This window comes from Streptomyces sp. NPDC000348, assembly GCF_042898795.1.
Classification (GTDB): Bacteria; Actinomycetota; Actinomycetes; order Streptomycetales; family Streptomycetaceae; genus Streptomyces.
In genome coordinates this window covers 54,567-110,260 of sequence record NZ_JBIAZD010000014.1, presented here as the reverse complement: position 1 = coordinate 110,260, position 55,694 = coordinate 54,567, and the positions used below count along the sequence as shown (strand labels likewise).

General features: G+C 74.0%; 54 protein-coding genes and 3 pseudogenes (2 of these 57 cut by a window edge). 27 read left to right on the top strand and 30 right to left on the bottom strand.

Annotation, left to right across the window (positions count from 1 at the left end; genetic code table 11):
- The 4 genes in view from ACFY3N_RS25710 to ACFY3N_RS25695 are tightly spaced (at most 24 nt apart) and all read right to left on the bottom strand, a layout consistent with a single transcriptional unit that may run on beyond the window.
- Positions 1-513: the 5' portion of an amidohydrolase family protein gene (locus ACFY3N_RS25710; RefSeq protein WP_390819078.1), read on the bottom strand. It extends 492 nt beyond the left edge of the window; only the first 513 of its 1,005 coding nucleotides appear in the window; its start codon is at positions 511-513; its stop codon lies beyond the left edge, outside the window.
- Positions 510-1,640, bottom strand: a complete 1,131-nt coding sequence (locus ACFY3N_RS25705; RefSeq protein ID WP_390819077.1) for an FAD-dependent oxidoreductase — start codon at positions 1,638-1,640, stop codon at positions 510-512. Before ACFY3N_RS25705 ends, ACFY3N_RS25710 begins: the two co-directional genes overlap by 4 nt.
- Positions 1,641-1,664: 24 nt before the next feature.
- On the bottom strand, positions 1,665-2,627 hold the full coding sequence (locus tag ACFY3N_RS25700) for a cyclase family protein (RefSeq protein WP_390819076.1): 963 nt from the start codon (positions 2,625-2,627) through the stop codon (positions 1,665-1,667).
- The gene (locus ACFY3N_RS25695) at positions 2,624-3,625 is read right to left on the bottom strand and encodes a fumarylacetoacetate hydrolase family protein (protein ID WP_390819075.1); all 1,002 of its coding nucleotides are present in this window, start codon (positions 3,623-3,625) and stop codon (positions 2,624-2,626) included. The genes ACFY3N_RS25700 and ACFY3N_RS25695 overlap by 4 nt, the downstream gene beginning before the upstream one ends.
- 127 nt (positions 3,626-3,752) lie before the next feature.
- Between ACFY3N_RS25695 and ACFY3N_RS25690 the strand changes: the two genes are divergently transcribed.
- The 4 genes from ACFY3N_RS25690 (at position 3,753) to ACFY3N_RS25675 (ending at position 7,465) form a co-directional block, all read left to right on the top strand.
- Positions 3,753-4,682: a LysR family transcriptional regulator gene (locus ACFY3N_RS25690; RefSeq protein ID WP_390819074.1), complete on the top strand. Its 930-nt coding sequence runs from the start codon at positions 3,753-3,755 to the stop codon at positions 4,680-4,682.
- Positions 4,683-5,054: 372 nt separating this feature from the next.
- The gene (locus tag ACFY3N_RS25685) at positions 5,055-5,945 is read left to right on the top strand and encodes an SGNH/GDSL hydrolase family protein (protein WP_390819073.1); all 891 of its coding nucleotides are present in this window, start codon (positions 5,055-5,057) and stop codon (positions 5,943-5,945) included.
- 219 nt (positions 5,946-6,164) lie between these two features.
- Positions 6,165-6,614 carry a pyridoxamine 5'-phosphate oxidase family protein gene (locus ACFY3N_RS25680; RefSeq protein ID WP_390819072.1) on the top strand — a complete coding sequence of 150 codons (450 nt, stop codon included), beginning with the start codon at positions 6,165-6,167 and terminating at the stop codon, positions 6,612-6,614.
- A 155-nt stretch (positions 6,615-6,769) separates the two neighbouring features.
- Complete coding sequence (locus ACFY3N_RS25675) at positions 6,770-7,465, top strand: response regulator (RefSeq protein WP_390819071.1); 696 nt, start codon at positions 6,770-6,772, stop codon at positions 7,463-7,465.
- 37 nt (positions 7,466-7,502) lie between these two features.
- Here the strand turns inward: ACFY3N_RS25675 and ACFY3N_RS25670 are convergent, their stop codons facing one another.
- Entirely contained in the window at positions 7,503-7,925 is a 423-nt protein-coding gene (locus tag ACFY3N_RS25670) for a pyridoxamine 5'-phosphate oxidase family protein (protein ID WP_390819070.1), read from the bottom strand.
- 222 nt (positions 7,926-8,147) lie between these two features.
- Between ACFY3N_RS25670 and ACFY3N_RS25665 the strand changes: the two genes are divergently transcribed.
- From ACFY3N_RS25665 to narI, 4 genes are read left to right on the top strand one after another with little or no spacing between them, the layout of a single operon-like run.
- A complete protein-coding gene (locus ACFY3N_RS25665; protein WP_390819168.1) occupies positions 8,148-11,840 on the top strand; it encodes a nitrate reductase subunit alpha in 3,693 nt (1,230 codons plus the stop codon).
- Positions 11,840-13,540 carry a nitrate reductase subunit beta gene (narH, locus tag ACFY3N_RS25660; protein ID WP_390819069.1) on the top strand — a complete coding sequence of 567 codons (1,701 nt, stop codon included), beginning with the start codon at positions 11,840-11,842 and terminating at the stop codon, positions 13,538-13,540. The genes ACFY3N_RS25665 and narH overlap by 1 nt, the downstream gene beginning before the upstream one ends.
- On the top strand, positions 13,537-14,205 hold the full coding sequence (narJ, locus tag ACFY3N_RS25655) for a nitrate reductase molybdenum cofactor assembly chaperone (RefSeq protein WP_390819068.1): 669 nt from the start codon (positions 13,537-13,539) through the stop codon (positions 14,203-14,205). Before narH ends, narJ begins: the two co-directional genes overlap by 4 nt.
- The gene (narI, locus tag ACFY3N_RS25650; RefSeq protein ID WP_390819067.1) at positions 14,202-14,969 is read left to right on the top strand and encodes a respiratory nitrate reductase subunit gamma; all 768 of its coding nucleotides are present in this window, start codon (positions 14,202-14,204) and stop codon (positions 14,967-14,969) included. Before narJ ends, narI begins: the two co-directional genes overlap by 4 nt.
- Positions 14,970-14,999: 30 nt before the next feature.
- Here the strand turns inward: narI and ACFY3N_RS25645 are convergent, their stop codons facing one another.
- From ACFY3N_RS25645 to ACFY3N_RS25635, 3 genes are all read right to left on the bottom strand, one after another.
- On the bottom strand, positions 15,000-15,677 hold the full coding sequence (locus ACFY3N_RS25645; RefSeq protein ID WP_390819066.1) for a CBS domain-containing protein: 678 nt from the start codon (positions 15,675-15,677) through the stop codon (positions 15,000-15,002).
- A 5-nt stretch (positions 15,678-15,682) separates the two neighbouring features.
- Complete coding sequence (locus tag ACFY3N_RS25640) at positions 15,683-16,138, bottom strand: Crp/Fnr family transcriptional regulator (protein WP_390819065.1); 456 nt, start codon at positions 16,136-16,138, stop codon at positions 15,683-15,685.
- A gap of 167 nt (positions 16,139-16,305) precedes the next feature.
- Entirely contained in the window at positions 16,306-16,566 is a 261-nt protein-coding gene (locus tag ACFY3N_RS25635) for a twin-arginine translocase TatA/TatE family subunit (RefSeq protein WP_390819064.1), read from the bottom strand.
- Positions 16,567-16,739: 173 nt separating this feature from the next.
- Between ACFY3N_RS25635 and ACFY3N_RS25630 the strand changes: the two genes are divergently transcribed.
- The 3 genes and pseudogenes from ACFY3N_RS25630 to ACFY3N_RS25620 form a co-directional block, all read left to right on the top strand.
- Entirely contained in the window at positions 16,740-17,129 is a 390-nt protein-coding gene (locus ACFY3N_RS25630; RefSeq protein ID WP_390819063.1) for a BlaI/MecI/CopY family transcriptional regulator, read from the top strand.
- Positions 17,130-17,136: 7 nt separating this feature from the next.
- A complete protein-coding gene (locus tag ACFY3N_RS25625; protein ID WP_390819062.1) occupies positions 17,137-18,069 on the top strand; it encodes a M56 family metallopeptidase in 933 nt (310 codons plus the stop codon).
- 76 nt (positions 18,070-18,145) lie between these two features.
- Positions 18,146-18,340, top strand: a pseudogene (locus ACFY3N_RS25620) (CBS domain-containing protein); the annotation flags it as partial.
- A gap of 29 nt (positions 18,341-18,369) precedes the next feature.
- Here ACFY3N_RS25620 and ACFY3N_RS25615 read toward each other — a convergent pair.
- From ACFY3N_RS25615 to ACFY3N_RS25585, 7 genes are all read right to left on the bottom strand, one after another.
- Complete coding sequence (locus ACFY3N_RS25615; protein WP_390819061.1) at positions 18,370-19,476, bottom strand: CapA family protein; 1,107 nt, start codon at positions 19,474-19,476, stop codon at positions 18,370-18,372.
- A gap of 15 nt (positions 19,477-19,491) precedes the next feature.
- Positions 19,492-20,757 (bottom strand): hypothetical protein, encoded by a 1,266-nt coding sequence (locus ACFY3N_RS25610; protein ID WP_390819060.1) that lies wholly within the window; start codon positions 20,755-20,757, stop codon positions 19,492-19,494.
- On the bottom strand, positions 20,754-22,052 hold the full coding sequence (locus ACFY3N_RS25605; RefSeq protein WP_390819059.1) for a glycosyltransferase: 1,299 nt from the start codon (positions 22,050-22,052) through the stop codon (positions 20,754-20,756). The genes ACFY3N_RS25610 and ACFY3N_RS25605 overlap by 4 nt, the downstream gene beginning before the upstream one ends.
- A 130-nt stretch (positions 22,053-22,182) precedes the next feature.
- A complete protein-coding gene (locus tag ACFY3N_RS25600) occupies positions 22,183-22,716 on the bottom strand; it encodes a cellulase (protein ID WP_390819058.1) in 534 nt (177 codons plus the stop codon).
- 11 nt (positions 22,717-22,727) lie between these two features.
- Positions 22,728-23,234, bottom strand: coding sequence for a SigE family RNA polymerase sigma factor (locus ACFY3N_RS25595; RefSeq protein ID WP_390819057.1), 507 nt, complete (start codon positions 23,232-23,234; stop codon positions 22,728-22,730).
- 204 nt (positions 23,235-23,438) lie between these two features.
- On the bottom strand, positions 23,439-23,789 hold the full coding sequence (locus ACFY3N_RS25590; RefSeq protein WP_390819056.1) for a hypothetical protein: 351 nt from the start codon (positions 23,787-23,789) through the stop codon (positions 23,439-23,441).
- Positions 23,790-23,856: 67 nt separating this feature from the next.
- A complete protein-coding gene (locus tag ACFY3N_RS25585; protein ID WP_390819167.1) occupies positions 23,857-24,234 on the bottom strand; it encodes a DUF6479 family protein in 378 nt (125 codons plus the stop codon).
- 145 nt (positions 24,235-24,379) lie between these two features.
- Between ACFY3N_RS25585 and ACFY3N_RS25580 the strand changes: the two genes are divergently transcribed.
- From ACFY3N_RS25580 to ACFY3N_RS25570, 3 genes are all read left to right on the top strand, one after another.
- On the top strand, positions 24,380-24,751 hold the full coding sequence (locus ACFY3N_RS25580) for a ferredoxin (protein ID WP_390819055.1): 372 nt from the start codon (positions 24,380-24,382) through the stop codon (positions 24,749-24,751).
- Between the two features lie 214 nt (positions 24,752-24,965).
- Positions 24,966-26,534, top strand: coding sequence for a phytoene desaturase family protein (locus tag ACFY3N_RS25575; RefSeq protein ID WP_390819054.1), 1,569 nt, complete (start codon positions 24,966-24,968; stop codon positions 26,532-26,534).
- 78 nt (positions 26,535-26,612) lie between these two features.
- Positions 26,613-27,191, top strand: a complete 579-nt coding sequence (locus ACFY3N_RS25570) for a TetR/AcrR family transcriptional regulator (RefSeq protein WP_390819052.1) — start codon at positions 26,613-26,615, stop codon at positions 27,189-27,191.
- Between the two features lie 13 nt (positions 27,192-27,204).
- On the opposite strand, the gene paaK is transcribed toward ACFY3N_RS25570, so the two are convergent.
- A complete protein-coding gene (gene paaK / locus ACFY3N_RS25565; RefSeq protein WP_390819050.1) occupies positions 27,205-28,506 on the bottom strand; it encodes a phenylacetate--CoA ligase PaaK in 1,302 nt (433 codons plus the stop codon).
- A gap of 139 nt (positions 28,507-28,645) precedes the next feature.
- Positions 28,646-30,439: a sulfatase gene (locus tag ACFY3N_RS25560; protein WP_390819049.1), complete on the bottom strand. Its 1,794-nt coding sequence runs from the start codon at positions 30,437-30,439 to the stop codon at positions 28,646-28,648.
- Positions 30,440-30,668: 229 nt separating this feature from the next.
- Here ACFY3N_RS25560 and ACFY3N_RS25555 point away from each other — a divergent pair, with 229 nt between their 5' ends.
- The 4 genes and pseudogenes from ACFY3N_RS25555 (at position 30,669) to ACFY3N_RS25540 (ending at position 33,216) form a co-directional block, all read left to right on the top strand.
- Positions 30,669-30,911, top strand: a complete 243-nt coding sequence (locus ACFY3N_RS25555; protein ID WP_390819048.1) for a DUF397 domain-containing protein — start codon at positions 30,669-30,671, stop codon at positions 30,909-30,911.
- A gap of 136 nt (positions 30,912-31,047) precedes the next feature.
- The gene (locus tag ACFY3N_RS25550; RefSeq protein ID WP_390819047.1) at positions 31,048-31,950 is read left to right on the top strand and encodes a universal stress protein; all 903 of its coding nucleotides are present in this window, start codon (positions 31,048-31,050) and stop codon (positions 31,948-31,950) included.
- A gap of 96 nt (positions 31,951-32,046) precedes the next feature.
- Positions 32,047-32,658 (top strand): annotated as a pseudogene (locus ACFY3N_RS25545) (CGNR zinc finger domain-containing protein); the annotation flags it as partial.
- Between the two features lie 60 nt (positions 32,659-32,718).
- Complete coding sequence (locus ACFY3N_RS25540; RefSeq protein ID WP_390819166.1) at positions 32,719-33,216, top strand: hypothetical protein; 498 nt, start codon at positions 32,719-32,721, stop codon at positions 33,214-33,216.
- Between the two features lie 76 nt (positions 33,217-33,292).
- Here ACFY3N_RS25540 and ACFY3N_RS25535 read toward each other — a convergent pair whose 3' ends face one another.
- A complete protein-coding gene (locus tag ACFY3N_RS25535) occupies positions 33,293-35,257 on the bottom strand; it encodes an N-acetylmuramoyl-L-alanine amidase (RefSeq protein WP_390819046.1) in 1,965 nt (654 codons plus the stop codon).
- Between the two features lie 378 nt (positions 35,258-35,635).
- Positions 35,636-36,748 carry an aminoglycoside phosphotransferase family protein gene (locus ACFY3N_RS25530; protein ID WP_390819045.1) on the bottom strand — a complete coding sequence of 371 codons (1,113 nt, stop codon included), beginning with the start codon at positions 36,746-36,748 and terminating at the stop codon, positions 35,636-35,638.
- A 234-nt stretch (positions 36,749-36,982) separates the two neighbouring features.
- Here ACFY3N_RS25530 and ACFY3N_RS25525 point away from each other — a divergent pair, with 234 nt between their 5' ends.
- Positions 36,983-38,473 (top strand): hypothetical protein, encoded by a 1,491-nt coding sequence (locus tag ACFY3N_RS25525; RefSeq protein WP_390819044.1) that lies wholly within the window; start codon positions 36,983-36,985, stop codon positions 38,471-38,473.
- Between the two features lie 27 nt (positions 38,474-38,500).
- Here ACFY3N_RS25525 and ACFY3N_RS25520 read toward each other — a convergent pair whose 3' ends face one another.
- The 3 genes from ACFY3N_RS25520 to ACFY3N_RS25510 form a co-directional block, all read right to left on the bottom strand.
- Complete coding sequence (locus ACFY3N_RS25520; RefSeq protein WP_390819043.1) at positions 38,501-39,904, bottom strand: PP2C family protein-serine/threonine phosphatase; 1,404 nt, start codon at positions 39,902-39,904, stop codon at positions 38,501-38,503.
- A 291-nt stretch (positions 39,905-40,195) separates the two neighbouring features.
- Positions 40,196-41,290, bottom strand: a complete 1,095-nt coding sequence (locus tag ACFY3N_RS25515) for a chemotaxis protein (protein ID WP_390819042.1) — start codon at positions 41,288-41,290, stop codon at positions 40,196-40,198.
- A gap of 78 nt (positions 41,291-41,368) precedes the next feature.
- Positions 41,369-42,970 carry an alpha/beta hydrolase gene (locus ACFY3N_RS25510; protein ID WP_390819041.1) on the bottom strand — a complete coding sequence of 534 codons (1,602 nt, stop codon included), beginning with the start codon at positions 42,968-42,970 and terminating at the stop codon, positions 41,369-41,371.
- 297 nt (positions 42,971-43,267) lie between these two features.
- On the opposite strand from ACFY3N_RS25510, the gene ACFY3N_RS25505 reads away from it, so the two are divergent.
- Complete coding sequence (locus ACFY3N_RS25505) at positions 43,268-43,900, top strand: chaplin (protein ID WP_390819040.1); 633 nt, start codon at positions 43,268-43,270, stop codon at positions 43,898-43,900.
- 30 nt (positions 43,901-43,930) lie between these two features.
- Here ACFY3N_RS25505 and ACFY3N_RS25500 read toward each other — a convergent pair whose 3' ends face one another.
- Positions 43,931-44,413 carry a nucleoside deaminase gene (locus tag ACFY3N_RS25500; protein ID WP_390819039.1) on the bottom strand — a complete coding sequence of 161 codons (483 nt, stop codon included), beginning with the start codon at positions 44,411-44,413 and terminating at the stop codon, positions 43,931-43,933.
- A gap of 82 nt (positions 44,414-44,495) precedes the next feature.
- On the opposite strand from ACFY3N_RS25500, the gene ACFY3N_RS25495 reads away from it, so the two are divergent.
- Entirely contained in the window at positions 44,496-45,317 is an 822-nt protein-coding gene (locus ACFY3N_RS25495) for a GNAT family N-acetyltransferase (protein ID WP_390819038.1), read from the top strand.
- Positions 45,318-45,331: 14 nt separating this feature from the next.
- On the opposite strand, the pseudogene ACFY3N_RS25490 reads toward ACFY3N_RS25495, so the two are convergent.
- Positions 45,332-45,445: pseudogene (locus ACFY3N_RS25490) on the bottom strand (GlsB/YeaQ/YmgE family stress response membrane protein); the annotation flags it as partial.
- A gap of 134 nt (positions 45,446-45,579) precedes the next feature.
- The gene (locus tag ACFY3N_RS25485) at positions 45,580-46,020 is read right to left on the bottom strand and encodes an SPW repeat protein (protein ID WP_390819037.1); all 441 of its coding nucleotides are present in this window, start codon (positions 46,018-46,020) and stop codon (positions 45,580-45,582) included.
- 307 nt (positions 46,021-46,327) lie between these two features.
- Here ACFY3N_RS25485 and ACFY3N_RS25480 point away from each other — a divergent pair, with 307 nt between their 5' ends.
- From ACFY3N_RS25480 to ACFY3N_RS25465, 4 genes are all read left to right on the top strand, one after another.
- Positions 46,328-47,218, top strand: coding sequence for a glycoside hydrolase family 19 protein (locus ACFY3N_RS25480; protein WP_390819036.1), 891 nt, complete (start codon positions 46,328-46,330; stop codon positions 47,216-47,218).
- 103 nt (positions 47,219-47,321) lie between these two features.
- Positions 47,322-48,683, top strand: coding sequence for a phospholipase (locus ACFY3N_RS25475; protein WP_390819035.1), 1,362 nt, complete (start codon positions 47,322-47,324; stop codon positions 48,681-48,683).
- A 103-nt stretch (positions 48,684-48,786) separates the two neighbouring features.
- Entirely contained in the window at positions 48,787-49,182 is a 396-nt protein-coding gene (locus ACFY3N_RS25470) for a VOC family protein (RefSeq protein ID WP_390819034.1), read from the top strand.
- A 46-nt stretch (positions 49,183-49,228) separates the two neighbouring features.
- Positions 49,229-50,299 (top strand): adenosine deaminase, encoded by a 1,071-nt coding sequence (locus ACFY3N_RS25465; protein ID WP_390819033.1) that lies wholly within the window; start codon positions 49,229-49,231, stop codon positions 50,297-50,299.
- Here the strand turns inward: ACFY3N_RS25465 and ACFY3N_RS25460 are convergent.
- Together ACFY3N_RS25460 and ACFY3N_RS25455 are read right to left on the bottom strand one after the other, a co-directional pair.
- Entirely contained in the window at positions 50,281-50,796 is a 516-nt protein-coding gene (locus ACFY3N_RS25460; RefSeq protein ID WP_390819032.1) for a DinB family protein, read from the bottom strand. The genes ACFY3N_RS25465 and ACFY3N_RS25460 overlap by 19 nt on opposite strands.
- Before the next feature lie 27 nt (positions 50,797-50,823).
- Positions 50,824-51,708 (bottom strand): LysR family transcriptional regulator, encoded by an 885-nt coding sequence (locus tag ACFY3N_RS25455; protein ID WP_390819031.1) that lies wholly within the window; start codon positions 51,706-51,708, stop codon positions 50,824-50,826.
- 127 nt (positions 51,709-51,835) lie between these two features.
- Between ACFY3N_RS25455 and mgrA the strand changes: the two genes are divergently transcribed.
- On the top strand, positions 51,836-52,828 hold the full coding sequence (mgrA, locus tag ACFY3N_RS25450) for an L-glyceraldehyde 3-phosphate reductase (protein ID WP_390819165.1): 993 nt from the start codon (positions 51,836-51,838) through the stop codon (positions 52,826-52,828).
- A gap of 41 nt (positions 52,829-52,869) precedes the next feature.
- On the opposite strand, the gene ACFY3N_RS25445 is transcribed toward mgrA, so the two are convergent.
- Positions 52,870-53,241 (bottom strand): nuclear transport factor 2 family protein, encoded by a 372-nt coding sequence (locus ACFY3N_RS25445; protein WP_390819030.1) that lies wholly within the window; start codon positions 53,239-53,241, stop codon positions 52,870-52,872.
- Between the two features lie 339 nt (positions 53,242-53,580).
- Here ACFY3N_RS25445 and ACFY3N_RS25440 point away from each other — a divergent pair, with 339 nt between their 5' ends.
- Positions 53,581-53,991: a hypothetical protein gene (locus ACFY3N_RS25440; protein WP_390819029.1), complete on the top strand. Its 411-nt coding sequence runs from the start codon at positions 53,581-53,583 to the stop codon at positions 53,989-53,991.
- A 92-nt stretch (positions 53,992-54,083) separates the two neighbouring features.
- Here the strand turns inward: ACFY3N_RS25440 and ACFY3N_RS25435 are convergent, their stop codons facing one another.
- Together ACFY3N_RS25435 and ACFY3N_RS25430 are read right to left on the bottom strand one after the other, a co-directional pair.
- The gene (locus tag ACFY3N_RS25435) at positions 54,084-55,358 is read right to left on the bottom strand and encodes a streptophobe family protein (RefSeq protein ID WP_390819028.1); all 1,275 of its coding nucleotides are present in this window, start codon (positions 55,356-55,358) and stop codon (positions 54,084-54,086) included.
- Between the two features lie 63 nt (positions 55,359-55,421).
- A protein-coding gene (locus ACFY3N_RS25430) for a PRC-barrel domain containing protein (protein ID WP_390819027.1) crosses the window boundary here: on the bottom strand, positions 55,422-55,694 show its 3' portion. It continues 159 nt past the right edge of the window; the window shows 273 of its 432 coding nt (coding positions 160-432); its start codon lies off the right edge, out of view; it ends in the stop codon at positions 55,422-55,424.

Genomic DNA, 55,694 nt, shown 5'->3' with positions numbered 1-55,694 from the left:
GCCGGTCTCCCCGGCCCGCGCCCAGAAGGGCTCGTACGCCGGGTCGGACAGCTCTCGCCCCGGGGCGTGGCTGGAGATCTCGACGCCCAGCAGCCCCTGGTCCAGCGCGTGGTCGAGGGCGCGCACCAGGTGCTCCGGGTGCTGGAGCGGGACGAGGCCGAGCCCGCGCAGCCGGTCGGGTGCGGCCGAACAGTGCGCCGCGGTCGCCTCGTTGGCGAGCCGGTACACCTGCTCCGCCGTCTCCGCACCGGCCCAGTAGTGGTAGTGCGACGGGGAGGGGCTGACCAATTGCACGTCCACGCCCTGGGCGTCCATCGCCGCGAGCCGCACGGTGGGGTCGGTCAGTTCCGGGATGCGTTCGCGCACCATGGGCCCGTTGACGGCCAGGGCCGCCGGCCCGTTGCGCCGGGCGTCCAGGGCCTTCGCCTCCGCGTGTCCCGGGAGGCCGGCCACCAGCGCCTCGACCTCGGGCAGCAGGACGTGCGCGTGGACGTCGACGGTGGGCGCGCTCACGGCAGCTCCCGCAGCATCGTCATCGTGCGGCCCATCAGGCCCGGCACGTCCGCGTCCCGCACTCCGTCGAGCTGCCACCGCCCGATCTGCACGGACGCCTCCACCACCGGGCGGACGCGGGCGATGCGCCGCTCGTAGTACGCCTGGAACAGCGCGTCGTCCCAGGTCCCGGTCCCGGTCAGCAGTTCGGCGAGCACGAGCGCGTCCTCCAGGGAGAGGGCGGCGCCCTGGGCGAGGGTGGGTGGGCAGCAGTGGGCGGCGTCACCGACGAGGACGACGCGGCCGCGGTGCCAGGAGCCCTCGACCAGCAGGCGGTCGAACCAGGTGTAGTTGACCTCCGCCGGGTCGGTGATGTGTTCGGTGATCTCCGGCCAGTGGCCGCCGTAAGCGGAGGCGAGGCGGCGCATCTCGTCGGCGTACGACTCCGGCGGGATCGACGCGCGGTCGCGGTTGGCCTCGACGACGTACGCGTACAGCGTCGTGTCGCTGGTGGGGCAGTAGCCGGCGATGTAGGCCGGGCCGCCGTAGGCGAGGTCGGTGCGGGTCACGCCCTCCGGCCGGGGGGCGGCGACGCGCCAGATGGCCATGCCGGTCGGCTCGGGCTTGTCACCGATGCCGATCGCGGCACGGGTGGCGGAGCCCAGGCCGTCGGCGGCGACCACCAGGTCGTAGCGGCCCTCGGTTCCGTCGGAGAAGCGCACGGTGACGCCGCCGCCGTCCTGGTCCAGGGCGGTTGCCCTGACGCCCAGGCGGACCTCGGCTCCGCTCGCACGGACGGCGTCGATCAGGATCCGCTGGAGCCGGGGGCGCTGCATGCCGACGGTGGCGGGCAGGTCGTCACCGCCGGTGCGGATGTCGCGGGCGACGTGCAGGACGGTGCCGTCGGGGGCGGTGATGCCGACCGAGCCGAAGCCGAATCCGGACGCCTCCACCTGCTCCCACACGCCGAGCTCGCGCAGCACCCGCAGGGCGTTGCCCTGGAGGGTGATGCCGGAGCCGGCGGTGGCGTTCCAGTCGTCCTTGGCCTCGATCAGGTCCACGTCGACGCCGGCCCGGCGCAGCAGGACGGTCATGGCGTTGCCGGCCGCGCCGCCGCCGATCACCAGGACTCTACGGGCTGTGCTCATTGAGGAACTCCCTTGTTCCACTGGTTACTTGACGGCGATCGGGTTGACGGGGGAGCCGACCGCGCCGGTGATGGGGAGGGGGGCGGCGGTGAGCCAGAAGTCGTACTTGCCGTCCTCCGCGCAGTCCTCGGCGAGCGCCTCCGGGTCCCACATCTCGCCGATCAGCAGGCCGATGTGCGGGATGGCCACCTGGTGCAGCGGCTGGAAGGCGTGCTCGAACTCGTTGGGCCGGACCTCGAAACCCCAGGTGTCGGTGGCGACCGCGGCGATCTCGGTGCCGTGCAGCCAGCCCGCCGTGGTGAACGACAGACCGGGCGCCGGACCGCCGGCGTAGTCGCCCCACCCGTCGCGGCGTACGCGGGCGAGCTGCCCGGTGCGCACCAGCACGATGTCGCCCCGTCCGACCTCCACGCCGTGGGCGGCGGCGGTCGCGGCGAGGTGCTCCTCGGTGATCGCGAAGCCGTCGGGCAGTTCCCCGTCGGTGCCGATCACCCGGCCGACGTCCAGCAGCACACCCCGGCCCGCGACGTGCGGAGCCATGTGCTCGATGCCGGTGACCAGGTCGCCGTCGGAGGTGACGACCTTCTCGGCCGGGCGGCCGTTCCACGCCCTGCCGTGGTCGAAGATGTGCCCGAGCCCGTCCCACTGGGTGGAGCACTGCAGCGGCATGGCGATGACGTCGTCGGCGCCGCCGATGCCGTGCGGGAAGCCCTGCGTGCCGAGGGCGGCGTCGGTGCCGGTGTCCAGCATGGTGTGCACCGGGTTGGTGCGCCGCCGCCAGCCCTTCTGCGGGCCGTTCATGTCGAACCGCTGGGACAGCGAGAAGCTGACACCGCGCCGGACCAGCGCGGCGCCCTCGCGGCGCTTGCCCTCGTCCAGGAAGTTCAGCGTGCCGAGAACGTCGTCCTCGCCCCAGCGCCCCCAGTTGGAGAACGCCTCGGCGGCCGCGGCGATCGCGCCCTCGGGATCGTGGCGGTCCGGCGTCACGACGCGGCCTCCGCCACACAGCGGGTGCGCTGGACGCCGAGGCCGGTGACCGAGCCCTCCATCACGTCGCCGTCGCGCAGCAGCCGGCCCCAGTGCATGCCGTTGCCCGCCGGTGAACCGGTCAGCACCAGGTCGCCGGGGAGCAGCCGCGCCGTCTGCGAGGCGTACGCCACCATGCGGGCCACGCCGAAGATCATGTCCTTGGTGGACTCGTCCTGCATGGTCTCGCCGTTGAGCTTCAGCGTCACCCGCAGGTCGCCGGGGTGCGCGATCGACCCGGCGGGGACGATCCACGGGCCGAGCGGCGTGAAACCGGGCGCGTTCTTGCTGCGCAGCCAGTCCGTGCCGATCTGCGGCATGTCCCGCCGGAAGACGGTGGCGCGGTCGGTCAGGTCGTTGGCGATGGTGTAGCCGGCGACGTGGTCCAGGGCCTCCTCGACGGACACCCGATGGGCCGGCCGGCCGATCACCGCCGCCAGTTCGAGTTCCCAGTCGGGCTTCTCCGCCCACGCGGGGAGGACGACGTCGTCGTACGGGCCGGTGATCGCGCTCGGCAGGCCGATGAACACGTACGGCAGGTCCTCCGCCGCCCGCCGGTCCATGATCTCCGCCGCCTCCGCGCGCCGCTCGCTCTCCGGCCGGTCGTCACCGGGGGCGCGGTGGGCGACGTGCAGGTCGATCACGTGCTGCCGGTAGTTCGCGCCCGACTGGAAGACCTGGCGCGGCTCGACGGGGGCGTGCACCCGGAAGTCCGCCAGCGGCTTCCGCTCCGGCCCGCCGCCCCCGGCCAGCGTCCGCAGCCGGGGGAGGACCGACTCCCAGCCCTCCAGGAGGCTGCGGACGGACAGCCGGCCGTCGCCGAGAGCGGCTCGCAGGTCGAGTACCCGGGCGTCGGGGGTGACCAGGGCGGGGAACGCGGGCCCGTCCGGGGCCGAGAGCGTGGCGAGGGCGAACGGTCCTGCGAAGAGCGCGGACGACGGTTCAGGTTTCACGGACATGTCCTCCTGATTGCGGTGGGACTAATCTGGACCCGCCACCCGCGATCAGGGAAATTGCTTCTGTGGATGACCGGCATCCACCGTGTCAATGAGTCCTGGTCAGCGCCGTACCGCAAAGGGAAGCCCCGTGAATCTGGCTCGCCTCGACCTCAACCTCGTCGTCGCCCTGCGCGCGCTGCTGGAGGAGCGCAACGTCACCCGCGCCGGGCAGCGCGTCGGTCTCAGCCAGCCCGCCATGAGCGCCGCGCTGGCCAGGCTGCGCCGCCACTTCGACGACGAGCTGCTCGCCCGCGTCGGCGGCCACTACGAGCTCACCGCCCTCGGCCAGGTCCTCCTCGACCGCACCTCCACCGCCTACGACCTGCTGGAACGCCTCTTCGCCAGCCAGGCCACCTTCGACCCGGCCAAGGAGAGCCGTGAGTTCAAGCTCGTGGCCTCGGACTACGCCGTCTCCGTCTTCGGCACCGAACTCGCCCGCGTCGTGCACGAGGAGGCGCCCGGGATCCGGCTGCGCTTCGCCCAGACCCCGACCACCGTGGCCGACGACACCGCCACCCTGCTCAGCGCCACCGACGGACTGCTCATGCCGCACGGCGTCATCAGCGACTTCCCCGCCACCGACCTCTACGACGACCGCTGGGTCTTCCTCGTGTCGCGGGACCACCCGAGCGTCGACGACCGGCTCACCCGGCGTGACCTGGCCCTGCTGCCGTGGGTCACCTACCAGCGCACCTACGACGCCCCGGCGGTGCGCCAGCTCGGCATGCTCGGCGTCGAACCGCGCGTCGAGGTCTCCGTCGACAGCTTCCAGCTCCTGCCGCTGCTGGTGGCCGGCACCCGCCGCATCGCCCTGATCCAGGCCCGCCTCGCCCACCTCCTGCGGCCCCTCGCCGCCGTGCGCGTGCTGGAGCCGCCGTACGAGGCGGTCCCGCTGCGCGAGGCGCTGTGGTGGCATCCCGTGCACACCCATGACGCGGCCCACATCTGGCTGCGCGAGACGGCTGCCCGGGTCGGCAGGCGCATGACGGGTGCGGACGAGGCCCGAGACCCGTCCTGACGGGCCTCTCCGGCCGCCGGCGCGCACCGTCGTCCGCCCCCGGAGCCCCGCGGGAGTATCCATGCGCCGGATCGGCGGTATCCGGAACCCGGATCGTGCCGGGGCGGACGGGCCGGGGCCAGGGGGGTGTCCGGGAGCGGGGCGGGGACCGGCCGGGGCCCGCGGCGGCGCGGCCGGCCGGCGACCGGCCCGCGGGTGGCGCCGTTCGGAGCCGGCGGCCGTACCGGCTGCGGCGGGCACCGGGGAGCCGTGCCGTGCGCCGTCATCCGGCGGGAGTACCGGGCCGTGGTCCGCCGTGCGGCGGCATGTCCGTTCGGGCATGCTCGTCGCGAGGCAGACCCGCGCCTCCCGACCCGCCGGACGGAGGCGTCCTTGAAGACGACCCTGCGCACAGCCCTGGCCACCGTGCTGTCCGCCGGTGTCCTGTCGGCCGCGGCACCGGTCACGGCCGCACCGGTCACGGCCGCGCCGGCCGCGGCCGAACCACCGCGGTACGTCGCGCTCGGCGATTCCTACGCGGCCGCACCGCTGGTGCCGCCGCTCGATCCGGCCGACCCGATGTGCCTGCGCTCCCTGTCCGGCTATCCGCGCGTCGCGGCCGAGCGCCTCGGCGCGCACCTCACCGACGTCACCTGCTCCGCCGCCACCACCGACCACCTGAGCACGTCCCAGTACCCGGGCACCGCCCCCCAGTACGACGCGCTCACGCCCGCCGCGGACCTCGTCAGCCTCACCATCGGCGGCAACGACGCCGACGTCTTCGGTGAAGCGCTGGGCTGCGTCAACATCCTGCCCCCGCCCTACGGCACCAGCTGCGCGGAGGAGAACACCGCGGGCGGTACCGACAGGATCAGGGCCCGCATCGACGCCTGGGCACCGGTCCTCGGCACGGTCCTGGACGAGATCGCCCGGCGCGCGCCGAACGCCGAGGTCTTCGTCGTCGGTTACGGCAACTACCTCCGCACCGACGGCTGCCACCCCGTCCAGCCCTTCTGGAAGCAGGACGCCAACTACCTCCAGGGCGTGGTCGACCACCTCGGCGCCGTACTGAGGCGGACGGCGCAGGAGCACGGCGCGACCTTCGTCGACACCTACACCCCGGGGATCGGACACGACATCTGTGCCGCCCCCGCCGACCGCTACATCGAGGGCCTGGTCCCCGCCCGTCCGGCCGCCCCCCTGCACCCCAACGCCGCGGGGGCCCGGGCCGCGGCGGACGCCCTCGCCGCGGCCGTCCGCGCGACGGGCGCCGTACTCCCGTGAGCCCCGTGACCCCGGTGACGTGAGCGGCGAAGACGTCCGGAGAACGCGGACGGGAGACGCCGGACGCGCCGGACGGCGGACGCGGCGCCAGGCGGACCCGGTGGCGGCCGGGCCGTTCGCCGGGGGGGAACGGGACCGTCGGCCCTCACCTTCCCGGCCGCGCCCGGCTCAAGGTGGAAGGACGCAGGACCGCTGCACCAGGCGAAGGACGGGCTGGCGATGTACCCCAATGACGGTTTCCGTGAACTCGGGCGGCAGGAGTGCCTGCAGCTGATGGCCGGGGTGCCGGTCGGCCGCATCGTCTTCACGCGCCGGGCCCTGCCCGCCGTGCTGCCCGTCAACTTCCGCCTGGACGCCGACGGCGCGGTCCTGCTGCGTACCGCCGCCGGTTCGGAACTGGTCCGCGCGGTCGACGGCGCGGTGGTCGCCTTCGAGGCCGACGACGTCGACGCCGTCCGGCAGTCCGGCTGGAGCGTCGTCGTCACGGGCCCGGCCACGGTGGTGACCGACCCCGCCGAACACCGGCGCCTGGCCCGGACCGGACCGGTCTCCTGGGTGCCCTCCGCGCGGGAGGTCTTCGTCCGCGTCGAGGCCGAGCTGGTCACCGGGCGCGAACTCGTCGGCGGACGCTCCCTGTACGGGGTGGGCCCGGCGGCCGCGGACGGATGACGCCCGCCGGCGGGACCCGCGGGCGGGAACGGCCCGGGCCGGGGGCAGTGGGGCCGATCGGCCCTGGCTTCCCGGCCCCGGATTGCGCAGGATGTGGGGGACGGGGAATTCCGGCCGGCGTGGACGGTCACACAGCGCGCGACGAGGAGCGATCGATGGCGGACGGCGAGCAGCCCGGACCCGAGGGCCCGATCCGGGTCTTCCTGCTGGACGACCACGAGGTGGTCCGGCGAGGGGTGCACGACCTGCTGAACGACGAACCGGACATCACCGTGGTCGGCGAGGCCGCCACCGCGGAGCAGGCCCTGGTCCGCGTCCCCGCCCTGCGCCCCCGGGTCGCGGTCCTGGACGTACGGCTGCCGGACGGGGACGGCGTGAGCGTCTGCCGCGAGCTGCGCTCGGCCATGCCCGACCTGGTCTGCCTGATGCTGACCTCCTTCGACGACGAGGAGGCCCTGCTCGACTCGATCATGGCCGGCGCCTCCGGATACGTGCTGAAGCAGATCCGCGGCTCCGACCTGGTGAGCGCCGTCCGCACGGTGGCCCGCGGCCAGTCGCTCCTCGACCCGAGCGCCACCACCCGGCTGATGGCCCGGCTGCGCGGCGGGCAGCCGAAGGAGGAGGAGCAGCCGGACGCGCTGCCCGGGCTGACCGACCGGGAGCGAGAGATCCTGGCCCTGATCGGAGAGGGACTGACCAACCGCCAGATCGGTCAGCGGCTGTACCTGGCCGAGAAGACGGTCAAGAACCACATCTCCCGGCTGCTGGCCAAGCTCGGCGTGGAGCGCCGCGTCCAGGCCGCCGTCATCGCCACCCAGGTGCAGGACCGGCTGAGGCAGGAGGGCCGCTGACGGCACGCGGTGAGCCGGGCCGGCCCGCGCCGGCGGTTCACCGCACGGCGGGCACCCCCCTGAGCTCCCGCCCGGTGACGATCTCGGCCCCGATGCGCACGAACACCGTCTCCCGCAGCGGCATCCACGAGGCCGGACCGGTCCGTGCCAGCCGTTCGTGCTCGGCCGGATCGGTCACCACGGTGGCCCGTCCGGTGACGATCACGCTCCAGCCGGAGCGGGTCTCCCCGTGGAACTCGTCCGCCTCGAAGGCCACCACGGTGCCGTCGACGGCGCGTACGAGGTCCGAGCCCGGGGAGGTGGCCAGGAGCACGGAGGCGTCCGTGTCCAGGGAGAAGTTGACGGGCAGCACCGCGGGCAGGGCCTGCCGGGTGTAGATCACCCGGCCGACCGGCACTCCGGCCAGCAGGCGGAGGCATTCCTGCCGGCCGAGCGCGCGAAAGGCGTCGTTCTGGAACATCCCCCCATCGTCACCGCGGGCCCGGCCGGGCGGTAGGGCCGACCGGCCCTACCGCCCGGCCGGGCCCCTCCGCGTGTTCCTGGTGTGGCTGTCGACCTCCCGGGGGACGCAGGTCGTACAGTCGGATGCGGCGTGACCGATCGCGATTCGAACGGGCAGTGCTGCCCGGAGCGGAGTGGCACGGTGAGCACGGAGACCGGCGCGGGGCGGACGCAGGCGGGCATGGACGGCGGGCTGGCGGAGGCGCTGGTGCGCAGCCGCCGCTTCTTCACCAGGGCGGAGGTCTCCGCGGACCTGCGCTCGCTGCACCGCAAGGGCGGCCGCCGGGCGGACGAGTTCTACCGGGACCGCTGGTCGCACGACAAGGTGGTGCGCTCCACCCACGGCGTGAACTGCACGGGCTCCTGCTCGTGGAAGGTGTACGTCAAGGACGGCATCATCACCTGGGAGGCCCAGCAGACGGACTACCCGTCCGTCGGCCCGGACCGCCCCGAGTACGAGCCGCGCGGCTGCCCCCGGGGAGCGGCCTTCTCCTGGTACACGTACTCGCCGACCCGCGTGCGCTACCCCTACGTGCGCGGTGTGCTGCTGGGGATGTACCGCGAGGCCAGGGCCCGCCTCGGCGATCCGGTCGCGGCCTGGGCGGACGTCGTCGACGACCCCGAGCGCTCCCGCCGCTACAAACGGGCCCGCGGCAAGGGCGGTCTGGTGCGGGCGACCTGGGCCGAGGCGACGGAGATGGCCGCCGCCGCGCACGTCCACACCATCAAGCGGTACGGCCCCGACCGGCTGGCCGGGTTCTCCCCGATCCCCGCCATGTCGATGGTCTCCCACGCCGCGGGGGCCCGCTTCTACTCCCTGCTCGGCGGGGTGATGCTCTCCTTCTACGACTGGTACGCCGACCTGCCCGTCGCCTCGCCGCAGGTGTTCGGCGACCAGACCGACGTACCGGAGTCCGGGGACTGGTGGGACGCCGGGTACCTGATCATGTGGGGCTCCAACCTGCCGGTGACCCGCACCCCGGACGCCCACTGGATGGCCGAGGCCCGCTACCGGGGCCAGAAGGTCGTCGCCGTGTCGCCGGACTACGCGGACAACGTGAAGTTCGCCGACGAATGGCTGCCCGCGCAGCCCGGCACGGACGGCGCGCTGGCGATGGCCATGGGGCACGTCGTCCTCAAGGAGTTCTTCGTCGACCGGGAGACCCCGTACTTCACCGACTACGTCAAGCGGTACACGGACCTGCCGTTCCTGGTGACCCTGGACGAGGTGACCCGGGACGGGGCGGAGCCGGGCACGTACGCGCCGGGCAAGTTCCTGACCGCCGCGGACCTCGGCGGCGAGCGGGCCCGGACCGAGCACGCGGAGTTCCGGACCGTCCTGCTGGACGCGGACACGGGTGCGCCGGTGGTGCCGAACGGCACCCTCGGCGACCGCTTCGGCGAGTCCGGCGCCGGGAAGTGGAACCTCGACCTCGGTGACACCCGGCCCCTGCTGTCCGCCGCGGGGGACGGCGAGGCGCCGGTGGCCGTCGAACTGCCCCGCTTCGACGCCCCGGACGGCGGCGCCGCACGGATCCGGCGCGGGGTCCCCGTGCGCCGGGTCGCCGGGCGGCTGGTCACCACGGTGTACGACCTGCTGCTGGCCCAGTACGGCGTGGCCCGCGAAGGACTCCCGGGGAGCTGGCCCACCGGATACGACGACGCGAGCGAGCCGTACACACCGGCCTGGCAGGCGGCGATCACCGGCGTGGACGCCGGCCGGGCGGCGCGGATCGCCCGCGAGTTCGCCGCCAACGCGGAGGAGTCCCGGGGCCGGTCGATGATCGTCATGGGGGCGGGGACCAACCACTGGTTCCACTCCGACACCATCTACCGGGCGTTCCTCACCCTGACCACCCTCACCGGCTGCCAGGGCGTCAACGGCGGCGGCTGGGCGCACTACGTCGGCCAGGAGAAGGTCCGCCCGATCACCGGCTACTCGGCCATCGCGACCGCCTCCGACTGGAACCGGCCCGCCCGCCAGATGATCCAGACCGCCTACTGGTACCTGCACGGCGACCAGTTCCGCTACGACCCGTTCTCCGCCGGCACCCTCGCCGCGGCGGACGGCGGCGGGCCGTTCGCCGGGAAGTCCACGGCGGACGTGATCGCCCAGTCGGCGCGGCTCGGCTGGATGCCGTCGTACCCCACCTTCGACCGCAACCCGCTGGACCTGGCCGACGAGGCCGACGCCGCCGGGCGCACGGCCGGCGACCACGTGGTGGAGGAACTCAGGGCCGGGCGGCTGAGGTTCGCCGGGGAGGACCCGGACGCGCCCGAGAACTTCCCCCGGGTGCTCACCGTGTGGCGGGCCAACCTGCTGGGCTCGTCGGCCAAGGGCAACGAGTACTTCCTCAAACACCTGCTGGGCACCGACTCCTCGGTGCGCGCCGCCGAGGCGCCGCCCGGCGCCCGCCCCCGCGACGTGGTGTGGCGGGAGGAGGCGCCCGAGGGCAAGCTCGACCTGCTGCTCACCCTCGACTTCCGCATGACCAGCACCACCGTCTACTCCGACATCGTGCTGCCCGCCGCGACCTGGTACGAGAAGCACGACCTGTCCAGCACGGACATGCACCCCTTCGTGCACGCCTTCAACCCGGCGATCGCCCCGCCCTGGCAGACCCGTACCGACTTCGACATCTTCCACACCCTCGCCGGGGAGTTCAGCCGTCAGGCCGCCGGCCACCTCGGCGTGCGCAAGGACCTGGTCGCCGCGCCGCTGCTGCACGACACCCCGGACGCGCTGGCCACCCCGCACGGCAGGGTGCGGGACTGGAAGGCGGGGGAGTGCGAGCCGGTCCCGGGCCGTACGATGCCGAAACTGATCACCGTCGAACGCGACTACGGCGCCGTCGCCGACAAGATGGGCGCCCTCGGCCCCCTGCTGGACTCCCTGGGCGCCACCACCAAGGGCGTCACCTTCGAGGTGGACCGCGAACTCGACTACCTGAGGCACAAGAACGGCACCGTGCGCGGGGGAGCGGCCGACGGCCGTCCCTCGATCGCCCGCGACGCCCACGCCTGCGAGGCGATCCTCGCCCTGTCCGGTACCACCAACGGCCATCTCGCCACCCAGGGCTTCCACACCCTGGAGGCCCGCACGGGCACACGACTCGCGGATCTGGCGGCCGAGCACGAGGGCAGACGGATCACCTTCGCCGACACCCGGGCCGCCCCCGTCCCCGTCATCACCTCGCCCGAGTGGTCCGGCTCGGAGACCGGCGGGCGGCGCTACTCCCCGTTCACCGTCAACGTCGAGCGGCTCAAGCCCTGGCACACCCTCACCGGCCGTCAGCACTTCTACCTCGACCACGACTGGATGACCGCCCTGGGAGAACAACTTCCGGTGTACCGGCCGCCGTTGAACATGCACGCGCTCTTCGGCGAGCCCCGCCTCGGCGAGACCGGCGAACTCGGCGTGACGGTGCGCTACCTGACCCCGCACAACAAGTGGTCCATCCACTCCGAGTACCAGGACAACCTCTTCATGCTGTCCCTGTCCCGGGGCGGCCCGTCCCTCTGGATGAGCACGCGGGACGCGGCGAGGATCGGCGTGCGGGACAACGACTGGATCGAGGCCGTCAACCGCAACGGCGTCGTCGCCGCCCGCGCGATCGTCTCGCACCGCATGCCCGAGGGCACCGTGTACATGTACCACGCCCAGGACCGGCTCATCGACGTCCCCCGCACCGAGACCACGGGCCGACGCGGCGGCATCCACAACTCCCTGACCCGGCTGCTCATCAAACCCAGCCATCTCATCGGCGGTTACGCGCAGTTGAGCTACGCCTTCAACTACCTCGGCCCGACCGGCAACCAGCGCGACGAGGTCACCGTCATCCGCCGCCGCGCCGACCAGGAGGTGACGTACTGATGCGCGTGATGGCCCAGATGGCGATGGTGATGAACCTCGACAAGTGCATCGGGTGCCACACCTGCTCGGTCACCTGCAAGCAGGCGTGGACCAACCGCACCGGCGTCGAGTACGTGTGGTTCAACAACGTGGAGACCCGCCCCGGCCAGGGTTACCCCCGCCGCTACGAGGACCAGGAGCGGTGGCGCGGCGGCTGGGAGCTGAACAGGCGCGGCCGGCTCGCGCTCAAGGCGGGCGGCCGTTTCAAGAAGCTGGTCACGATCTTCGCCAACCCCGTCCTGCCGTCCCTGGACGACTACTACGAGCCCTGGACGTACGACTACGAGACCCTGACCAACGCCCCGCTGCAGGAGCACACCCCGGTCGCCCGCCCCAAGTCCCTGATCACCGGCAAGGACATGAAGATCTCCTGGTCGGCCAACTGGGACGACGACCTCGGCGGATCGGCCGAGCACGGTGGGAAGGACGTGCTGCTGAACGAGGTCTCGGAGAGGATCAGGCTCGAGTTCGAGCAGACCTTCATGTTCTACCTGCCGCGCATCTGCGAACACTGTCTCAACCCGTCCTGCGCGGCCTCCTGTCCCTCCGGCGCGATCTACAAGCGCGAGGAGGACGGCATCGTGCTGGTCGACCAGGACAGGTGCCGCGGCTGGCGGATGTGCGTGACCGGATGCCCGTACAAGAAGGTGTACTTCAACCACCGCACCGGCAAGGCCGAGAAGTGCACCTTCTGCTTCCCGCGCGTCGAGGTCGGCCTGCCCACCGTCTGCTCCGAGACCTGCGTCGGCCGGCTGCGCTACATCGGGCTCGTCCTCTACGACGCCGACAAGGTGCTGGAAGCCGCCTCCACCCCCGACGACACCGGTCTGTACGAGGCCCAGCGGCAGGTCTTCCTCGACCCCGACGACCCCGGGGTGATCGCCGCGGCGGAGCGGGCGGACATCCCCCGCGACTGGATCGAGGCCGCCCGCCGCTCGCCGGTCCACGCCCTGATCAACACGTACAAGGTGGCGCTGCCGCTGCACCCGGAGTACCGCACCATGCCCATGGTCTGGTACATCCCGCCGCTCTCGCCGGTCGTCGACGCCGTACGGGACACCGGCCATGACGCCGAGGACCACCGCAACCTCTTCGCCGCCGTCGACGCCCTGCGCATCCCCGTCGACTACCTCGCCCAGCTGTTCACGGCCGGCGACCCGGCACCCGTGGACGCGGTGCTGCGCCGGCTGGCCGCCATGCGCGCCTACATGCGCGACATCAACCTCGGCCGCGAGCCGGACGCCTCCGTCCCCGAGGCCGTCGGCATGGGCGAGGAGCAGATGTACGACATGTACCGGCTGCTCGCCCTCGCCAAGTACGACGAGCGGTACGTCATCCCGCCCGCGCACGCCGAACAGGCCCACAGCCTCGAGGAACTGGCCACCGAGTGCAGCCTCGACTACGAGGGCGGCCCCGGCATGGGAGGCTCCGGCCCCTTCGGTGAGGCGTCCGGCGGCGCGGCACCCGTCGCGGTCGAGAACTACCGGGCCCTGCGCGACCGGCAGCTCTCCGACACCCACGCCGCCCCCACCGGCAAGGACACCCGCGTCAACCTCCTCAACTGGGACGGCAAGAGCAGCCCGCCCGGGCTCTTCCCGCCGAAACCGGCCGAGCGGGGCGACAGCCCGGACAGCGGCGGGGAGGTCGAACCCAGGCCATGAGGAACCGGCTCAGGCTCAGGCCCGCCTCGCGCGTCCAGCCCTGGCACCCGTACGCCTGGCAGCTCCAGTCCCTGCTCCTGGGCTACCCCGACGAGCACCAGGCCGGCCACCTGGCCCTGGCCCGGCGGGCCGCCCCCGAGCTGCCCGCCCCGGTGCGCGACCCCCTGCTCCGCTTCACCGGGCACGCCGAGGGCGTCGGCACCGAGGCGCTGGCCACCGCCTACGTCGCCACCTTCGACCACCGCAGACGCTGCTGCCCGTACCTCACCTACTACGCCCACGGCGACACCCGCAAACGGGGCCTCGCCCTGCTCCGGCTCAAGCGGACCTACGCCAAGGGCGGGCTGCGGCTGACCGACGACGAGCTGCCCGACCACCTCGCCGTCGTCCTGGAGTTCGCCGCCGCCGACCCGGCGACCGGGCTGGGACTGCTCACCGAACACCGGGCGGGCCTGGAACTGCTGCGCCTCGCCCTGCACGAGGACCACTCCCCGTGGGCCGGCCTGCTGGACTCCGTCTCCGCGACCCTGCCCGCGCTCGCCGGAGACGAACGCGAGGCGGTCGCCCGGCTCGCCGCGGAGGGCCCGCCCGGGGAAGAGGTCGGCCTCGACCCCTACGCGCCGCCCCCGTACACGCCCGCCCCACCGGCAGGAGGCCCCCGATGACCGCACCCGAGCGAGCCGTCACCCTGGCGGTGGAGTCCGGCACCGGCGGCATCCTGCTGTGGATCGTCCTGCCGTACCTCAGCCTCGCGGTCTTCGTCCTCGGCCACATCTGGCGCTACCGCTACGACAAGTTCGGCTGGACCACCCGCTCCTCCCAGCTCTACGAACGGCGCCTGCTGCGCATCGGCAGCCCGTTGTTCCACTTCGGCGTCCTCGTCGTGGCCCTGGGTCACGTCGGCGGTCTGCTCGTCCCGGAGAGCTGGACCCACGCGGCCGGCGTCGGCGAGCACACCTACCACGTCGTCGCCGTGGTCCTCGGCACCATCGCCGGCGTCTGCACGCTGGGCGGGCTGGCCGTCCTGATCTACCGGCGGCGCACCGTCGGCCCGGTCTTCTCGGCCACCACGCGCAACGACAAGGCGATGTACCTCTCCCTGACCGTGACCATCGGTCTCGGCCTGGCCGCGACCGTGGCGGCGAACATCGTCGGCGGCGGCTACGACTACCGCGAGACCATCTCCCCCTGGTTCCGTTCGATCTTCTACTTCCAGCCCGACCCGGACCTGATGACCGGCACCCCGGTCCTCTTCCAACTGCACGCCGTCAGCGCCCTGCTGCTCTTCGCCGCCTGGCCCTTCACCCGGCTCGTCCACATGCTCACGGCCCCGCTGGGCTACCTCACCCGCCCCTACATCGTCTACCGCAGCCGCGACGTCCGGCTGGGCGCCCGCGCACCCCACCGGGGCTGGGAACGCACGGGCTGACCGCAACGGCACCCGGACGGGCCCCGCCGTTCAGCCGGCGGCCCCGGGGCGCCGCGGCCCGGGGCCGCCGCCCGTGAGACGGAAGGCGACGTCGACCACTCCCTCGACGGCGCGCACCGCGCGGGCGGCGACGGGCACCAGCGAGGCGTCCCGGACACGGCCGGTGAGGGTGACGACCCCGTCGGCCACCTCCACCCCCACCGGTCCTGCCGGGCCGGGGAAGAGGCGGTCGACGACCTCCCGGCGGACCTCCCCGGCGAGCTCCTCGTCCGTCCGCAGGAAGACCTTCAGCAGGTCGACCCGGCTGACGACGCCCTCGAGCAGGCCCTCGTCGTCGACGACGGGCAGCCGCTTCAGCCGGAGCTGCGCCATCACCCGGGCCGCCTGCGCGACGGTGGCGTCGGCGTGGACGGTGACGGCGGGGGCGCTCATCAGTTCTCCCGCGGTCAGCGCCCCCGCCCGGGCCAGGTCGGTGAGCCGGCGCAGCTGGGTGAACCGGTCGGGGTCGCTGTCGCGGAACTCCTCCTTGGGCAGCAGATCGGCCTCGGAGACGACGCCGACGACCCGGCCCCCGCCCTCCAGCACGGGCAGCGCGCTGACCTTCCGCTCCTCGATGAGCCGGACGACGTCCTTGAACGGGGTGTCGCGGCCGACGGTGACGACGGCGCGCGTCATGACGTCGCCCACGGTGTGCGGGCTGCCGTTCACGGCCGTCACCTGCTTCCGCTGCCGTACGGGGCGTACAGGTCGAGCAGCCGGACCCGGGTGGCGTGCAGTCGCTGGGCCACCACCTGGCCGACCCACACGGCGATCACGCGGCCGAACTCGGGATCCTCGGCGCACAGCGTCCGTACGGCCTCCGCGTCGAACTCCCAGGCCCGCACCGGGCTCGTGGTCTCGGCGCCCAGGTGCCACATGCGCGGCGGGTAGTGCCAGGACCAGCCGATCAGCTCGCCGTGGCCCAGCGACTCGATCACGGCCGCGCGGTGACCGGGGACCTGGAGGTCGAGGGCGACGGTTCCGGTCCGGACGATCCAGAACCGGTCGGCGCGCTGTCCTTCCTCGAACAGGCGCACCCCGGCCGCGAAGGAGACCTCGCGGGCGTGCCGCATCAGCTCTTCGCGGTACGGGGCCGGGAGACCCGCGGTCAGAGTGGTGGTGGACGTCATCGCTCCGTCTCCTTCCGGGCCCGCCGCCCCAGCCGAACGGCGACTTCTGTGCCCCCGATGTCAGCGTGGACCCGTCCGGCGGCGGACACCACGGGCCGTCCGGCCCTGTCCGGGGGCCCTTCGGCCCCGCCGGGACGGCCCCGCGGCGAGGAGCCGGCGGCCGCCGCTCACCGGGCGGGCCCGTCCGAGGGCGGTGTGCCGCCGGTGCGCCCGGACGCGGGGGCGGACGGCCGCTGCACCTCCCCCTGGATGATCCGCGGGGCCGCGCCCGCATCCCCGGCGTCGTCCTGCTCCTTCACGGCACGGGCCTCGGCCTTGAGGATGCGGGCCGACTTGCCCGCCGAGCGGGCGAGGTCCGGGAGCTTCTTGGCGGCGAGGACGGCTGTGACGACGATGAGGACGACGGCCAGTTCGCTCAGTCCGAACATGGATGCGGTGCTCCTTCTCGCGAGCCCGGGCGGGGCGCGGGTCCGGGGTCCGCGGCACGGACCCGGGGCAGAATCTACATCACTGTAGAGATGAATCGGGTGGCGTGCGGGGACCGGGGGCGTCTGTACGATGTCTGCCCGGCGAACGGGCGGCGGCGGAAGGGAGGCGGGGCGTGGCGGAGCAGCGGGAGGGTTCCCGGCGCCGGGGGCAGGGCGAGCTGGAGGCACTGGTCCTGGCGGCGCTGCGGGAGGCGGACGGCCCGGCGACGGCCGGCTGGGTGCAGGAGCGCCTGGGCGGCGGCCTCGCCTATACGACCGTCATCACCATCCTGACCAGGCTGCTGGCCAAGGGCGTGGTCACCCGGGAGCGTACGGGCCGGTCCTTCGCCTGGACGCCCGCGTCCGACCAGGCGGGCCTGGCCGCCCACCGGATGCGCCGGGTGCTGGACGCCGAGAGCGACCGGGAGGCGGTGCTCGCCAGCTTCGTCACCGGCCTCGGACCGGACGACGAACGCCTCCTGCGGGAGCTGCTGGGCGAGCCGGGGGACGAAGGGGAGGGCTGAAGCAGCCATGGGGGTGTTCGTCCTGCTGCCGCTGGTGCTGCCCCTGACGGCGTGGCCCATCGCGCGCCTGGCCGAGCAGCATCTGCACCCGCGCACGGCGACCCGGCTGCTGACCGCGGTGGCCGCGGTGATGGCGGTGTGCAGCACGGTGTGCCTGGGACTGCTGATGGTGGTCGGCACCGCCCAGCTTCCCGGGAACCCGCTCCCCGACGGCTGGTCGGACCCCGAGGTGCGCGCGGCGGTGCCGTACGACGAGGTGGCCGGAAAGGCGGCGATCCCCGCCCTGTGCGCGGTGCTGGCGGCCTGCGGGCGGACGCTGTGGCGGCACGGCCGGGTGCGCCGCCGTGCCCACCGGGCGCTGGCCGGGCTGCGGGAGACGGAGGCGGTGGTGCTGCCGGACGACGCGCCCTACGCCTACGCGCTGCCGGGCGGCCGGCGGGACCGCGTCGTGGTGACCACGGCGTTGCTGGAGCGCCTGGAACCGGCCGAGCGCCGGGCGCTCTTCGCCCACGAACGGGCCCACCTCGCCGCCCGCCACCACCGCTTCCTGCTCACCGTCCGGCTGGCCGCGCGGGCCAACCCCTTCCTGCGGCCGCTGCGCACGGCGGTGGCGTACACGGCGGAGCGGTGGGCGGACGAGGACGCGGCGCGGACGGTCGGCAGCCGCCGGACCGTGGCGCGGGCGATCGGCAAGGCGGCCCTGGCGTCGCGCGGCACCCCGGTGGCCACGCTGGCGGGCTTCGCCGCGGCGGGCCCGGTGCCGCGCCGGGTGGCGGCCCTGCTCGGGCCCGCTCCGGCGGTACGCCGCCTGCCGTCGCTGTTCACCCTGGTCGGCCTGGCGGTGTGGGGCGCCGCGGCGGGGACCGCCGTCTCCGCGATGTCGTCCGCGAACTCCGCCGTGACGATGGTCCTCATCCTGTACGCGGCCACCCCCCTCTGACCCCGCGGCGGGCCGAGGGCGCGGCACGCCCGGCGGACCACGGCCCGCTCGTCGACGTCGCCGTCGCGGACGGCGACGGCCGGCCGGCGCCCGCGCCCTGGCCCGCCCGGTGCCCGAGCTGACGGACGACGCCACGGTCGCCGACGCGATCGACCTGCTGCGCCGCCGCCGGGCCTCGCTGGCCGTGGTCCGCGACGGCTCCGGGCGGCTCACCGGCATGGTGAGCCTGGACGACCTGCCGGCCCGCTTCCTGCAGCCGCAGACGGCGTAACGGCGCCCCGGCCGGGCCGGCCGAAACGGTCACCGGGAGACGGGAGCGAGGGTGAGCGCGCCGTCGGCGCCGAGGGCGATGCCCACGCCGCTGATCCGGTCGAGCGTCTCCCGCAGCCAGGCCCGCTCCTCGTCCGCGGCGGGCTCCAGCCGCATCCGCCGCGCCCGCAGCGGCACCATGCGCAGCCCGGACGGCCGCCCGCCGTCCGGGGGCACCGACACCAGACAGGCGAGCCGCAGGTCGTCACGGTACTCCTCGTGGCCGGCGATCCCCTCGTAGTCGTCGACGAAGTCGCCGCAGCCGTACAGGATCAGCCGGCCCCGGTACACCTCGACCGGGCGGGGGTGGTGCGAGGAGTGGCCGTGGACGACGTCGACACCCCCGTCGATCAGTGTGTGGGCGAAGTCCACATGGCTCCGCGGAACATGGTGGCCCCAGTTCGAACCCCAGTGCACGGACACCACCGTGATGTCACCGGGGCGCCTCACCTGCCGCACCCGCCGGACGACCGCCTCCGCCGCGGAGGCCGAGGGCTCCGCGAGGTACGCCACCCCGGACCGCTCCGCCGTCGCCGTCCAGCTCGGCGGGACACCGCTCGACATCGCCCCCAGGGCGAACACCAGCACCCGGCCGCCGTCGACGGGGACCACCGCCGGCGCGTACGCCTCGTCGGCGTCCCGCCCCGCGCCCGCCGTCCTCAGACCCGCGCCGTGGAGCACGTCCAGCGTCTCCCGGAGCCCCGGGCGGCCGAAGTCGAGCACGTGGTTGTTGGCCAGGACGCACACGTCGGGCCGGGCCACCGCCACGGCGGGCACATTGGCCGGGCTCATCCGGTAGTGGACGGCCTTCCCGGGCGCGAACGCGTCGCTCCGCGTGACGGAGGTCTCCAGATTGACGATCCGCACGTCCGGGGCGGCCTCCTCCAGCACCCCCAGCGCCCGGCCCCACGGCCACGAGAACGGGACCGGCCGGGGAACCGGGCCGCTCACGGCCTCCGCCAGCTCCACGTAGCCGCGGGCGTCCCGGACGTAGTCCTCCCGCAGCGCGGGATCGCCCGGGTGCGGGAGGATCTGGTCGACCCCGCGCCCGAGCATCACGTCCCCGCACAGGAACAGCGTCACCGTCCCGGCGCCCATGCCTCCACCGTAGGCCTACGGCACGCCCAGTTCGAACAGGACGTACCCCGCGTACGAGCCGGAGGCCAGGGCCGCCGTGCCCAGCACCGTGGCCAGCGAGGGCCACCTCAGCCGGCGCATGGCCAGGGCGAGCGGGACGAACAGCGGGAACAGGGGGAGCAGGTAGCGGGAGACGTTGCCGAAGTACTGCTGGGTGGCCATCACCATCAGGTACGACAGCACCGTGTACACGACGAGGACGGCGGGCGGGCGCAGCCGCAGCAGCAGCACCGTCAGCACCGGCACCAGCAGCACCACCCCGACCCCGATCAGGTCCTCCACGGGCATCGCGAACCGGTAGTCGAAGTGCCCGACGGGTACCGAGGTCAGCACGTCGAGACTGTGCCGGCCCCAGTCGAACTTGTGGGCCCAGGCGCCGTCCTGGAGCTTGTTGTAGCCGCCCCAGTCGCCCATCCGGTAGCCGACCCAGCCCAGATAGCCGGCCACGCCCAGCGGGGCGATCGCCACCGCGATCAGCGGGCGGGCCACGCCCTGCCCGCCGCGCCGCACCGCGAGCAGCCCGGCGACGGCGAGAGCGGCGACCAGGGTGACGGCGGTGGGCCGGGCGAGGCCGGCGGTGAAGGTGAGCACCCCGGCGGTGAGCCAGTGCCGGGTCATCACGGCGTAGCAGGCCCACGCGGCCAGCGCCGTGTACAGGGACTCGGAGTACACCGCCCACTCCGCGCCGGAACCGGGCCACACGGCCCACAGCCCCACGGCGATCAGACCGGCCCTGCGCCCGCCGAGCCGGGCCGTGACGGCGTGGATGCCGAGTGCCGCGACGAAGGAGAACACGACCGACACGGTCATGCCGGCGCCGTACGGGCCGAGCCCGGTGACCTCCGAGACCATCCGCATCAGCGCCGGGTACAGCGGGAAGAACGCCGCCGAGTTGCCCTCGAGGGTGATCAGCCCGGTGGCGCCGGGTATCGGCTTCAGCGCCGGGTCGTAGCCGTGCAGGGCGATCTGCTGGTACCACCAGCCGTCCCAGCTGCCCAGCACGTCCCAGGTGTGGGCGCCGCCGCCGAAGCGCGGATGCTTCTCGCGGAAGTCGCCGGCCGAGTCCAGCAGGAACATGAAGACGGCGAAGCCCACCAGCTTCAGCACGCCGTACACCGCGAGGACGGGGCCGTGGCGCGCGGCGGCGCGGCGCAGCCGCTCGCGCGGGTCCGGGGCGGCCGGCGGGGCGGCCTCGGACCGGGACACGGGGGACGGGGCCGGGCCGGCCGGGGCGGTGGTCATGAGGTCGGGGATCCTGTCGTACGGCGGGAGCGTCGGCCGGGGAACACCCAGGCCCGCAGGAGGAGGAAGCGCAGCAGGGTCGCGGCGAGGTTGGCGGCGACCAGCGCCGGCAGCTCCACCCGGGGCCCGGCCCCGGGCGCCGTGCGGTGCAGTACGGCCAGCGAACCGCTGGTGAGGGCGAGGCCGACCAGGAACGCCGCCAGCCCCTTGAGCTGGTGGCGCAGCACCCCGGCCCGGCCCCGCACCCCGAAGGTGAGCCGCCGGTTCGCGGCGGTGTTGGCGACGGCGCTGGCCAGCAGGGCCAGCGCGTTGGCCGCCTGGGCGCCCGCGGCGGGCCGGAGCAGGCTGTACAGCAGCAGGTAGAACAGGGTGCTGGCCACCCCGACCGCGGCGAAGCGGATCAGCTGCGGGACCAGCGCGGGCGGCAGCCCGGCGGCCCCGTCGAGTTCCCCGGGGCGGCGCAGCGCGGCCAGCGGCAGCCGGCCGCCGGCCAGCGCACGCCCCAGCCGGGCCATGCCGCGCAGGTCCGCCAGCGCCGTGGACAGGATGTCGACCCGGCTGTCGGGGTCGTCCACCCAGTCCACCGGCACCTCGTGGATGCGCAGCCCGGCGCGTTCGGCTATCACCAGCAGCTCGGTGTCGAAGAACCACTCCCGGTCCTCGACCAGCGGCAGCAGCCGCTCGGCGACGTCCCGCCGCACCGCCTTGAAACCGCACTGGGCGTCGGAGAACCGCACGGCCAGGGCGCCGCGCAGCAGCCCGTTGTAGCAGCGGGAGATGATCTCCCGCTTCGGTCCGCGCACCACCCGGGAGCCGCGGGCCAGGCGGGTGCCGATCGCGATGTCGGAGTGCCCGGAGATCAGCGGGGCCACCAGCGGCAGCAGGGCCGCGAGATCGGTGGACAGGTCCACGTCCAGATAGGCGAGCACCGGCGCGGACGACCGGGACCAGGCGGTGTGCAGGGCGCGGCCGCGGCCCTTCTCGGCCAGCCGTATCCACTCCGTCCCCGGCAGCTCCCCGGCCAGCCGCGCGGCGATCGCCGGGGTGCGGTCCGTGCTGGCGTTGTCGGCGACGGTGATCCGGAAGGCGTAGGGGAAGGTCTCCGAGAGGTGCGCGTGGAGCCGCCGGACACAGGGCTCCAGGTCGTTCTCCTCGTTGTGCACGGGCACGACCACGTCCAGGACGGGTTCCGGATGGTGCGCCGGCAGCGGCGCCCGGCGCGGCAGCGCCCTCTGCGCCGCGTCCGCGGCGGATGAGCGGCGGTCGGTCGGTGCCGACCGCCTCGCGGTTCTCATGACGGGTTCACGGTCTCTTTCCGGCGTACGGCATGACGGGGCCCGGTGGGGCATGCCGGATGCGCCCGAGTCGGTGGTCGGGGACACGGCCCGGGACGGCTCTCGCCCACGGGCGGTACGGCGCTGCGGTCTAACCGCTGCCGGGCGGCTCCTCGTCGGCGGTGGCGGAGGGCGACCGTGCCGGTGGCGTGGACGGCGGGGCGGTCGGCGGGGCGGTCGAGGACGGCGCGGAGGAGGACGGCGGTGGTGCCGTCGTGGTCCGCCCGGCCGTGCCCGGCCCGGTGGGCGGCGGGAGGGAGGCCGGCGTGCCGCCGTACCCGGGTGACGTGGTCCCGGGCGTGCTCGTCGGCGGCCGCGACACGCTCGGACCCGTGCTCGGGGCGGACGACGTCGGCGCCGGGGACACCGGGGGCGGCGTCGGACCGGTCGCCGGCAGCGGCCCGCGGTCGGCGGGCAGGGACCGGGAGTCGGCACCGGGCAGCAGGGCCAGCCCGATGCTCAGCCCGGCCACCGCGAGGGCCGACCCGCCGGCCCGCCACAGCATCCGGGACCGGCGGCGGACCCGGATGCCCTCGTACAGCCGCTGCTGGTGCTCGGACCGGAAGGGAGCCGGCTGCCGGGTGTCGCGCATCATGCGCGTCAGCTCACGCTCGAAGTCGTCCATCGCTTCTCCCCTCATCCCACGGGCCTGACGGAGTCGGACAGGATCTGCCGCAGCCGCGCCACCCCGCGCGAGGCGTGGGAGCGCGCGGTGCCCACCGGGCAGTCGAGGGCCTGCGCCACCTGGCCCTCGGGCAGGTCCTCGCAGTAACGCAGCACCACCGCGGCCCGCTGCCGGGGCGGCAGCAGCGCCAGCGCGGCCTCCAGCCGGGAGCGCTCCGCGACGGCCGACGACACGTCGCCCGGCCCCGCCCGGTCGGGCAGTTCGCCCACCGGGCGCTCCCCCCACCAGCGCCGGCGGGCCGAACGGGCCGCCATCCGCACCAGCACCTGGCGCACATACGCCTCCGGGGCCTGCTCGGCGACCCTCGGCCAGACGAACCACAGCTTCACCAGGGCCTCCTGGACGAGGTCCTCGGCCCGCTGCCGGTCGCCGCCGGTGAGCAGCCGCGCGACATGGAGCAGCGCCGACCAGCGGGCGGCCACGAACTCGTCGAAGCCGTCCACCCGAAACCGCTCCATCCCCACCGCCCCCGTGTCCGGACAACCCCTTGCACCTGAGACAAAGACTCATGGCCCGGCGAAACGATGCACCTGAAGGGTGTGATCCACCTCACCTCGCACTCGCCCGGCCTCGCGCACGCGAAAGGGCGGGCCGTACGCCCGCGACCGCGTCACAGCGATCGACGGACGTACGACCCGCCCCGGGGCGGTGGCCGGTCCCGCCTACGTACGGTCACCCTTCGGCTTGCCCCGCTGGTCCGGGGTGCCGTGCGGCGGCGGGCTGGACGGCTCCGGCGAGGTGGCGGGCGAGACGGGGGACCCGGCCCGGCCGGCGCCCTGCTCGGGCCGCAGCGCGCCGGGGTCGCCGGTCGTCGGCTCGGCACCCGCCTTCAGCTGCTCCAGCCGGGCCGTCAGCAGCCGGGTCGCCGGGATCCGGTCGGCGTGCGACCGCTCGTAGGCCAGCAGCTCCTCGACCTCGCCCGCGGACAGCGAGCGGATCCGGCTCTCCAGCCCGCCGATGGGCAGATGGTCGTAATCGGGCAGCGGCAGGGTGTTGCGGGCGGGATCTGCCATGGTTCTCACTTCCCTGTGTACGACGTTGCCGGCCCGCCGTCGGCGGGCCGCCGGGGGAGCGGGACGGTCAGTGGCCGCCCGGTCCGCCGCTGCCGAACGCGCCGCTGCTGTCCTCGTTCCAGCGGGGCCGCTCCTGCGACGCGTCCGTGCGGCTGCCGGCGTTGCCGTGGCCCTTCAGCTCGTGCGGCAGCAGCCGCTCGTCACTCCTGGGCACCTCGTCCGGCTCCCGTCGCTCCGACACCTTCCGGACCGGGCCGCCCTCGGGCATCCGGGGCTGCTCCTCCGGGCGGGGCCGGCGCACCTGGCTGTTCCTGACCCGGCGGCTGCCGAAGAGGAACATGCCGATCAGCAGCGCCACGACCACCACACCCGCCACCACGAGCCCCGCACCGAGGGCGCCGCGACCCGCGGCGAGGTCGGCCGTTTCCATCCACGCGGTGTTCATCATGGCTCGCGGGTACCCCCCGGTCCCCTCCGCCAACCCGCTCACCTCACCGCGCCGCACGGACGCCCGCGCGGGACCCCGGGAACCGCGCGGAACCCTTGCGGCAACCGGGTTTGACCGCCGGAGCGGCGGCTACCCGCGCGGTGTGACGACGACATCCCAGGAAGAGCTGTTCCGGTTCCTGGAGGACCGTTTCGCGTGCGCCCAGGCGTGCACCGAGTGTGCGCGGGCCTGCGCGACGCGGGCGAGCCTCGTGGACCCGGACGGCACCGAGAACCAGGAACTCGTACGACGCAAGGGCATCATGTGCGCGGAGGTCTGCGACGCGACCTGCCGGGTGCTGTCCGAGCAGAACCAGGTGGACGAGGCGACCATCCGCGTCCAGGTGGAGTGGTGCCGCCGGATGTGCCTGGAGAGCGCGCAGGTGTTCGACGGTTGCTCCGGGGCGGAACGGACGGCCGAGGCGTGCCGTGCCTGCGCACGGGCCTGCACGGAGTTCCTCGCCACCCTGAACTGACCCGTCGGCGGGCGGTGCGGCCGGGCGTCGCGGCACCGTACGGACCCGGGCGAGCCGCCGCCGCACCGGACGAGCCGCGGAAGGGCGGGGCGGACTGCGACGGGGGCGGTCGAGCAGCACCGCCGGGTGGCGGTGCTGCGGCAGCGGTGGGCGGCGGGGCGTGGGGGCGGGTCCGTCTCTGGCCGGTGCGGACCGGCGCGTGTTACGAAGAACCATGACCGCACCCGAGGGAACCCGGACCTACGACGCCGTCGTCGTCGGCGGGGGCCACAACGGCCTCGTCGCCGCCGCCTACCTCGCCCGGGCCGGGCGCTCCGTACTGGTGCTGGAGCGGCTGGACCACACCGGCGGGGCGGCGGTGTCCACCCGCCCGTTCGCCGGCGTCGACGCGCGGCTGTCCCGGTACTCGTACCTGGTCAGCCTGCTGCCCCGGAAGATCGTGCGGGAGCTGGGGCTCGACTTCCGGCTGAGCACCCGCACCGTCTCCTCGTACACCCCGGTCGAACGCGGCGGACGGCACACCGGGCTGCTCGTCGGCGGCGGCGAGCGGCGCACCCGCGAGTCCTTCGCCCGGCTCACCGGCTCCGACCGCGAGTACCGGGCCTGGCGGCGCTTCCACGACCTGACCGGCCGCGTCGCCCGTGGCGTCTTCCCGACCCTCACCGAACCGCTGCCCACCCGCGAGGGACTGCGCCGCAGGGTCGGCGACGAGGAGGCCTGGCGGACCCTGTTCGAGGAACCCATCGGTGTCGCCGTCGAGGAGTACTTCGCCGACGACCTGGTGCGCGGCGTCGTCCTCACCGACGCCCTCATCGGCACCTTCGCCGACGCCCACGACCCCTCGCTGAAGCAGAACCGCTGCTTCCTCTACCACGTCGTCGGCGGCGGCACCGGCGCCTGGGACGTCCCGGTCGGCGGCATGGGCGCCCTCACCGACGCGCTGGCCGACGCCGCCCGCGCCGCGGGCGCGGTCATCGCCACCGGTCACGAGGCGGTGCGCGTCGACACCGACGGCCGCACGGCCGAGGTCACCCACCGCACGGCCGACGGGGAGGGCGTCGCCGCCGCGCGGCACGTCCTGGTGAACGCCTCCCCGCGGGAACTGGCGGCCCTCACCGGCGACACGCCCCCGCCTCCCGCCGAGGGCGCCCAGCTCAAGGTGAACATGCTGCTCGAGCGGCTGCCCAGGCTGCGCGACACCTCCGTCGACCCGCGTGAGGCGTTCGCCGGCACCTTCCACATCGCCGAGGGGTACGGGCAACTGGCCGCCGCGCACGCCCGGGCCGCCGCCGGCGAGCCGCCCGCCGTCCCGCCCTCCGAGATCTACTGCCACTCGCTCACCGACCCCACGGTCCTCGGCCCGGACCTGGCCGCCCGGGGCCACCAGACCCTCACCCTGTTCGGACTGCACACCCCGGCGCGGCTGTTCGAGCGGGACAACGACGCCGTGCGCGGGGAACTCCTGGAGTCGACGCTCGCCCAGCTCGACGCCCACCTGGCCGAACCCCTCGCGGACTGCCTGGCCACCGACGCCGACGGCCGCCCGTGCCTGGAGGCCCGGTCCCCGCTGGACCTGGAGCGCGACCTCAAACTGCCCGGCGGCAACATCTTCCACCGCGAACTCTCCTGGCCCCACGCCCAGGACGGCACCGGCCGCTGGGGCGTGGAGACCCGGTACGCCAATGTCCTGCTCTGCGGCGCGGGCGCCGTGCGCGGCGGCGGGGTGAGCGGAGTGCCGGGGCACAACGCGGCGATGGCGGTGCTGGAGTCCGGGGAGGCGTGACGCGCCGGCGGACGACTCCGGACGTAGTACTCTGACTGAAGTGGTATGGCGGGGTGTGCTGCGGGCGGAGTGGTGACAGTGGTCAGACGGAACGAGCAGCGGCGGGCCGCCCTGGTGGACGCCGCGATCGAGGTGCTCGCCCGCGAGGGCGCCCGGGGGCTGACGTTCCGGGCGGTGGACACCGAGGCCGCCGTACCCGTCGGCACCGCGTCGAACTACTTCGCCTCGCGCGACGACCTGCTCACCCAGGCCGGCGCCCGGGTCTACGAGCGGCTCCAGCCCGACGAGGAACTCGTCGCCCGGCAGCGGGCCGCCGGCCGTGACCGGGAGGCCTACGCGGGGCTGATGCGGGAACTGGTCGGCCGCATCGCCGCCTTCCGCACCGGGTATCTCGCCCTGCTCGAACTCCGGCTGGAGGCCACCCGCCGCCCCGGACTCCGCGAGGTGCTCACCGAGCGGGTCCGCGCCGACGTCGAGGCCAATGTCCGCTACCACGAGGGATCGGGGCTCCCCGGCGACGCCATGGCCGTCAGACTGCTGTACCTGGCGCTGAACTGGCTGATCGTCGAACAGCTCACCCTGCCGGACGTCTTCGCCCCGGAGGAGCGCGAGCGGCTGGTGACGGCCGCGGTCGAGCGGATCGTGGCCGCCGGGTAGCCGGAACGGCCCGTCAGTCCCGCTTCCCGCGCAGGTCCACGATCCGCCGGATCTTGCCCACCGAACGCTCCAGCGTCTCCGGGTCGACGATCTCCACGTCCACCGAGACGCCGATGCCGTCCTTCACGGCCGCCGCGATCGACCGGGCGGCCGCGTCCCGCGCCGCGGCGTCCGCGCCGGGACGGGCCTCCGCGCGGACGGTGAGGGAGTCCCTGCGGCCCTCGGTGGTGAGGCGGAGCTGGAAGTGCGGTGCCACGCCCGGTGTGCGCAGCACGATCTCCTCGATCTGCGTGGGGAACAGGTTCACCCCGCGCAGGATCACCATGTCGTCGCTGCGGCCCGTGACCTTCTCCATCCGCCGGAACACCCGTGCGGTGCCCGGCAGCAGACGGGTCAGGTCCCGCGTCCGGTACCGGACGACCGGCATCGCCTCCTTGGTGAGCGAGGTGAAGACCAGTTCACCCCGCTCGCCCTCCGGGAGGACCTCGCCGGTGAAGGGGTCGACGACCTCCGGGTAGAAGTGGTCCTCCCAAATGTGGAGGCCGTCCTTGGTCTCCACGCACTCCTGCGCGACGCCCGGTCCGATCACCTCCGACAGCCCGTATATGTCGACCGCGTCGATCGCGCACCGCTCCTCGATCTCCTGCCGCATCCGCTCCGTCCACGGCTCCGCGCCGAAGATCCCCACCCGCAGCGAGGTGGAGCGCGGGTCGACACCCTGCCGTTCGAACTCGTCGAGCAGGGTGAGCATGTAGGACGGGGTCACCATGATGATCCCGGGCTTCAGATCCTGGATCAGCGTCACCTGACGGGACGTCATCCCGCCGGACGCGGGGATCACCGTGCAGCCGAGCCGTTCGGCGCCGTAGTGGGCACCCAGACCACCGGTGAACAGACCGTAGCCGTAGGCCACATGTGCCGTGTCCCCGGGGCGGCCGCCCGCCGCGCGGATGGAACGGGCCACCATGTCGGCCCACAGGGAGAGGTCGCCCTCCGTGTAGCCGACGACCGTGGGGCGTCCGGTGGTGCCGCTGGAGGCGTGGATGCGGCGGATGCGGCCGCGGTCCACCGCGAACATGCCGTACGGGTAGTTCTCCCGCAGGTCCGCCTTGGTGGTGAACGGGAAACGGGCCAGATCGGAGAGCGAGCGGCAGTCGTCCGGGTGGACGCCCGCCCGGTCGAAGGACTCCCGGTGGAACGGCACATGGTCGTACGCGTGCCGCAACGAGTTCCGCAGCCGCTCCAGCTGGAGCGCCCGCAGGCCCTCGAGATCGAGCCGCTCCGCCGGGTCCAGCAGGTCCGCCGCCTCCGTCATCAGGACGTTCTCCTCACCAGTCGGGCAATCGTACCGATCCGGGCGACCGATCATTCGGTCGCTCCACCGGAATCAGTAAGTCAGGCCGCGCCTCCCGGGGCAAGAGCCCGGCCTGCGCCTTCCCGCGCGCCGGCGCCCCTCACGGGGCCGGGACGGCAAAGCCCCCGCCCCGCGGCCCGTACGCCGTCATGAAGCGGTCGCGGAACTCGTCCATGCCCCAGCGCGGGGCGTCCGGCGCGGGCTTCAGCCCGTCGGACCAGCCCCAGTCGGCCACCCGGTCCAGCACCTTCGGATCCTTGGCGACGATCGTGACGGGCACGTCCCTGCTGGTGCTCCCGGCGGTGACGGTGGGCACCGGCTGGTGGTCGCCGAGGAAGACCAGGACCGTGTTCTCGTCGCCGTACCGCTCGACCCACTCGGTGAGGCTGCTCAGCGAGTACTCGATGGCCCGCCGGTACTCGGTGCGCACCTTCTCCGGGTCCTTCCAGACCTCCTTCGGGTCCGTGCCCTCCTTCTTGATCCCGTGGAACACCGAGCCGTCGCCGAGGTCGTCCCAGTCGATCATGCGCGCGACGGGGGACCAGGGGTTGTGGCTGGAGGCGAGGATGATCTCCGCCATGATCGGCTCGCGCCCCTCCCTGCCGTGCTCCAGGCGCTCGAAGGCCTCAAGGCTGAACTGGTCGGGCACGGGAGTCCAGCTGAAGTACGGGCCGTGGTAGCCGAGGTGCTCGGAGTCGTAGATGTGGTCCAGGCCGAAGAACTCGCCCTCCGGCCAGGCCCGCCGCACCCCGGGCACGATGCCGACGGTCCGCCAGTCGCCGGTCTTGCGGAAGTACCGGGTGAGGGTCATGCGGTCACTGGTGGTCAGACTGCGGTAGCGCTGCTGGTTCTTGATCCACAGGCCGGACAGGAAGGTGGAGTGCGCGAGCCAGCTGCCGGCGCCGGTCACCGGGGACCTCAGCCAGCCGCTGCGGGAGGCGAAACCGGCGTCCGCCAGCCTCCGGGTGCCCTCCTGCAGCGCCGCGTCGACCGGTCCCGCCATCGCCGGGTCGTCGATCGCGACCCGGCCGTAGCTCTCGATGAAGGTGAACAGGACGTCCTTGCCGCGCAACCCGGTGAGCAGCCGGTCGGGGGGCGTCCTCGCGAAGGCGTCGTCGGCGGCCTCCTCCTCGAAGACCCGCGCGTCGCGCAGTCCCGCCCGCACCTGCTCCACCCGGTTGCCCAGCATCTCCGCGGTGCCCTTGGTGGCGATCTGCACGCCGTCGACCCGCACGCCCAGGGTGACACAGGTGATCCACGCGACGCCCAGGACCAGCGTCGTACGGACGGCGGCGGGACGGTGGCGGGACATCAGACCGGTCAGCCGCACCGTCGCCAGCGTCATCAGCGTCGGCAGGGCCACGAACAGCGCGATCACCCCGGCGACGGCCAGCACCTGCCCGCCCCGGCCGAACGACTCCCGGACGAAGTCCGCCGCGTCGTCCAGCAGGATCCAGTCGAGCACCAGGTCGAAGGGCCGGGCCAGCACCTGGTGGAAACCCATGTCCACGAACTTCAGGACGGTGAGCAGACCGAGCAGAACGCCCGAGACCACCGCCGCGGTCCGCCGCCACCTCGACGGCAGCGCGAGCAGCAGCGCGGCGAGCAGGATGCCCTCGGCGGGCAGCCGGACGAACGCGCCGGCGCCGAGCCGTTCCACCCGGTTCGGCACCAGAAGCGCGAAGAGCACCAGCGCCCCGGCGAGCACGGTCGTCCCGACGGTGACACCGCGCGCCGTACGCGGCCACCGGTGCCGCCGGCCGAACCGGCCCGGTGGCGTGACCACCGGCGGCGTGCCCCCGGCGGCCTCCCCGGGTGCGGCCGGGGCACCGCCCCGGTCCGCTCCGCCCTCGGTGGTGTCCGGCAGCCGGCGGGGGCGAATGAAGAGCGGCACCCGGAGGGTCCTTCCGTGCGGTCCTGCGCCGGCATGGGGAACAGGGCCCGGTGAACGGGCCCGCGCCCACCAGTACGTCGGCACGTCGCCGTGGGTTCAAAGCGGGGCGGCCCGGTTCGGTCCCGCCCGTCCGGCGTCCTCGCGGAAAGGTGCTCCGCGCGGCCTGTCGGCGGCGGGAACCGATCGCTAGGCTGGCCCGCGGACGACGGTAATCGGGAGGAGCACGGACGTGGCCGAGAGCACCACCCAGCAGCGCCCCCTCACGGGCTGGGACAAGCCGGACCTGGACCTCAGCAACGCGCAGTGGCGGTCCAGCAGCGGTGGCCTGGGCGATGTCCAGATCGCCTTCGTGGAGGGCTTCATCGCCATGCGCAACAGCGGCAGCCCGGAGAGCCCCTCCCTGATCTTCACCCCCGCCGAGTGGGGCGCCTTCGTGTCCGGAGCGCGGGAGGGGGAGTTCGACCTGACGTGAGCGGCGCCGCCGCCGCGGTGGGTGTTCCGCGCGTTTTTCCGGACACGCGATCAAAAGCGCCGCCCCCGGCCCGCGCCCGAGCCGGGCCGGCCGGGGAAGGCCGAGGCCACAGGTCGTATCCCGGAGGCGAGGAACCATGGACACCCAGCCGGTCGTCGCGGCGGTCGACGGTTCGGACGACAGTCTGCGCGCCCTGGAGTGGGCCCTCGACGCCGCACGCCGGCGCGGGGCCCCGCTGCGGATCGTGCACGTACGCCAGTACGCCCCCTGGACGCAGCCCGAGGTGCTGGCGGCCGGGCCGCCCGGCCCCGACGAGGACCCGGTCCTCGACCGGGTCCGCGGTCACCTGGCGCAGCGGAGCGGCCCGCCCGCCGTCGAGTACGTCGCGCCGGAGGGGGCGCCGGGGGCGCTGCTGCCGGAGGCGGGTGCCACGGCCCGGCTGCTGGTGCTCGGTTCCCGGGGCCGCGGGGGCTTCGCCAGTCTGCTGCTCGGCTCCAACTCCCTGGCCGCGGCCCGCGACGCCGAGTGCCCGGTCGTCGTCGTGCCCCGGCCCGGGCGCGGGGGCGGCGACGAGGCGCCGGCCGGGCCCGGCCGGTCCGTGGTGGTCGGCCTGAACGCCGACAGCCCCGACGAGGCCACGCTCGCCTTCGCCTTCGCGGAGGCGGCGCTGCGCGGTGTCCGGCTGCGGGTCATCGCCGCTTATCCGTGGCCCCTGCAGACCTGGATGCTGCCCGGGGAGATGCCCCCGCCGCGGATCGACCGGGACGCCGTCGAGCACGAGATCCGCGTCCTCGCCGACGGCTTCCTCGCCCCGCACCGCGAACGGCACGCCGGGGTCACCGCCGAGACCGACGTGCTGCCCGGAGACGCGGCCGGCCATCTGGTCGAGGCGTCGCGGGACGCCGGGCTGGTCGTCGTGGGCCGGCACCGCCGCCGCCTGCTGGCGCCCGCCCGGATGATGGGCTCGGTGACCCAGGCGGTGCTGCTGCACGCGGTGAGCCCGGTCGCGGTGATTCCTCCGGCGGCGCCGGAAGAGTGATCCGGAGGGGCCTGCCGAGCCGGAGCGGGGCAGGGGCTGCGCAACTCGGCGCGGCCAAGGCGGCTCATGGGTGCAGGCGAATCCATCGTTGACGGCATGCGGGACTCGATCACCACGGACACCCACCTCGTCCTGGACCTCGCCCTCACCGTCCGTCACGACGGCGACGGCGGGGTCACCGACGACCTGTCCGATCCCACCGCCCTCACCGCCCGGGTGCGCGCGCACCCGGGCATCCTCCTCGGCACGGAGCGCTTCGTCGCCGACGCGGACCACCTCACCGCCGTCCGCGACCTGCGCACCGCCGTGCGCACCGCCGTGCGCACCCTGTTCGCGCACGCCGTCCGCCCGGACGAACCGGGTCCCGCGGACGCGGCCCGCCTGCTGCCCGTCCCCGAGGCGCTGCGCCGGCTGAACGGGGCGGCTGCCCGCACTCCCACCGTCCCCGTCCTGCGGTGGGCCGACGGGGCCGGGCCCGTCGTCCGCCGGCATCCCGTCCCGGACGGCGGGCACGACCTGGCGGCCGTACTCGCCCAGGCCGCGATCGCGTTCCTCACCGGCCCCGACCGCGAGCGCCTCCGCGCCTGTCACGCCCCCCGCTGCGTGCGCTACTTCCTGAAGGGACACCCGCGTCAGGAGTGGTGCGAGCCCTCCCGCGGCAACCGTGCCCGGGTGGCCCGCCACCACGAGCGGCACCGGCGGTCCGGGGAGCAGGGGCGGGTGTCGCCCGACCGTCCGCATCCGGGGCCGGGCACGTACCATGGCGGCATGTCGTTCCTCCGCCGCCGCAGCGCCACGCCCGCCGGGCCCGACTTCGACGTACTGGCCATGGACCCGGGCGACTGGCCCGGCAATCTGGGTGCCGGGCTGCTGCCCGCCCCCGACGGAAGCTGCCAGGGCGTCTTCCTGCGCTACGACCTGTTCGGCGGCCGCGGTCCCGCGATGATCATCGGTAATCTGCCCGAGGGCTCCCCGGCCCGGGACGTCCCGGAGGGCGAGGTCCCCTTCGAGGTCGGGCAGCTGCTGCTGGCGCTGGAGAACGACGAGGAGATCACCGTCGTCGGCACCGAGGACGTGCCGGTGATGCAGGGCGACAACCTGCTGATCGTGCGCCGCGTCAAACTCTCCGAGGGCCGGATCTCCTGCGTGCAGTTCGACCGCAGCGACAACGTCCTGGTGACCATCGCCGCCTGGGACCGCCCCATCACCGACGACCTGTACGCCCTCCTCAAGCCGCTCCCCGCGGAGCTGTTCCAGCAGGGCTGACACCGCCCCCACGGCGCGGGCGCCCCCGGACGTCGACGTCCGGGGGCGCCCTTCGTCGATGTGCCGCCGGCCGCGGCTAGGACGACCGCACCGTCACGTCCGCCGCCCGGACGAAGCCGATCCGGTGGCCGAACTGGATCTCGTAGTACAGGTCCTCGCCCCGCACCACCCGGTGGGACGACTCGTCGAAGGTCACCGCGTAGTAGTACTCGCCGGGCACCTTGCCCCCGGTCACGTACTCCTGGCCCTCGAGCACCGTGTACGGCAGCGGCGACACCGCCTGGACCGGCACGCCCTGAGGGTAGGCGTCCTTCTCCGGGTACGCCCTTCCGTACACCGGCACCGAGGCGAGGCCCTTCCTCGGGGTGACGACCCTGCCCTTCGCGGGCACCGCGGTGGGGTGCTTCCGCGGGTTCTCGAACCAGGCCTTCCGGCCGAGGTACCAGATGGCGGTCCAGTCGCCCCAGCGGTCGGCGACCGCGTACCGCTGGCCCGTGGAGACCCGGGAGGAGAGGTCGTTCACCCCGGTGGTCGGGGCGGAGCCGAGGCCGATGTCCCTGATCAGCGGGGAGTCCACGTCGTGGTCGGAGTAGAGGCGCACCGCGCTCGACCCGTGCGTGGCGCACGGCTCGCCCGCCCGCTCGCAGCCCGTGAAGACCGGGCGGTTGGCCGCGTAGTCGGGCCGGATCGTGACCATGCCGGAGTGCTCGCCGGCGGTGGCCTTCAAGGGCTTGCCCAGCAGTTCGAAGTAGTGCCGCCAGTCCCAGTACGGTCCGGGGTCGGTGTGCATGCCGGGGACGGTGGCGGTGGTCGGCGCCGGCACCGTGTCGTGGCCGAGGACGTGCTGCCGGTCCAGCGGGATGTCGTACTTCCCGGCGAGGTACTTCACCAGCCGGGCCGAGGACCGGTACATCGCCTCGGTGTACCAGGCGTCGGGGTCCGCCAGGAAACCCTCGTGCTCCAGACCGATCGACCCCGCGTTGACGTACCAGTTGCCCGCGTGCCAGGCCACGTCCTTCGCCTTCACGTGCTGGGCGATGTGACCGTCCGTGGAGCGCAGACTGTATTGCCAGGACACATAGGTGGGGTCCTGCACCATGTCGAGGACGCCCTCCCAGGCGCCCTCCGTGTCATGGACGACGATGTACCGGATGCGCTGCGAGGCGGGCCGGTTCCCCAGGTCGTGGTTGCCGTAGTCACCGTCGCCGAACTCCTCGTACGGCGCCGGGATCCACTCGCAGGACACCGTCTTCGGGCACTCCGTCCCGGCGGCGGAGGCGCTGCGCAGTCCGGCGCGCTCCAGCGCCGCGGTGTCGGGTGCCAGGCCCGGGCGGGCGTCCAGGACCACCCGCTGCCCGGCGTCCGTGACCCGTGCCCCGCCGGTGCGGATCACCTGGTACACGTCGTGGGCGTACGCCGCCGCCGACGCGGTGTCGTCCGCACCGGAGAAGAGGGCGACCGCCGCGTACCAGTCCGCGGGGTCGTCGCTCCTCGGCCCGCCCAGCCGGCGCTGGGCCTCGGCCAGCAGGGCGGCGCCGCCCGCCACGTTCGCGGCCGGGTCCTCGCGCAGGCGTTCGGGGCTGAGGCCGGACAGGCGGGCGGCTTCCGGCAGCGTGGTGAGCCGGGCCGGCAGTTCTTCGGTCCGTGCCGCTCGCGCCTCGGGACGTTTCGGCGGGCGGGCCTCGTCGCCGCGCGGGTCCTCCGTGCCGGAGGAGTGGTGGTCGGAGGCGGCGAGCGCGGTGCGGGCGTCCGTGAGGTGCATCGGTCCGTAGCCTCCGGTCACGCTCGGGGCGCCGCCGTGGGCGTCCCAGCGGGACTGGAGGTAGGAGACGCCGAGCAGCACGCTCTGCGGTACGCCGTACTCGGCGGCGGCGGTGGCGAACGCGTGTTGCAGCCGGGTGCTGCTCGAAGGGGCCGGGGCGGGCGCCGCGCCCAGCAGCGGCAGCGTCAGCGCGACCGCGGCGAGGGCGCAGAGGACACCGCGGGCGGCGCGTCTCGGCGGCCCGGCCGTGCGGCGGGGCTCGATGGCGGGTTCTCGCAATGCAGCCTCCTGGGACGATCGGGCACGGTGCGCCGGATGGGGCCGAGCGGTGCGTCAGTCGTACCGGTCAGCCGATAATCCGTCAATCATGCCCAGGAAGGCGTGAATTGCCTTGTCAATCGGGGTGCGCGGGAATTTCGTGGCGGTGGGGCCGGGGCCTGCGGTGCGTCAGTGGTGTACGCCAATGGTGCTGGTCGGGGGGTGTGTGGCACAGCCCGGCGATCGCGGAGTACCCCTGCGCCCACCCTCCCCGCTCTCGACTTCGCTCGAGCGGAGGGACCCCTATGAGCGGGGGACCCCCGTCACCCCTGGGGCGCCCCCAGGCCCTTGAGGCACTGGGGGAGGCGCGACCTTGCCCGCAGCGGCGGTGACGGGGCGTCAGCGGGTGCCCACTGCCGCGCGTACGGCCCGGCGGGCCAGTTGGCAGTCGTCGTGGAGGCGGCGGAGGAGGAGGCGGTGCTCCTCGCCGGACGGGGCCGTGGGAGAGGTGTCCTGCATCGACCGCTGCACGGCCGTCTCGTAGGTACGGATCTCCCGGGTCAGCACCAGCATCAGGTTCACCAGGAAGGCGTCCCGCGAGGCGGGCCCCGCCGACTGGGCGAGCTGGCTGATCTGACGCCGTGCCACCGGCGCGTCCCCCAGCACCGACCACAGCGTCGCCAGGTCGTAGCCCGGCAGGTACCAGCCCGCGTGCTCCCAGTCCACCAGCACCGGACCGGCCGGTGAGATCAGGATGTTCGACAGCAGGGCGTCGCCGTGGCAGAACTGGCCCATGCCCTGCCGCCCGGTCGCCAGCGCGATGCCGTGCAGCAGCTTCTGCAGGTCGCCCAGGTCCCGGTCGGTGAGCAGGCCCAGCTCGTGGTACCGGGAGATACGGGCCGCGTAGTCCAGCGGCGCGTCGAACGTCCCGGCCGGCGGCCGCCAGGAGTTCAGCCGGCAGATCGCGCCGAGTGCCGCTCTGATGTCCGCCCGCGGCGGTGCCTCCACCGGGTGCCGCTGGAGCGCCGCCACCCGGCCGGGCAGCCGCTCGATCACCAGCGTGCCGTTGTCCGGATCCGCCGCGATCAGCCGGGGCGCCCGCACGGGCGGGCGGTGCCGGACGAACGAGCGGTATGCCGCTATTTCGTGACGGATCCGTTCGCTCCACGCGGGGGAGTGGTCCAGTAAGCACTTGGCGACCGCGGTGCTCCGGCCGGTGGTGCCGACCAGCAGGACGGACCGGCCGGAGCGGCGCAGCACCTGGACCGGCGCGAACTCCGGGCAGATCCGGTGCACCGACGCGATCGCCGCGCGCAACTGGGCGCCCTGCGGCCCGGACAGGTCGAGCCTCCCGCTGAGCGGCTGGGTGCCCGGTCCCGCGGTGCGCCGTGTGTTGCCCGCGCCGAGCACGGGGTTCGCCGGGCGCGCGGGGGCGAGGTAGGGGCCGCTGTCCGACGGACGGGGGCGCAGCGGCCGGGGCGGAGCGGACACGGAGGACGATGCTGCGTACATGGGTGATACAGATCCCTTCGTGTGCCTGCGACGTCAGCGCACCACCCGGCCCGGCCGCCCGGGCGCACCCTGGGGAATGTCCCTGTGGCGACGGGGTCGTGGTGGCGCGTTCCTACTCGACACCCGATGGCCCCTGGCACACCATCTGGCGCACCCTGGCGAACCCTGGCGAATAGTCGCCCGGCAACCCGCACCGGGCTACTGTCAACTCAGCCGAGAACCTGGGGGCTTGACGTGAGCGGACAACCCAACACCCGGCTCTCGGACCTGTTCGGCCTGGCCGGCTGGTCCAAGGGCGAACTCGCGAGGCTGGTCAACCGGCAGGCGGCGGCCATGGGCCATCCCCAGCTGGCGACCGACACCTCCCGGGTGCGGCGCTGGATCGACATGGGAGAGATCCCGCGCGATCCCGTACCGCGGGTGCTGGCGGCCCTGTTCACCGAGCGTCTCGGCCGTGTCGTGACCATCGAGGACCTCGGTCTGGTCCGGCACGGGCGTACGGGGAAACGGCCACGCCCCGGGAGTGCGGAACATCCCGACGGAGTGCCGTGGGCGCCCGAGCGGACAGCCGAGGTCCTCACCGAATTCACGGGAATGGACCTCATGCTCAACCGACGCGGCCTGGTGGGCGCGGGCGCCGCGCTCACCGCGGGCTCCGCACTCAGCAGCGCCATGCACGACTGGCTGCACACCGATCCGGCCCTGACCGCCGACGCTCCCCGACTCGACGACCCCCTGCGCGCCGACCCCGCCGGGTTCGACCGTTACGAGGCCGCACCGATCGGCTCGCAGGAGATCGAGGAACTGGAGCGCTCCGTGGAGGTGTTCCGCGCCTGGGACGCCGCCCGGGGCGGCGGTCTCCAGCGCAAGGCGGTGGTCGGCCAGCTCAACGAGGTGGGCGGCATCCTCGCCTACCACCACCCACCCCATCTCCAGCGGCGCCTGTGGGGCGTCGCCGCCAACCTCGCCGTCCTCGCGGGCTGGATGTCGCACGACGTCGGCATGGAACCCACGGCCCAGAAGTACTTCGTGATCGCCGCCCACGCGGCCCGGGAGGGCGGCGACCGGCCGCGCGCCGGCGAGGCACTCTCCCGGGCGGCCCGCCAGATGGTGCACCTGGGCCGTCCCGACGAGGCGATGGACCTGATGAAACTCGCCCAGTCCGGCTCGGGCGAGGAGGTCCTGCCGCGCACCCGCGCCATGTTCCACACCATCGAGGCCTGGGCGCAGGCGTCCATGGGCAAGGGCCAGGCGATGCGCCGCACCCTGGGCCGGGCGGAGGACCTGTTCGTCTCCGACAAGGGGGACGTGCCGCCGCCGAACTGGATGCAGCTGTTCAACGAGGCGGACCTGTACGGCATGCAGGCCCTGGCCTACCGGACGCTCGCGGAGTTCGAGCCGGACGCGGCCGCGCACGCCCAGCACTACGCGGACAAGGCGCTGGCGCTGCGGGTCGAGGCGCAGCAGCGGTCGAAGATCTTCGACTTCCTGTCCATGGCCTCCGCGTGCTTCATCGCCGACGACCCCGAACAGGCGGACCGGTTCGCGCGTCTCGCCCTGGTGTCGATGGGCCAGAACTCCTCGCGCCGCACCTGGGACCGGCTGCGCCAGATGTACCGGCTCACCGCCGAGTACGCCTCGTACCCGAGGATCCAGGAACTCAGGGAGGAGATCGAACTGGTGCTGCCCAGGCCCAGGGGCAAGGGCGGCAGCGCCCAGGCGTGAGGGCGGCCCGGCCCGTGGGCCCGCTCGCTACGGGGCGACCCGGGCGACGAGCACACAGGCGGTGTCGTCGCGCTCCCGCCCGCCGAACTCCTCCGCGACCGCCCGGACGCACTCCTGCGCGGTGCGGGCGGCGGCGAAGTGCGGGGCCAGTTCCAGCAGACGGTGCGCGGCCGTGGTTCCGGCCTGCCCGGGCACCAGCCCGTCGGTGTGCAGCAGCAGCACGTCGCCGGCCTCGAGGGTCTCCTCGGACTGTCCGTAGGAGGCGCCCAGGACGGCGCCGAGCAGTACGCCGTCCGGCGCGTCCAGCGCCCGCCCCGTCCCGCCGCGGAACAGCAGCGGGGCGGGGTGTCCGGCCCGCGCCCACAGCAGTGAGCGGGTCACGGGCCGGTAGCGCAGACAGACGGCGCTGCCCAGGGCGGGCTGCGCGGTGGTGTCCAGCAACCGGTTGAGGCAGGCCAGCAGCGGCCCCGGCGCGGTCCCGGTCATCGCCATGCCGCGCACGGCGCCGAGCAGCATCGCCCTGCCCGAGGCCGTGCCGACGCCGTGACCGGTCAGGTCGCCGACGCTGAGGAACGTCGTACCGTCGGGCAGTTCCAGGGCGTCGTACCAGTCGCCGCCGATGTGTGCGTGCGTCGACGGCGGCAGGTGGGCCGCGGCGAGGTCGAGGGCCCCCGGGCCGGTCCGCGGGAGCCGCAGGGGGCCGTGCCACGTCGGCAGCACGGCCTCCCGCAGCTCGACCGCGAGCCGGTGCTCGGCCCGCGCGGCGGCGTGCCGCCGGCGGTGCAGCGAGTCACGGGTCTCGCTCACCGCCCGTCGGCAGCGGCGCAGTTCGCTGACGTCGCGCAGCACCGCCCACATCGAGGCGGTGCTGCCGTCGGCACCGAGCACCGGTTCGCCCATCATGTGCACGGTCCGTACGCCGTCGTCCGGGCGCACGACGCGGAACTCCCCGTCGACGGGCCGGGCGTCGACGAGACAGTCCGTGACCATCGCGGTCAGTCTGGGCCGGTCCTCCTCGAACACCAGTGAGGGCAGTTCGTCGAGGGTGAGCGGCGCGGCGGCCGGGTCACGGCCCAGGATCCGGTACAGCTCCCCGGACCAGCGCACCTCGTCCGTGAGCAGGTCCCACTCCGCGCTGCCGACCCGGCCGAGCGGGGAGTCGTGCCGCGGCGCGGACGCCGGACCCGGCACGGGCAGCGGTTCGTCCCGCAGTTGCGCCAGGTGCCGCCCCAGATCGTCCAGCTGGTGCAGCGCCAGGTCGTACAGCGCGCGCCGCCAGCGTTCCCCCGGGTCCGCCGCGCCGGCCGGGCTGTTCCGGCGCACGGCGTCCACCTCGCCCTTGAGCCGCCGGGTCTGCGAGATGAGAGCGTCGACCGGGCCGTGTCCCGGTGGCTGGGCGGCGGGGCGGTCCGCGGAGAGGTGGGACGGCATGACGCACTCCGATGCGGGGACGGTACGGCCTTCAGGCGGAGGGACCGTTACGACTGTCGCACAGCCCGCGACGGTCCGTGAGGGATTCGGCAACACACGATAAGGCGGTGCCCATGGCATATGCCACCGTCTCCGCCGGGTTACCCGCGGGAATACGTCGGAGGCACCCCGGGCGTCTCAACTCCCATGGTACGCAAGTGATATGACGCACCGTCGGTCACCCGCCACCACTCATCCGCACGTTCGACGGACATGTGTTCGCGTGCGAGTGACCGGTGGGTCGCCCCGTCCTCAGTAGCGCAGCACCGCCGCCATCCCGTCCGCGTCCCCGAGCGCGCCGTCCGGGACGAAGCGGACCTCGGCGCCGGTCTCCAGGCACTGCTCGACGATCTCGTCCACGATGTCCGCGCGGACGTCCAGGTCGCCGTCCTCGGCGACGACCAGATGGTCGCCGGTGTCGCGGACCGTGATCCGGTAGTTCTCCTCCACGGCCAGCAGCCTGACCCGGCCCTCCCGGGCGCTCTGCCACAGCTCGTCGACGCCGGCCGCGAACTCCTTGCGCCCCCGGGCCGAGTCCAGCGCGCGGGCCACGTCCTCGGTGCTCTTGCGGGCCCGGTCCTCGAGCGCCGGCCCCACGGCCTGCCACACCGCCTCGGGCGTGCCGTGCGCCAGCCCGCCGTGCGGGACCTGCACGGCGTCCCCGGCCACGCTGCCGGCCTCGCACAGCAGGGACAGGGCGGCGGGATCACCGGTGACGTACAACGGCCGCGGGTGGTCGCGCAGCAGCTTCCCCATGGCGGTGTCCGCCTCGCGCAGGAACCGGCGGGTGTCCTCGTCCCGGAAGTTGCCCGGCTGGTCGCCGATCCACTCCTGCCGCTCCGGGTCGAAGTTCGGCTCCTCACGGATCAGCGGGAAGCCGCCGGCGCGCTCCTCGGTCACCCGGTCCACGCCGCCGCTCCACAGGGTGGCCCGGTCGGCGGACACGGAGAGCACCCAGAACGGCTGCTCCGCCGTGTGGGCGGAGACGAGGTTGCGGGTCAGGAAGGTGTCGGAGAGGACGATGCGCTCGGGCACGGTGCGGGCGAGCGACCACACCTGGTGCTCGCCCGGCGCGGCGAAGATGGCCAGGCCGTCCTCGGAGTGCGCCAGATCGACCTCGGCCAGGGCCCGGTCCAGGTGCAGGGCCACGTCGGCGCGCCGGTCCCGGGTGACCGCGGGATCGGCCTCCAGCCTCTTCTTGGCCTCGGCCACCGCGTTGCGCAGCCGGACGGCGTCCTGGGCGCTGAGGGGATCGCGCCGGTGGGTCGGCGTCAGCACGGACACCGCCGGGTAGGGACGCGGGCGACGAAGCCCGGCAAGGGTTGCGGGACTCAGATCGTGCTCCATGACAGCACCATAGGGCGGATCCGCCGATGGGGCATTCGGGGCACATTCACCCGCACGTCACCGGGGCCGGGCGGCCGCTCAGGGGCGGCTGTCGTCCTCCGGTCCGCAGGAACTGCCGCTGCGCGGCAGGGAGCCGTAGAGCAGGAAGTCGTCGACCTTGCGGTGGACGCACTCGGACGCCCCGTAGCCGGTGTGCCCCTCGGCCCGGTTGTCCAGCACCACGGCGGAGGGGCCGAGCCGCTCGGCCGTCTCCACCGTCCAGCGGTACGGCGTGGCCGGGTCGCCCCGGGTGCCGACTAGCAGCATTTTCGGCGTGTCGAGGTACTTGACCCGCTCGCGGATGTAGTCGGTCCCCCTGGGGCGGCCGTAGCACAGCACCACCTGGGCGAGCCGGTACGGCCCGAAGACCGGCGAGGCCTCCTCGTAGGCGCCGCGCAGCCGGGCCAGGTCCCGGGTCAGCCGTTCGGCGTCCGGGCGGTCGGGGTCGTCCGCGCAGTTCACCGCCATCAGCGCCGCCGGCAGGTTGTCCAGGGGCACGTCCTCCTCGTCGACGAGGGGGTGGTCGTCCCGGTGCGGCACGGGCAGCGCCACCCCTCCGGTCGCGAGGGCCTCCACTCCGCGGGTGTCCCCGTCCTCCATCAGCTGGGCGAGCGCCCGCTGCAGCAGCGGCCACGCCTCCTTGGTGTAGAGACCCTGCCCGATGGCGGCGGCCAGGTCCTGGCCGGAGAACTCGTAACCGAATTCGGTCGGCACCGGGTTCTCGTCGAGCGAGTCGACCAGCTCCACGACCTGTGTGCGGGCCGCGCGCGCGTCCTGCCCGAACGGACAGGCGAGATCCTCGGTGCACCACGTGAGGAAGTTGTCCAGCGCGGTCTGCTGCCCCCGGGCACTGGCCAGCCCCTGCTCGGCCAGCGGCTCGGTCAGCGTGTCCACGCCGTCCAGCGCCATGCGGCCGACCTTCTCGGGGAACCGGGCGGCGTACACGGCGCCGAGCCGGGTCCCGTACGAGAACCCCAGGTAGTTGAGCTTCTCGTCGCCGAGCGCCTGGCGCATCACGTCCAGGTCGTGGGCGACGTCCACGGTGCCGATGTGCTCGAGGACCGGGCCCGAGTGCTCGGCGCACTCGGCGGCCACCTCGCGCAGCTTGCGCAGCGTCTCGCGCGGATCCGCCATCTCCTCGCCGCCGGTGGCCTCCAGCGCCTGATCGGTGGCGTCGGCGCCGCAGCTGACCGGTGCGGAACGGCCGACGCCCCGCGGGTCGAAGGAGACCACGTCGTACTCCTCGGTCAGGCCGAGGAAGTCGTCGCGGTTGTGGGCGAGGCCCATCACCCCCGAACCGCCCGGGCCGCCGAAGTTCAGCAGCACCGAGCCCCGCGGGTCGCCGGAGGCGCGGTAGCGGGCGAGGGCCAGTTCGAGGGTGCCCTCGTCGGGCTTCGCGTAGTCGAGCGGCACGGTGACCGTCCCGCACTGCATGTCCTCGGGCAGGTCCGTGCCCTCGCAGGCCGCCCACGTGATCTTCTGGTCGTAGAACCGGTCGAGGCCGGGATCCGTCCGGCCGGTGGCCGTCAGCCCCGTAGCCAGCAGGACCAGTCCGACCGCCCCGGTCGCCGCGCAGCGCCGGACCGGGGGCCGCACCGCACAGCGCCGGGCCGAGAGTCGCTCCGACAGCTTGGCCAGCATCGATGCCTCCAGGGACGCCCCGACCGGCGCCCTCGCCCACCATAAGCGGGCCCCGGGGCTCCCGCCCGTCGGCCCCGCGGCGGCCCGCCGGGCGCCCCGGTCCGGTGTCCGGCCGCCACGAGTTCGACGGCCTTTGCCCGGGGTTCGAGCGGCGGGACGCCCGATGGGGTGAACCGGCTGCGGCATACGGAGGAGCCATAACCCGGATGCCGCAGCCGCGTTCTCCCCGGTGCGGGCGAACGCCCGCGACCATCTCTGGAAGGCAGGGAACCGATGAAACGGGTTACCCGAAACGGTGTGATCGCCGTCGCCGCGGCGTCGGGCGCGATGGCCGTGGCGGCACCGGCGTACGCCGGTGCCGGGGCGGAGGGCGTCGCGGCCGGTTCGCCCGGCGTGGGGTCCGGGAACACCCTCCAGCTCCCGGCGCACGTCCCGGTGAACGTGTGCGGGAACACGGTGAACGTGGTGGGCCTGCTCAACCCCGCCGTGGGCAACACCTGCGTCAACGAGGACACGGCCGGGCAGCAGGCCGATTCCTCGGCGTCCTCGGCGTCCTCCGCCGGTGCGGCGGCCGGGAGCGGGACGCACGACTCGCCGGGCGTGGTGTCCGGCAACGGGGTGCAGCTGCCGGTGCACGTCCCGGTGAACGTCAGCGGGAACAGCGTGAACGTGGTCGGCGCCGGCAACGCGTCGGCCGGCAACACCTCCACGAACACCTCCGGGGAGCGGCCCGGCCGCCCGGCCCGGCCCGCGCCCGCCGCGCCGCCGCGCACCCTCCCCGATCCGGCGCCGCACGCGGACCCGCCGCACACCGCCGCCCTCGCCGACACGGGCGCCGACCGGACGCTCCCGGTCCTCGGCGCCGGCGCCGCGCTCTTCCTGGGCGGAGTCGCCCTGTACCGCCGCGCCCGCCTGCGGACGTACGGCTGAACCGCCCGGCACAACGGCCGGCCCCGCGGGTCAGCCGCGTCCGCGGTGGAACCGCCGGTGCAACTCCCTGACCTCCTCCGCCAGTCCGGGGACGGGGCCGGCCACGCTCACACCCGGGGCGATCTCGGCGACGGGCAGCGTCCGCACCGGCGGGGCGGGCACCCCCAGCTCGGTGAGCCAGGACGCCAGCTGCTCGGAGGAGGCGACGTACACGATGCGCCCGAGGCCCACCCAGGCGTGGGCGGCGCACATCGGGCAGTGCTCGCCGGAGGTGTACACCGTGGCCGCGGCCCGTTCCCCGGGGGTCATGCGGGCGGCCGACCAGCGGGCCGGCTCGAACTCGGGGTGCCGGGTGCGGTCCCCGGAGGCCACGCGGTTGTGGTCCTCGGCGAGCACGGTGCCGTCCCCGGCCACGAGCACCGAACCGAACGGCTCGTCCCCGGACTCCAGCGCCTCGGCCGCCAGTTCCACACAGCGCCGCAGATACGGCAGTTCCTCGTCCCGCACGACCACGGTCCGGCCTCCTCACGACGCTCGACCGACGGCCACCCTAATTCCCTTGCCCCGGGTGGCGCGCCGTGGTGGGGTCCGGTGCATGGATCAAGCCGCTGTACTCGCCCTGTTCGACCGTGAGATGCGCGAGGGGGCGCGGCCCGACGGCCCCGGCGCGGACGTGGAGCGCGTCGGCGCCGTGGTGCGCCAGCGGGGCCCCGCGCACGGCTGGAACGGTGTCGTCTGGTCCGCCCTGGAGGCGGCGGACGCGGACGCCGCGATCGCGGAACAGATCGCGTACTTCACCGGACTCGGCCACGGGTTCGAGTGGAAGCTGTACGGACACGACCTGCCGGCGGACCTCGGGCGGCGGCTCGTGGCGGCCGGATTCGTCCCCGAACCGGTCGAGACGCTCATGGTCGGCGAGGTCGCCGGTCTCACCCTCGACACGGAGCCGCCCGAGGGCGTCCGCATCGTGCCGGTCACCGACCGGACGGGCGCCGACCTGGTGGCCGATGTGCACGAGAGGGCGTTCGGCGCCGACGCGTCCGGGCTCCGCCGGCACCTGTACGACCGGCTCGCCGCCGATGACGCCGGCACCGTCGTCGCCGTGGTGGCCCTGGCCGGTGACGAACCGGTGAGCGCGGCCCGGATGGAGCTGGTGCCGGGCGCCTCGTTCGCCGGGCTGTGGGGCGGCGGCACCGTACGGCACTGGCGGGGACGGGGCGTCTACCGCGCGCTGGTGGCCCACCGGGCCCGGGTCGCGGCCGACCGCGGCTACCGCTACCTCCAGGTCGACGCCTCCGGCCGGAGCCGGCCCATCCTCGAACGCCTCGGCTTCACCCCGCTGACGACGACCACGCCGTACGTGTACGTGCCCGTGCGGCGGGACGGTGACGCGGCGGCACCCGGCGAGCCCCGGTGAGCGGACAGCTCCTTGACGCCGACGGGAATCGTCCGGAAGGCCCCGACGCGCTGACGCCCCGGGACCACGAGCCGGCCCGGCACACCGGTGACGACACCGGTGACGAGGGCGCCGGTGGTGCCGTCGATCTCCCTCTCGCCCTTCTTCTCCCGGCCTCCGCCGTACTGCGTGTGCGCCCCGGCCGCCGGGACGGTCCGCCCGGACGCGAAAGGGCCGGTCCGCGGCCGACGCGGACCGGCGCTCCGCTCCTTTCGCGGCTTCACTAGGGCCGGCGGGCGCTCCTGACGGCCGTGGCGGCACAGGCCGTACCCAGGATCACGGTGAGGGCGCCGATGACGACGTTGTTCCAGATCACGCCGGCGTCGGGGCCGTCGCCGACGATCCACGGCGAGATGATCATCCATATGCCCAGGGCGCACATGGCCCCGCTGAGGCCGTACATGCGCGCCGGGGCCGCGGTGAACCCCAGGGCGAGCAGACCGATCGCGATGCCCACGATCAGGTTGTGGACCACGAGGGAGGGCTGGCTCGTCGTGTAGTGGAGTATCCACGGGGACACCGCACAGTAGAGACCGAGCAGGAACACCGGTCCGTCCACGAGGGCCACGTCGCGGCCGCCGAGCATACGGGCGTACCGTTCCCGCATCTCGGGAGCATCGGGGTGGCTTGTGATGTCACCGCGCGGGTGCGAGACGTCGGCCATGGGTCGTCTCCTTCGACTAGCAGGTCTGACCGCTTCTGGTGCGGTGTGCGGTAAGAGCCGCGTAAGTCCATTCTGCTCTTATTTTCCCTTTATGTGTAGGGCTCGCGGGAGGGTCGGGCCCGTCTGCGGCACGGTGACTGGTCTAAACCCTTGACTGGTACATACCAAAGCGGTTGAGTGTGCTCCCACACCCCCCACCACGGCCGCCCCCACTGCCGTGACCGGCCCCGCCGGTATGTGCGGGCGAGGTCCCGCTCCGGCATGTCCTCGTCCGGGAGCGGCCGCGTTCCGCGAAGGAGTTGTCCCCTTGTCGAGAAGACGCATCGCCGCCGTGACCGCCGCCCTCGTCCTCGCCGCCGGCGCCCCGGTGCTGCTCCCCGCCGCCACCGCCTCCGCCGCCTCGTGCTCCGGTTATCCGAACTGGGTGGCCGGGAGGTCGTACAACGCCGGTGACATCGTGCGCTACACCGACGGCCGGGCGTACATCGCCGAGCACGCCAATCCGGGGTACGACCCGGTCATCAGCACCTGGTACTGGGAGCCGTACGCCTGTGACAACGGCCCCGGAACGCCCGTCGGCACCTTCGTCGTGACCGAGGCGCAGTTCAACCAGATGTTCCCGAACCGGAACCCCTTCTACACCTACAGCGGGCTCACCGCGGCGCTGAGCGCCTACCCCGGTTTCGCCAACACCGGCAGCGACACGGTGAAGAGGCAGGAGGCCGCCGCCTTCCTGGCCAACGTCGGTCACGAGACCGGCGGCCTGGTGCACGTGGTGGAGCAGAACACCGCCAACTACCCGCACTACTGCGACTGGGGGCAGCCGTACGGCTGTCCGGCCGGGCAGGCCGCGTACTACGGGCGCGGACCGATCCAGCTGAGCTGGAACTTCAACTACAAGGCGGCGGGCGACGCACTCGGCATCGACCTCCTGGGCAACCCCTGGCTGGTGCAGAACGACGCGGCCGTGGCCTGGAAGACGGCGCTGTGGTACTGGAACACCCAGTCCGGCCCGGGGACCATGACCCCGCACAACGCCATGGTCGGCCAGGCCGGTTTCGGCCAGACGATCCGCAGCATCAACGGCTCCCTCGAGTGCGACGGCCGCAACCCGGCGCAGGTGCAGAGCAGGGTGAGCGCGTACCAGCGGTTCACCCAGATCCTCGGAACGTCACCCGGCGGCAACCTGTACTGCTGACGCCCGGCCGTTCGGCATGGTGTCATGCACCTGACTTAAACCCCGGGCCACGGCCCGCGCACCGCACGTGCGCGGGCCGTCCCTCGGACGAAGGGCAGCCGCCATGCGCACCCCCCACGCCCTGCTCGCCACGACCGTCACGGCCGCCGCGCTGGCCGCGACGGCCGTGGCACCCGTACCCGCCGCGGCGGCTCCGCCGTCCGGCGTCCACTACGTCCAGAGCGCGACGACCGGACTGAACGCCGCCGACGCCTCCGGGGCGGTCGAGCAGCACAGGCCGCGCGGCGACGAGGACCGTCAGCGGTGGAACCTGCGCGCCGACGGCACCCTGGAGAACACCGACAGCCCCGGCACCTGCCTCGGCCGCACCGGCGACCGGGCCCGGACCGTCGCCTGCGCGAGCCCGGAGGCGCGCTGGGAGATCGCCTCCGCGGGCGCGGACCGCTTCACGCTCACCGTCCCCGGCACCGACCGCCGCCTCACCGTCACCCCGAAACCCCCCGGTGCCAATTTTCCCGCCCCGCTCGCCGTCGGCGGCGGTACGGGCGACCTCGCCACCTGGTACCTGACCCCGGTCGACCCGGTGACCCGTCCCCTGCCGCCGCGGGACCAACGCACCCTGGACCAGGTCACCTTCCTCACCGCCCACAACGCCTACGCCAACGGCGTCGACGGCGGCTTCGCCCCGCCCTTCATCGACCTCTTCCCCAACCAGAACCGGGGAATCGAACGCCAACTCGCCGACGGGGTCCGCGGATTCATGCTGGACATCCACCAGACCCCGGACGGCGCGATCCTCTGCCACAACAGCTGCACCCTGGTCAGCAGGCCCGTCGCCCTGTGGGTGGACCTCCAGCGGATCGTCGACTTCCTGCGCGCCCACCCCGACCAGTTCGTCACCGTCTTCCTGGAGGACTACGTCGACCCGGGCGTCCTGCGCGCCGAACTCGCCCGCGTCCAGGGGCTGTCGGACGTGCTCTACCGGCCCGACCGCACCGGTGTCCGGGAGAACGGCTGGCCGGCCATGGGGCAGCTGGCCGCCGCCGGGCAGCGGCTGCTGATCTTCACCGACCGCAGCCGCGCCGCAGACCGGGCCGCCGGAACGACCCGGGACACCTTCGGTGTCATGTACCAGCGCGAGTGGACCGTCGAGAACCACTGGTCCATGGGCCCGGGCGTCGGTGCCTCCGACTGGTCCTGCTCCAGCCGCTGGTACGACGCGGGCACCAACATCCCGCTGACCCGTACCGAGCCGGGCTTCCGCCCCCTGTTCGTCATGAACCACTTCCGGGACACCACGATCACCTCCACGGCCGGCACGGACAACTCCAAGCTCGCCGACCGCGCCCGCCGGTTCTGCCGGCCGGCCGCCCGCAAGAAGCCCAACTACCTCGCGGTGGACCGCTACGACCTCGGGGACCCCGCGGCCGCCGTCGCCGCCCTGAACACCTACGCGTACCCCTAGCCGCCCCGCCGGTCCCGCTCCGGAGCCCTTCTCGGAGCGGGATTGGCGCGCCCGGCGGTTTTACGTATAACCTCTCCGGTCACTCCCCCTTCGAGAGGTCACGATGAGACGCATCCCCCTGGTCACCCTCGTCGTCGACGACTACGACGAGGCGATCCGCTTCTACACCGGGGCACTCGGTTTCCGGCTCGCCGAGGACTCGCCCCGGCCGGACGGCGGCCGCTGGGTCGTCGTCGAACCGGACGCCGGGCACACCGGCGCGGGGCTGCTGCTCGCCCGCGCCAAGGGGGAGGCCCAGCGTGCCAGGGTCGGTGACCAGACCGGCGGGCGCGTGGGCTTCTTCCTGCACACCGACGACTTCGCCCGCGACCACGCGCGCATGACCGCCGCCGGGGTGACCTTCCTGGAGGAGCCGCGCCACGAGCCGTACGGCTCGGTCGCCGTCTTCCGGGACCTGTACGGCAACCGCTGGGACCTGCTCCAGCCCGCCGTCCCCTGATCCGCTCCGCCTTCCTGTCGAACGACCCGCCGAGGAACGACCACACATGTCATCTACGCGCATGGACGAAGAGACCCTCCGCCGCCTCCCCAAGGCGGTGCTGCACGACCACCTCGACGGCGGTCTGCGCCCCGCGACCGTCGTGGAACTGGCGCAGGCCGTCGGCCACACGCTGCCCACCACCGACCCCGACGAACTCGCCGCCTGGTACGTCGAGGCCGCCAACTCCGGTGACCTGGTCCGCTACATAGCCACCTTCGAGCACACCCTCGCCGTCATGCAGACCCGCGAGGGCCTGCTGCGCACCGCCGAGGAGTACGTGCTCGACCTGGCCGCCGACGGCGTGGTCTACGGCGAGGTGCGCTACGCCCCCGAGCTGAACACCAGGGGCGGGCTGACGATGAGCGAGGTCGTGGAGACCGTCCAGGAGGGCCTCGCCGCCGGCATGGCCAGGGCGGCCGCCGCCGGGACGCCCGTCCGGGTCGGCACCCTGCTCTGCGGCATGCGGATGTTCGACCGGGTCCGCGAGGCCGCCGACCTGGCCGTCGCCTTCCGGGACGCCGGTGTCGTCGGCTTCGACATCGCCGGCGCCGAGGACGGCTTCCCGCCCGCCGACCACCTCGACGCCTTCGCGCACCTGCGCCGCGAGAACGTGCCCTTCACCATCCACGCCGGTGAGGCCCACGGCCTGCCCAGCATCCACCAGGCGCTCCAGGTGTGCGGGGCCCAGCGCATCGGGCACGGGGTGCGCATCACCGAGGACATCGTGGAGGGCAAGCTCGGCCGTCTCGCCGGCTGGGTCCGCGACCGCCGGATCGCGCTGGAGATGTGCCCCACCTCCAACCTCCAGACCGGCGCCGCGACCTCGATCGCCGAGCACCCGATCACCGCGCTGAAGGACCTCGGCTTCCGGGTCACCCTCAACACCGACAACCGTCTCGTCTCGGGCACCACCATGACCCGGGAGATGTCCCTGCTGGCCGAGCAGGCCGGCTGGACGCTGGACGACCTGCGCACGGTGACGGTGAACGCCGTGAAGAGCGCGTTCCTCCCGTTCGACGAGCGCAGCGCCCTCATCCGGGACGTGGTCCTGCCCGGCTACGAGGGCGTGCGCTGAATCAGCCCCCGCGCGTACGCGGCCTGTCCGGCGTGCTGCAGATCGTCGGACAGGACGCTGACCAGCCGTACGCCCAGGGTCACCGGGGGGTCCCAGCGCTCGTCGACGACGCGCTCCAGGTCCTCGGCGGCCAGTGCGCGCAGCGCCCCCAGGGTCTGTTCGTGCACCGCGTCGTGGTAGCCGGTCAGCAGGTCACCGGAGCCGACCCGCACCCCGGCGACCTGCGCCGAGGTGTGGCCGTACCCCGTGTCACCGCGGGGCAGGCCGAGACCCAGGCGTTCCTCCCAGCCCCGGGAGAGCCACACCTGGTCGAGTCCGAAGGCGTCGGCGACGTGGTCGTCCTGGATCCGGGTGAGGTGCCAGACCAGCCAGGCGACGGAGTTCGCGTCGGGGCCGGGCCGGGCGTTGAGCCCGTCGGGGCCGAGGCCCTCGACGGCGGCGTGGACCTCTTCCCGGACGCGGCCGAAGCCGTCGATGAGGATGTCCTTGGCATGCATGCCTCCACCCTCGCGCATCCGCGCGCCTCACGCGCCCCCGTCGTCCAGCAGGGCCATCAGCGCCCGCGCCGCCGGGCTCGTCGCCCGCGGCGACGGCACCAGGGCGACCGTCTCGTACACCGCCTCACCGGTGTCCTTCAGCGGAAGCGCGGTGAGCGCCTCCCGCTTGTGCCGGAAGTGCCGCGGCACGACGGCGACGCCCAGGTTCTCGTCCACCAGGTCGAGCAGGCTGTGCACGTCGTTCACCTCCAGCGCCACCGTGCGCCGCACGCCCGCGGCGGCGAAGGCCGCGTCGGTGGCCCGGCGCGGACCCCAGTCCGGGTGGAAGTCGACGAAGACCTCGTCCGCCAGCCCGTGCGGGGTCAGCGGCGCCCCGGCCCGCGCGAGCCGGTGGTCCGGATGGCACAGCACGGTCATCGGCTCGCTGGTCAGCGGCACCGACCGCAGATGCTCCGGGTCCGCCTCCGTCCGGTAGGCGAAGGCCAGGTCCAGCCGCCCCGCCGCGACCTCCTCCGCCAGCGCGGCCGAGCCCCACTGGCGCAGCCGGATCTCCACGTCCGGGTGGAGCCGGCGGAACGCGGCGAGCAGCTCCGCCACGTTCACCCCGGCGATGCACTGCTCGGTGCCCAGCGCGAGGGTGCCGCGCAGCACGCCCTGCACCGCGGCCACCGCCTCGTGCGCGGCCCGCACCTGGGCGAGGATCCGCGCGGCCTCCGCCAGCAGCGCCCGGCCGGCCTCGGTGAGCGTCACCCTGCGGGTCGTCCGCACGAACAGCGGGGTCTGCAGCTCGCGTTCCAGGGCGCGGATGGACGCGGACAGGCCCGACTGGGAGACCATCAGCCGCTCCGCGGCGCGGGTGAAGTGCTGGTCCTCGGCCACGGCGACGAAGTGCTGGAGGTGACGCAGTTCCATGATTGAGAAGCGTATCCGCTGAATCCCATCGGATTCTTCTGTTGGACCACTGCCCGCAGGTCACGACAGAGTGGACGGGCGGTTCGACGGAGCCGCCGAGACGTGTGCCAACCCCCCTGGAGTCGTGTTGTACACCGCACACCCCGACCGTTACGCGGACATGCCCTACCGGCGCACCGGACGCAGCGGCCTGAAGCTCCCCGCGCTCTCGCTCGGCCTGTGGCACAACTTCGGCCCCGACCGGGCGGCCGAGACCCAGCGCGCCATCCTGCGCCGCGCCTTCGACCTGGGCGTCACCCACTTCGACCTCGCCAACAACTACGGGCCCCCGCCGGGCGCGGCCGAGTCCGCCCTCGGCGAGGCGCTGAAGGCGGACTTCGGGCGGTACCGCGACGAACTGGTGATCTCCACCAAGGCCGGCTATCTGATGTGGCCCGGCCCGTACGGCGAGTGGGGCTCGCGCAAGTACCTGCTGTCCTCGCTGGACCAGAGCCTGGGCCGGATGGGCCTGGACCACGTCGACATCTTCTACTCGCACCGCTTCGACCCTCGGACTCCGCTGGAGGAGACGATGGGCGCGCTGCACTCGGCGGTCCAGCAGGGCAAGGCGCTGTACGTCGGTGTGTCCAACTACTCCGCCGAGCAGACCCGCGAGGCCGCCCGCATCCTCGGTGAGCTGGGCACCCCGCTGCTGATCAACCAGCCGCGCTACTCGATGCTCGACCGCCGCCCGGAGGACGAGGGGCTGATGGACGCCCTGGACGAGCTCCAGGTCGGCTCCATCGCCTACTCCCCGCTGGAGCAGGGCCTGCTGACCGCCCGCTACCTCGACGGCATCCCCGAGGACTCCCGGGCCGCGAGCGACAGCCCCTTCCTGAACACCGACGCCGTCACCGGGGAGCTGGTGGGCCGGCTGCGCGCGCTCGACGAGATCGCCGCCTCGCGCGGTCAGAGCCTGGCGCAGATGGCGCTGTCCTGGGTGCTGCGCGGCGGCCGCCTCACCTCCGCCCTGGTCGGCGCGAGCAGCCCGCGGCAGCTGGAGGACAGCGTCGCGGCCACCCGGAACCTCGACTTCACCGAGGACGAACTGGCCCGCATCGACGCGGTCGTGAAGCAGTAGGAGCACCGGTGGGGGCCGGGCGGCCCCCGGCCCCCACCGGGTCACGCCGCCTCGGGCACCCGGTCCGGGAAGCCGTGCACGGCGCGGACGCGGTCCCCGGCGCCGAGCGTGATCACGGCCGAGCCGGCGACGGGGGCCGAGCCGCCCGCCCGGTTCACCGGCTCCCGGGAGGAGCGCGCGGTGTCGTGGTGGCCGTCGGCGTTCCCCACGAGCCGGAAGGCGAAGCCGGGGAACCGCTCGTGCGCCGCCGCGATCACCGCGGTGATCGCCTCGCGGACGACGGCGTCGGGCAACGGGTCGGCGCAGCGGCCGTCCGCGGTCCGGAGGCCGGCGACGGCCTCGGCGCCGTCGGCGTTCCGGGCCTCGACGCGGCGGGCGACGACGGCGCCGTAGTGGTGGGCGGCTGTGACCATGGCGAATCCTCCGGGGAAGTCGTGCCCGCAAGGCCGGCCGGCGGGTCCCGGTCGCTGCGACCCGGTACGCACACCCTGCCCGCGCCGCCCGGCCGGGGCCGATCGCCTCCGGGGCCATGAGCGGTCCACCGGCCACACCCGTACCGTTTCGGCCAACGGTGTCCGTGAATATGCCAGGAGACTGGCCGGAAACATGTGGTGACAGTGTTTCAGCGGTGAACATACTCGACAGCGAGAGCGCTTCACACCGCGCGACGGCGCCCTCACGCACGGCATGCGAGCCACGAGGCGGGCAGCCGGCCCGGCCCGGCGGGCGAGCGACGCAGCGGGGGAGGGGATGTGCACGACGAATTCCTGTGCCATGTCACCGCGTACGGGGTCTGCGACGGCCGGCGCATCGGCGTACCGCTCGGCACCTACCGGGCGCCCACTCTCGCCCTGGCCCTGTGGTGGCTGCGCGACCGCGCCCTCTGGATCGCCGAGCGCCTCGACCCGCGGCCCGACGCCGAGCACGTGCCGCCGGGGGCACTCGTCCCCGTCGCCGACGGCGTGCCCGACGTACCCGCCGTGCTGCGCACCTGGTGCGGCGACGTCGCCCGGCAGGGGGAGGTGGCCGAGGCGCTCGCCGCCGGACGGATGGTACGCGTCGCCACCGGCGACGACACCACCGAGTACGAACTGCTGGCCGAGTCGGTGGACGCCCTGCGCATGCAGCGCGCCGCCCGCGTCCTCGGAGTCCCGGTCGCCTGACCGCGTCCGTCCCGCCGAAACGGCCCGGCGAGAGGTACGGGAGAGCCGTTCCGGGCCCGGTGGTGGCGCCCGGCCGGTGGCCGGGGAGCCTGTCAGCGGGGCGTTTCGGTGCCGCGCCGGCGGCGCAGCGCCCGGGCCGTCAGTGCCCCCGCGAAGCCGGTGACCAGGCCCCACAGCAGGGCCAGGCCCAGGGCGCTCCACCACCGCGGCCTCAGCAGCACCTGGCCGGAGAAGCCCTCGCCCGGATCGCCGATGCCGAGCACGGACAGGCCGAACCGTGCGGAGATCCGGACCACGAGGCAGATCATCAGCACGGTCAGCGCCAGCGCCACCGCCATGCGCACGGCGTGCTGCCAGGCGCGGACCCGGGCCGGGGACCGCGCCGCCATCACGGACGCGGCGGCCAGCAGCAGCACCGCGTCCACCACCGGCAGCCACCACCACCTCCCGCCGTCGTGCTCGGTGAGCGTGCGCAGGTTCAGCGCCGAGACGCCCGGGGTGCGCAGCACCTCGTCGAGCACCTGCGGCATGGGCAGCCCGAAGGGCCCCTCCACCCTGCCGTCCCAGGTGGCGCCGAGCCCGACGGTCAGCGCCAGCCAGGCCACGTTGGGCAGCCCCAGGAGGATCACGGCGAACGTATCGGCCGGGTGCCCCCGGGTGGCGGCGACGACCAGGGCGATGACGAGGCCGATGACGACGGCGGCCAGCAGCAGCCCCACCATCGCCCGCGCCGCGGGACGCGCCGACCTCTGGAAGCGCAGCGGTCCGGCCGGCAACGGGGGGCAACGGAACACCGCCAGCGCCACCACCAGCACCCCCGCCAGCCAGAGCAGTCCGATGAGGACGGTCGGCGGCACGGCGGTGGAGAAACCCACCACCGGCCTGATCCCGAACAGCTCCCCCAGGTCACCGAGCGGGCCGTCGCCGAGGGAGAGCTCGTACGTGTGCCGCGCGGCGAGCGCGAGACCGAGGACCGCGAACAGCCACAGCGCGGCGATCCTCGCGGCCCACCCGGCCAGCCCGGGCGCCCCGGCGACCGTGCGGCGCCGCAGCGGACGCAGGAAGGACCGGCCGATGACCAGCGCCCCGGTGAGGGTGACGGACAGCGGGACCACCGTCAGACCGCCCTCCGTGCCGGCCAGGTCGCCGGCGTCCCCGGAGAGCTCCACCGTCCCGCCGACGGCCGTGACCACGGTCGCCGCGACCACCTGGGGGAAGGAACCGCCCGGCAGGTCCGTCGCGCCGGCCGCCCAGAGCCCCAGCGCGGCCACCGCGCCCATGGCGATCAGCGCGCCGAGGACCGTGACGAGGGCCTGCGCCCAGCCGTGACGGGCGGCCGGACGGCCGGAAGGGGTGTGTGGGCTCACCTCTGCACGCTAAGCAGCCCCGCCCGCCCCCGCCCGCCGGGAGGTCCGTCCGCGCGGCACGCCCTACCCGCGGTGCCCGTGTCCCGTCCGGATCACCAGGGCGTGGTCGCCGAGGCCCAGCAGACGGCCGGCCGGCAGCTCGCCGAGGGTCGTCAGGACCGCCTCGATACGGGCGGTGACCGGATCGAACGCCGCGTCGAGCACGGTGCCGCGTTCCTCGCCGCACTCGGTGAGCACCCTGCTCCCCACCAGGTCACGGTGGGGCGGGACCTCGGCCGGCCGGCCGGCCGGGCGCGCGATCAACATGTCCGGGCCGGCCGCCCCCAGGTCGGCCCA

Coding starts and splice junctions, on each gene's coding strand:
- ACFY3N_RS25680 (WP_390819072.1), top strand. CDS start 6,165: ATGTACCCCAATGACGGTTTCCGTGAACTCGGGCGGCAGGAGTGCCTG.
- ACFY3N_RS25610 (WP_390819060.1), bottom strand. CDS start 20,757: ATGACCACCGCCCCGGCCGGCCCGGCCCCGTCCCCCGTGTCCCGGTCC.
- ACFY3N_RS25540 (WP_390819166.1), top strand. CDS start 32,719: ATGTCGTTCCTCCGCCGCCGCAGCGCCACGCCCGCCGGGCCCGACTTC.
- ACFY3N_RS25640 (WP_390819065.1), bottom strand. CDS start 16,138: ATGACGTCCACCACCACTCTGACCGCGGGTCTCCCGGCCCCGTACCGC.
- ACFY3N_RS25705 (WP_390819077.1), bottom strand. CDS start 1,640: ATGAGCACAGCCCGTAGAGTCCTGGTGATCGGCGGCGGCGCGGCCGGC.
- paaK (WP_390819050.1), bottom strand. CDS start 28,506: ATGACGGAGGCGGCGGACCTGCTGGACCCGGCGGAGCGGCTCGATCTC.
- ACFY3N_RS25585 (WP_390819167.1), bottom strand. CDS start 24,234: ATGAACACCGCGTGGATGGAAACGGCCGACCTCGCCGCGGGTCGCGGC.
- ACFY3N_RS25465 (WP_390819033.1), top strand. CDS start 49,229: ATGTCATCTACGCGCATGGACGAAGAGACCCTCCGCCGCCTCCCCAAG.
- ACFY3N_RS25595 (WP_390819057.1), bottom strand. CDS start 23,234: ATGGAGCGGTTTCGGGTGGACGGCTTCGACGAGTTCGTGGCCGCCCGC.
- ACFY3N_RS25485 (WP_390819037.1), bottom strand. CDS start 46,020: ATGGCCGACGTCTCGCACCCGCGCGGTGACATCACAAGCCACCCCGAT.
- ACFY3N_RS25510 (WP_390819041.1), bottom strand. CDS start 42,970: ATGCTGGCCAAGCTGTCGGAGCGACTCTCGGCCCGGCGCTGTGCGGTG.
- ACFY3N_RS25460 (WP_390819032.1), bottom strand. CDS start 50,796: ATGCATGCCAAGGACATCCTCATCGACGGCTTCGGCCGCGTCCGGGAA.
- ACFY3N_RS25475 (WP_390819035.1), top strand. CDS start 47,322: ATGCGCACCCCCCACGCCCTGCTCGCCACGACCGTCACGGCCGCCGCG.
- ACFY3N_RS25470 (WP_390819034.1), top strand. CDS start 48,787: ATGAGACGCATCCCCCTGGTCACCCTCGTCGTCGACGACTACGACGAG.
- narH (WP_390819069.1), top strand. CDS start 11,840: ATGCGCGTGATGGCCCAGATGGCGATGGTGATGAACCTCGACAAGTGC.
- ACFY3N_RS25530 (WP_390819045.1), bottom strand. CDS start 36,748: ATGTACGCAGCATCGTCCTCCGTGTCCGCTCCGCCCCGGCCGCTGCGC.
- ACFY3N_RS25615 (WP_390819061.1), bottom strand. CDS start 19,476: ATGGGCGCCGGGACGGTGACGCTGTTCCTGTGCGGGGACGTGATGCTC.
- ACFY3N_RS25590 (WP_390819056.1), bottom strand. CDS start 23,789: ATGGCAGATCCCGCCCGCAACACCCTGCCGCTGCCCGATTACGACCAT.
- ACFY3N_RS25520 (WP_390819043.1), bottom strand. CDS start 39,904: ATGCCGTCCCACCTCTCCGCGGACCGCCCCGCCGCCCAGCCACCGGGA.
- ACFY3N_RS25625 (WP_390819062.1), top strand. CDS start 17,137: ATGGGGGTGTTCGTCCTGCTGCCGCTGGTGCTGCCCCTGACGGCGTGG.
- ACFY3N_RS25575 (WP_390819054.1), top strand. CDS start 24,966: ATGACCGCACCCGAGGGAACCCGGACCTACGACGCCGTCGTCGTCGGC.
- narJ (WP_390819068.1), top strand. CDS start 13,537: ATGAGGAACCGGCTCAGGCTCAGGCCCGCCTCGCGCGTCCAGCCCTGG.
- ACFY3N_RS25665 (WP_390819168.1), top strand. CDS start 8,148: ATGGACGGCGGGCTGGCGGAGGCGCTGGTGCGCAGCCGCCGCTTCTTC.
- ACFY3N_RS25550 (WP_390819047.1), top strand. CDS start 31,048: ATGGACACCCAGCCGGTCGTCGCGGCGGTCGACGGTTCGGACGACAGT.
- ACFY3N_RS25455 (WP_390819031.1), bottom strand. CDS start 51,708: ATGGAACTGCGTCACCTCCAGCACTTCGTCGCCGTGGCCGAGGACCAG.
- ACFY3N_RS25670 (WP_390819070.1), bottom strand. CDS start 7,925: ATGTTCCAGAACGACGCCTTTCGCGCGCTCGGCCGGCAGGAATGCCTC.
- ACFY3N_RS25495 (WP_390819038.1), top strand. CDS start 44,496: ATGGATCAAGCCGCTGTACTCGCCCTGTTCGACCGTGAGATGCGCGAG.
- ACFY3N_RS25445 (WP_390819030.1), bottom strand. CDS start 53,241: ATGGTCACAGCCGCCCACCACTACGGCGCCGTCGTCGCCCGCCGCGTC.
- narI (WP_390819067.1), top strand. CDS start 14,202: ATGACCGCACCCGAGCGAGCCGTCACCCTGGCGGTGGAGTCCGGCACC.
- ACFY3N_RS25600 (WP_390819058.1), bottom strand. CDS start 22,716: ATGGACGACTTCGAGCGTGAGCTGACGCGCATGATGCGCGACACCCGG.
- ACFY3N_RS25695 (WP_390819075.1), bottom strand. CDS start 3,625: ATGTCCGTGAAACCTGAACCGTCGTCCGCGCTCTTCGCAGGACCGTTC.
- ACFY3N_RS25515 (WP_390819042.1), bottom strand. CDS start 41,290: ATGGAGCACGATCTGAGTCCCGCAACCCTTGCCGGGCTTCGTCGCCCG.
- ACFY3N_RS25605 (WP_390819059.1), bottom strand. CDS start 22,052: ATGAGAACCGCGAGGCGGTCGGCACCGACCGACCGCCGCTCATCCGCC.
- ACFY3N_RS25675 (WP_390819071.1), top strand. CDS start 6,770: ATGGCGGACGGCGAGCAGCCCGGACCCGAGGGCCCGATCCGGGTCTTC.
- ACFY3N_RS25635 (WP_390819064.1), bottom strand. CDS start 16,566: ATGTTCGGACTGAGCGAACTGGCCGTCGTCCTCATCGTCGTCACAGCC.